Origin of the sequence: Micromonospora sp. RTGN7, from assembly GCF_033804645.1 — a bacterium.
GTDB lineage: Bacteria > Actinomycetota > Actinomycetes > Mycobacteriales > Micromonosporaceae > Micromonospora.
The window spans coordinates 1-55,633 of the sequence record NZ_JAPZLF010000006.1; the positions used below are offsets into that span (position 1 = coordinate 1).

54 protein-coding genes, 2 tRNA genes and 1 pseudogene (1 of these 57 cut by a window edge) are annotated in these 55,633 nt (G+C 73.0%); 24 read left to right on the top strand and 33 right to left on the bottom strand.

All coding sequences use genetic code 11. The annotated features are described in order from the left end of the window. Nucleotides 1-152: 152 nt before the first annotated feature. Nucleotides 153-1,121: a chlorophyllase/cutinase-like alpha/beta fold protein gene (locus SNR22_RS10390; protein ID WP_320066312.1), complete on the top strand. Its 969-nt coding sequence runs from the start codon at nt 153-155 to the stop codon at nt 1,119-1,121. Between the two features lie 91 nt (nt 1,122-1,212). On the opposite strand, the gene SNR22_RS10395 is transcribed toward SNR22_RS10390, so the two are convergent. The 3 genes from SNR22_RS10395 to SNR22_RS10405 all read right to left on the bottom strand — a co-directional run bounded on the left by SNR22_RS10395 (nt 1,213) and on the right by SNR22_RS10405 (nt 3,933). After that, nucleotides 1,213-2,175: a zinc-binding dehydrogenase gene (locus SNR22_RS10395; RefSeq protein ID WP_320066313.1), complete on the bottom strand. Its 963-nt coding sequence runs from the start codon at nt 2,173-2,175 to the stop codon at nt 1,213-1,215. Between the two features lie 76 nt (nt 2,176-2,251). After that, on the bottom strand, nt 2,252-3,430 hold the full coding sequence (locus SNR22_RS10400; protein WP_320066314.1) for an NADP-dependent malic enzyme: 1,179 nt from the start codon (nt 3,428-3,430) through the stop codon (nt 2,252-2,254). 140 nt (nt 3,431-3,570) lie between these two features. Next, nucleotides 3,571-3,933 carry a S24/S26 family peptidase gene (locus tag SNR22_RS10405; RefSeq protein WP_320066315.1) on the bottom strand — a complete coding sequence of 121 codons (363 nt, stop codon included), beginning with the start codon at nt 3,931-3,933 and terminating at the stop codon, nt 3,571-3,573. Nucleotides 3,934-4,016: 83 nt separating this feature from the next. On the opposite strand from SNR22_RS10405, the gene sodN reads away from it, so the two are divergent. Genes sodN through SNR22_RS10420 form a run of 3 tightly spaced genes read left to right on the top strand, consistent with a single transcriptional unit; the run spans nt 4,017 to nt 5,409 of the window. Beyond that, nucleotides 4,017-4,421 carry a superoxide dismutase, Ni gene (gene sodN / locus SNR22_RS10410; RefSeq protein WP_320066316.1) on the top strand — a complete coding sequence of 135 codons (405 nt, stop codon included), beginning with the start codon at nt 4,017-4,019 and terminating at the stop codon, nt 4,419-4,421. Nucleotides 4,422-4,480: 59 nt separating this feature from the next. Beyond that, complete coding sequence (locus tag SNR22_RS10415; protein ID WP_320066585.1) at nt 4,481-4,969, top strand: GNAT family N-acetyltransferase; 489 nt, start codon at nt 4,481-4,483, stop codon at nt 4,967-4,969. 32 nt (nt 4,970-5,001) lie between these two features. Next, complete coding sequence (locus SNR22_RS10420) at nt 5,002-5,409, top strand: ATP-binding protein (protein ID WP_320066317.1); 408 nt, start codon at nt 5,002-5,004, stop codon at nt 5,407-5,409. A gap of 78 nt (nt 5,410-5,487) precedes the next feature. Here SNR22_RS10420 and SNR22_RS10425 read toward each other — a convergent pair whose 3' ends face one another. After that, entirely contained in the window at nt 5,488-5,874 is a 387-nt protein-coding gene (locus SNR22_RS10425; RefSeq protein ID WP_320066318.1) for a hypothetical protein, read from the bottom strand. 43 nt (nt 5,875-5,917) lie between these two features. Between SNR22_RS10425 and SNR22_RS10430 the strand changes: the two genes are divergently transcribed. Together SNR22_RS10430 and SNR22_RS10435 are read left to right on the top strand one after the other, a co-directional pair. Next, nucleotides 5,918-6,868: a diacylglycerol/lipid kinase family protein gene (locus SNR22_RS10430; protein ID WP_320066319.1), complete on the top strand. Its 951-nt coding sequence runs from the start codon at nt 5,918-5,920 to the stop codon at nt 6,866-6,868. Nucleotides 6,869-7,315: 447 nt separating this feature from the next. Beyond that, nucleotides 7,316-7,573: a WhiB family transcriptional regulator gene (locus tag SNR22_RS10435; RefSeq protein WP_007072794.1), complete on the top strand. Its 258-nt coding sequence runs from the start codon at nt 7,316-7,318 to the stop codon at nt 7,571-7,573. A 98-nt stretch (nt 7,574-7,671) separates the two neighbouring features. On the opposite strand, the gene SNR22_RS10440 is transcribed toward SNR22_RS10435, so the two are convergent. The 4 genes from SNR22_RS10440 to SNR22_RS10455 form a co-directional block, all read right to left on the bottom strand. Further along, nucleotides 7,672-8,427: a sirohydrochlorin chelatase gene (locus tag SNR22_RS10440; RefSeq protein WP_320066586.1), complete on the bottom strand. Its 756-nt coding sequence runs from the start codon at nt 8,425-8,427 to the stop codon at nt 7,672-7,674. A 35-nt stretch (nt 8,428-8,462) separates the two neighbouring features. Then, a complete protein-coding gene (locus SNR22_RS10445; RefSeq protein ID WP_320066320.1) occupies nt 8,463-9,224 on the bottom strand; it encodes a phosphoadenylyl-sulfate reductase in 762 nt (253 codons plus the stop codon). A gap of 110 nt (nt 9,225-9,334) precedes the next feature. Continuing rightward, nucleotides 9,335-9,493 (bottom strand): hypothetical protein, encoded by a 159-nt coding sequence (locus tag SNR22_RS10450; protein ID WP_320066321.1) that lies wholly within the window; start codon nt 9,491-9,493, stop codon nt 9,335-9,337. Nucleotides 9,494-9,569: 76 nt separating this feature from the next. Further along, nucleotides 9,570-11,282 (bottom strand): nitrite/sulfite reductase, encoded by a 1,713-nt coding sequence (locus SNR22_RS10455; protein WP_320066322.1) that lies wholly within the window; start codon nt 11,280-11,282, stop codon nt 9,570-9,572. Nucleotides 11,283-11,738: 456 nt separating this feature from the next. Here SNR22_RS10455 and SNR22_RS10460 point away from each other — a divergent pair, with 456 nt between their 5' ends. Then, on the top strand, nt 11,739-13,253 hold the full coding sequence (locus SNR22_RS10460) for a glycosyltransferase family 39 protein (protein WP_320066587.1): 1,515 nt from the start codon (nt 11,739-11,741) through the stop codon (nt 13,251-13,253). Nucleotides 13,254-13,271: 18 nt separating this feature from the next. Here the strand turns inward: SNR22_RS10460 and SNR22_RS10465 are convergent, their stop codons facing one another. Both SNR22_RS10465 and SNR22_RS10470 read right to left on the bottom strand, forming a co-directional pair. Continuing rightward, on the bottom strand, nt 13,272-14,888 hold the full coding sequence (locus SNR22_RS10465; RefSeq protein ID WP_320066323.1) for a histidine kinase N-terminal domain-containing protein: 1,617 nt from the start codon (nt 14,886-14,888) through the stop codon (nt 13,272-13,274). A 25-nt stretch (nt 14,889-14,913) separates the two neighbouring features. Further along, nucleotides 14,914-15,945, bottom strand: coding sequence for an SIS domain-containing protein (locus SNR22_RS10470; protein ID WP_320066588.1), 1,032 nt, complete (start codon nt 15,943-15,945; stop codon nt 14,914-14,916). A gap of 244 nt (nt 15,946-16,189) precedes the next feature. On the opposite strand from SNR22_RS10470, the gene SNR22_RS10475 reads away from it, so the two are divergent. After that, nucleotides 16,190-18,031, top strand: a complete 1,842-nt coding sequence (locus SNR22_RS10475; RefSeq protein ID WP_320066324.1) for a tetratricopeptide repeat protein — start codon at nt 16,190-16,192, stop codon at nt 18,029-18,031. A 36-nt stretch (nt 18,032-18,067) separates the two neighbouring features. Here SNR22_RS10475 and SNR22_RS10480 read toward each other — a convergent pair whose 3' ends face one another. Then, entirely contained in the window at nt 18,068-18,583 is a 516-nt protein-coding gene (locus SNR22_RS10480; protein ID WP_320066325.1) for a GNAT family N-acetyltransferase, read from the bottom strand. After that, nucleotides 18,580-18,795: a biotin/lipoyl-binding carrier protein gene (locus SNR22_RS10485; RefSeq protein ID WP_320066326.1), complete on the bottom strand. Its 216-nt coding sequence runs from the start codon at nt 18,793-18,795 to the stop codon at nt 18,580-18,582. The genes SNR22_RS10480 and SNR22_RS10485 overlap by 4 nt, the downstream gene beginning before the upstream one ends. Nucleotides 18,796-19,040: 245 nt before the next feature. Here SNR22_RS10485 and SNR22_RS29365 point away from each other — a divergent pair, with 245 nt between their 5' ends. Continuing rightward, nucleotides 19,041-19,115 carry a 50S ribosomal protein bL37 gene (locus tag SNR22_RS29365; RefSeq protein WP_387016047.1) on the top strand — a complete coding sequence of 25 codons (75 nt, stop codon included), beginning with the start codon at nt 19,041-19,043 and terminating at the stop codon, nt 19,113-19,115. Between the two features lie 121 nt (nt 19,116-19,236). Here SNR22_RS29365 and rsrA read toward each other — a convergent pair whose 3' ends face one another. The 5 genes from rsrA to SNR22_RS10510 form a co-directional block, all read right to left on the bottom strand. Then, on the bottom strand, nt 19,237-19,524 hold the full coding sequence (rsrA, locus tag SNR22_RS10490) for a mycothiol system anti-sigma-R factor (RefSeq protein WP_320066327.1): 288 nt from the start codon (nt 19,522-19,524) through the stop codon (nt 19,237-19,239). A 1-nt stretch (nt 19,525) separates the two neighbouring features. Beyond that, a complete protein-coding gene (locus tag SNR22_RS10495; RefSeq protein WP_320066328.1) occupies nt 19,526-20,350 on the bottom strand; it encodes a sigma-70 family RNA polymerase sigma factor in 825 nt (274 codons plus the stop codon). Nucleotides 20,351-20,550: 200 nt separating this feature from the next. Continuing rightward, entirely contained in the window at nt 20,551-21,189 is a 639-nt protein-coding gene (locus SNR22_RS10500; RefSeq protein WP_320066329.1) for an alpha/beta family hydrolase, read from the bottom strand. Nucleotides 21,190-21,238: 49 nt separating this feature from the next. After that, complete coding sequence (locus SNR22_RS10505) at nt 21,239-21,631, bottom strand: WhiB family transcriptional regulator (protein ID WP_320066330.1); 393 nt, start codon at nt 21,629-21,631, stop codon at nt 21,239-21,241. A 199-nt stretch (nt 21,632-21,830) separates the two neighbouring features. After that, nucleotides 21,831-22,538, bottom strand: coding sequence for an SOS response-associated peptidase (locus SNR22_RS10510; RefSeq protein ID WP_320066331.1), 708 nt, complete (start codon nt 22,536-22,538; stop codon nt 21,831-21,833). Nucleotides 22,539-22,640: 102 nt separating this feature from the next. On the opposite strand from SNR22_RS10510, the gene aroA reads away from it, so the two are divergent. The 4 genes from aroA (at nt 22,641) to SNR22_RS10530 (ending at nt 26,907) form a co-directional block, all read left to right on the top strand. Then, a complete protein-coding gene (aroA, locus tag SNR22_RS10515) occupies nt 22,641-23,942 on the top strand; it encodes a 3-phosphoshikimate 1-carboxyvinyltransferase (protein ID WP_320066332.1) in 1,302 nt (433 codons plus the stop codon). Beyond that, complete coding sequence (gene rsgA / locus SNR22_RS10520; protein ID WP_320066333.1) at nt 23,912-25,099, top strand: ribosome small subunit-dependent GTPase A; 1,188 nt, start codon at nt 23,912-23,914, stop codon at nt 25,097-25,099. The genes aroA and rsgA overlap by 31 nt, the downstream gene beginning before the upstream one ends. A 63-nt stretch (nt 25,100-25,162) precedes the next feature. Next, a complete protein-coding gene (hisN, locus tag SNR22_RS10525; RefSeq protein WP_320066334.1) occupies nt 25,163-25,981 on the top strand; it encodes a histidinol-phosphatase in 819 nt (272 codons plus the stop codon). 59 nt (nt 25,982-26,040) lie between these two features. Beyond that, nucleotides 26,041-26,907 carry a hypothetical protein gene (locus SNR22_RS10530; RefSeq protein ID WP_320066589.1) on the top strand — a complete coding sequence of 289 codons (867 nt, stop codon included), beginning with the start codon at nt 26,041-26,043 and terminating at the stop codon, nt 26,905-26,907. Nucleotides 26,908-26,915: 8 nt separating this feature from the next. Here the strand turns inward: SNR22_RS10530 and SNR22_RS10535 are convergent, their stop codons facing one another. Then, nucleotides 26,916-28,118, bottom strand: a complete 1,203-nt coding sequence (locus SNR22_RS10535; protein ID WP_320066335.1) for a glycosyltransferase — start codon at nt 28,116-28,118, stop codon at nt 26,916-26,918. A 223-nt stretch (nt 28,119-28,341) separates the two neighbouring features. Here SNR22_RS10535 and SNR22_RS10540 point away from each other — a divergent pair, with 223 nt between their 5' ends. Further along, nucleotides 28,342-29,340, top strand: coding sequence for an SDR family oxidoreductase (locus tag SNR22_RS10540; RefSeq protein ID WP_320066336.1), 999 nt, complete (start codon nt 28,342-28,344; stop codon nt 29,338-29,340). 229 nt (nt 29,341-29,569) lie between these two features. Then, a complete protein-coding gene (locus tag SNR22_RS10545; protein ID WP_320066337.1) occupies nt 29,570-30,142 on the top strand; it encodes a DUF5709 domain-containing protein in 573 nt (190 codons plus the stop codon). Nucleotides 30,143-30,267: 125 nt separating this feature from the next. Here the strand turns inward: SNR22_RS10545 and SNR22_RS10550 are convergent, their stop codons facing one another. Then, nucleotides 30,268-30,939: a response regulator transcription factor gene (locus tag SNR22_RS10550; protein WP_320066590.1), complete on the bottom strand. Its 672-nt coding sequence runs from the start codon at nt 30,937-30,939 to the stop codon at nt 30,268-30,270. Between the two features lie 50 nt (nt 30,940-30,989). Continuing rightward, nucleotides 30,990-32,123 (bottom strand): MacS family sensor histidine kinase, encoded by a 1,134-nt coding sequence (gene macS, locus SNR22_RS10555; RefSeq protein WP_320066338.1) that lies wholly within the window; start codon nt 32,121-32,123, stop codon nt 30,990-30,992. Nucleotides 32,124-32,244: 121 nt separating this feature from the next. Between macS and SNR22_RS10560 the strand changes: the two genes are divergently transcribed. Beyond that, nucleotides 32,245-32,700, top strand: coding sequence for an ATP-binding protein (locus SNR22_RS10560; RefSeq protein WP_320066339.1), 456 nt, complete (start codon nt 32,245-32,247; stop codon nt 32,698-32,700). Nucleotides 32,701-32,711: 11 nt separating this feature from the next. Here SNR22_RS10560 and SNR22_RS10565 read toward each other — a convergent pair whose 3' ends face one another. Beyond that, nucleotides 32,712-33,650 carry a ribose-phosphate pyrophosphokinase gene (locus SNR22_RS10565; protein WP_320066340.1) on the bottom strand — a complete coding sequence of 313 codons (939 nt, stop codon included), beginning with the start codon at nt 33,648-33,650 and terminating at the stop codon, nt 32,712-32,714. 63 nt (nt 33,651-33,713) lie between these two features. Between SNR22_RS10565 and glpK the strand changes: the two genes are divergently transcribed. Continuing rightward, on the top strand, nt 33,714-35,198 hold the full coding sequence (glpK, locus tag SNR22_RS10570) for a glycerol kinase GlpK (protein ID WP_320066341.1): 1,485 nt from the start codon (nt 33,714-33,716) through the stop codon (nt 35,196-35,198). A gap of 175 nt (nt 35,199-35,373) precedes the next feature. Here the strand turns inward: glpK and SNR22_RS10575 are convergent, their stop codons facing one another. Continuing rightward, complete coding sequence (locus SNR22_RS10575) at nt 35,374-36,207, bottom strand: phosphoribosylaminoimidazolesuccinocarboxamide synthase (protein WP_320066342.1); 834 nt, start codon at nt 36,205-36,207, stop codon at nt 35,374-35,376. A gap of 205 nt (nt 36,208-36,412) precedes the next feature. Between SNR22_RS10575 and SNR22_RS10580 the strand changes: the two genes are divergently transcribed. Then, on the top strand, nt 36,413-37,744 hold the full coding sequence (locus SNR22_RS10580) for an ABC transporter substrate-binding protein (protein WP_320066343.1): 1,332 nt from the start codon (nt 36,413-36,415) through the stop codon (nt 37,742-37,744). An 82-nt stretch (nt 37,745-37,826) separates the two neighbouring features. Here SNR22_RS10580 and SNR22_RS10585 read toward each other — a convergent pair whose 3' ends face one another. The 5 genes from SNR22_RS10585 to SNR22_RS10605 all read right to left on the bottom strand — a co-directional run bounded on the left by SNR22_RS10585 (nt 37,827) and on the right by SNR22_RS10605 (nt 43,139). Then, nucleotides 37,827-38,078 carry a hypothetical protein gene (locus SNR22_RS10585; protein ID WP_320066344.1) on the bottom strand — a complete coding sequence of 84 codons (252 nt, stop codon included), beginning with the start codon at nt 38,076-38,078 and terminating at the stop codon, nt 37,827-37,829. A 202-nt stretch (nt 38,079-38,280) separates the two neighbouring features. Next, nucleotides 38,281-38,354, bottom strand: a tRNA-Met gene (locus SNR22_RS10590). Nucleotides 38,355-38,880: 526 nt separating this feature from the next. After that, nucleotides 38,881-38,954 (bottom strand) — tRNA-Met (locus SNR22_RS10595). 71 nt (nt 38,955-39,025) lie between these two features. Further along, entirely contained in the window at nt 39,026-42,013 is a 2,988-nt protein-coding gene (locus SNR22_RS10600; RefSeq protein ID WP_320066345.1) for a UPF0182 family protein, read from the bottom strand. A 112-nt stretch (nt 42,014-42,125) separates the two neighbouring features. Beyond that, nucleotides 42,126-43,139: a PDZ domain-containing protein gene (locus SNR22_RS10605; RefSeq protein ID WP_320066346.1), complete on the bottom strand. Its 1,014-nt coding sequence runs from the start codon at nt 43,137-43,139 to the stop codon at nt 42,126-42,128. Nucleotides 43,140-43,309: 170 nt separating this feature from the next. Here SNR22_RS10605 and SNR22_RS10610 point away from each other — a divergent pair. Beyond that, nucleotides 43,310-44,503, top strand: a pseudogene (locus tag SNR22_RS10610) (zinc-dependent metalloprotease); the annotation flags it as partial. A 312-nt stretch (nt 44,504-44,815) separates the two neighbouring features. On the opposite strand, the gene SNR22_RS10615 reads toward SNR22_RS10610, so the two are convergent. Together SNR22_RS10615 and SNR22_RS10620 are read right to left on the bottom strand one after the other, a co-directional pair. Further along, nucleotides 44,816-45,415: a hypothetical protein gene (locus SNR22_RS10615; RefSeq protein ID WP_320066347.1), complete on the bottom strand. Its 600-nt coding sequence runs from the start codon at nt 45,413-45,415 to the stop codon at nt 44,816-44,818. An 84-nt stretch (nt 45,416-45,499) separates the two neighbouring features. Next, a complete protein-coding gene (locus SNR22_RS10620; RefSeq protein ID WP_320066348.1) occupies nt 45,500-46,030 on the bottom strand; it encodes a M48 family metallopeptidase in 531 nt (176 codons plus the stop codon). Nucleotides 46,031-46,543: 513 nt separating this feature from the next. Between SNR22_RS10620 and SNR22_RS10625 the strand changes: the two genes are divergently transcribed. From SNR22_RS10625 to SNR22_RS10635, 3 genes are all read left to right on the top strand, one after another. Next, nucleotides 46,544-46,711, top strand: a complete 168-nt coding sequence (locus SNR22_RS10625; protein ID WP_007464795.1) for a DUF5679 domain-containing protein — start codon at nt 46,544-46,546, stop codon at nt 46,709-46,711. A gap of 206 nt (nt 46,712-46,917) precedes the next feature. Then, entirely contained in the window at nt 46,918-48,012 is a 1,095-nt protein-coding gene (locus SNR22_RS10630) for a hypothetical protein (protein WP_320066349.1), read from the top strand. A gap of 71 nt (nt 48,013-48,083) precedes the next feature. Continuing rightward, nucleotides 48,084-49,415, top strand: a complete 1,332-nt coding sequence (locus SNR22_RS10635) for an AarF/ABC1/UbiB kinase family protein (RefSeq protein ID WP_320066350.1) — start codon at nt 48,084-48,086, stop codon at nt 49,413-49,415. A 370-nt stretch (nt 49,416-49,785) separates the two neighbouring features. Here SNR22_RS10635 and SNR22_RS10640 read toward each other — a convergent pair whose 3' ends face one another. From SNR22_RS10640 to SNR22_RS10650, 3 genes are all read right to left on the bottom strand, one after another. Next, nucleotides 49,786-50,151 carry a WhiB family transcriptional regulator gene (locus SNR22_RS10640; protein WP_320066351.1) on the bottom strand — a complete coding sequence of 122 codons (366 nt, stop codon included), beginning with the start codon at nt 50,149-50,151 and terminating at the stop codon, nt 49,786-49,788. Nucleotides 50,152-50,279: 128 nt separating this feature from the next. Then, nucleotides 50,280-50,534, bottom strand: coding sequence for a hypothetical protein (locus tag SNR22_RS10645; RefSeq protein WP_320066352.1), 255 nt, complete (start codon nt 50,532-50,534; stop codon nt 50,280-50,282). Nucleotides 50,535-50,656: 122 nt separating this feature from the next. After that, nucleotides 50,657-52,828 carry an ATP-dependent DNA helicase UvrD2 gene (locus SNR22_RS10650; RefSeq protein WP_320066353.1) on the bottom strand — a complete coding sequence of 724 codons (2,172 nt, stop codon included), beginning with the start codon at nt 52,826-52,828 and terminating at the stop codon, nt 50,657-50,659. Nucleotides 52,829-52,916: 88 nt separating this feature from the next. On the opposite strand from SNR22_RS10650, the gene SNR22_RS10655 reads away from it, so the two are divergent. Then, the gene (locus SNR22_RS10655; protein WP_320066591.1) at nt 52,917-53,159 is read left to right on the top strand and encodes a mycoredoxin; all 243 of its coding nucleotides are present in this window, start codon (nt 52,917-52,919) and stop codon (nt 53,157-53,159) included. A gap of 192 nt (nt 53,160-53,351) precedes the next feature. On the opposite strand, the gene SNR22_RS10660 is transcribed toward SNR22_RS10655, so the two are convergent. After that, on the bottom strand, nt 53,352-54,644 hold the full coding sequence (locus tag SNR22_RS10660; protein WP_320066354.1) for an MFS transporter: 1,293 nt from the start codon (nt 54,642-54,644) through the stop codon (nt 53,352-53,354). Nucleotides 54,645-54,873: 229 nt separating this feature from the next. On the opposite strand from SNR22_RS10660, the gene SNR22_RS10665 reads away from it, so the two are divergent. Next, on the top strand, nt 54,874-55,633 hold the 5' portion of the coding sequence (locus SNR22_RS10665) for a helix-turn-helix transcriptional regulator (RefSeq protein WP_320066355.1). The gene runs 218 nt beyond the window's last position; the window shows 760 of its 978 coding nt (coding positions 1-760); its start codon is at nt 54,874-54,876; its stop codon lies off the right edge, out of view.

Below are 55,633 nucleotides of genomic sequence, written 5' to 3' on the forward strand. Positions count from 1 at the left end.
GTGGGGGTGGGGGTGGGGGTGGGGGTGGGGGTGGGGGTGGGGGTGGGGGTGGGGGTGGGGTCGCGGGGCGGGTCGCTCGGTGGGGGGTAGGGGGACGTTGCGGGGGCGGGATGTCGGTCGGCGGGCGTACCCGGCAAGGCAGAATCTGACTCATGTGCCGTCGCCGTGCCGCCGCCCTGCTGGCCACCGCCCTGCTCACCGTCGGCCTGGCCGGTTGCTCGGGCGGGGCCGAACCGGCCGGGCGCGCCGCCGCCCCGACAGAACCGCCGACGGCGACCACCCCGGCGCCGCGGGTCCCGGCCGGCACGGCGCCGAGCGGGTCCTTCGCGGTCGGCGTACGTCAGCTCAAGCTCAGCCGCGGCGACGACCGGCCGCTCCCGGTGACGATCTGGTACCCGGCCCGCGGCTCGGCCGGGGGGACGCCGCAACGGTCCGCGACCGCGGCGACCGGCCGCTTCCCCGTGGTGATGTTCAGTCACGGGATGAACAGTCGGCCGGACGACTACGCCAGCCTGCTCACCCGCTGGGCGGCGGCCGGGTTCGTGGTGGCCGCGCCGACCTTCCCACACACCGCGCTGGGCGGCGACGGCAACGTGCTCGACGTGCTCAACCAGCCCGCCGACGTGTCGTACGCGCTGACCCGGGTGCTGGCCCTGGACGCGAAGGCGGGCGATCCGCTGCGCGGGCGGCTGGCCACCGACCGGGTCGCCGCGGCGGGGCACTCGGCCGGCGGGGTGACCACGATCGGTCTGTTCACCGGGGGACGGGACGACCGGCTGGACGCCGGGGTGGTCTTCGCCGGCAGTGCCCTGGGCGTGGGCACCGCGTTCTCCGGTGCCGCCGCCCCGCAGCTCTTCGTGCACGGTGAGGCCGACGAGGTGGTCGACTACGCCACGGGCCGGGCGGCGTACGACAAGGTGCCCTGGCCCAAGGCGATGCTGAGCCTGCCGAAGGGCGACCACGGTCGCGCCCTGCTCGCCGACGACGCGGCCCTGCGGGTGGTGTCGGAGACCTGCGTCGAGTTCCTCCGCTGGACGCTCTACGGCGACCCGGAGGCCCGGCACCGCCTGCCGGCCGGCGCCACCCGAGGCGACCTCGCCACCCTCGACGACCGGTTGTGAGGCCCACCCACCCGTGAGCCCACGCGGGCGGGGGCGTTGTCGGCCGGTCCGCGTCGATCGAATCGGCGAAGGCCGGGAGCCCGCGCGGGCGTCATGCCGTGTGGTCGATGACGATCTTGCCGAAGACGTCGCCGGCGTGCATCCGGGCGAACGCGTCACCGATCCGGCTGAACGGCACGACGCTGTCCACTATCGGGCGCACCCCCTGCTCGGCGCAGAACGCCAGCAGCTCGGTCAGCTCGCCCGGGGTGCCCATCGAGGTGCCGAGGATCTCCAACTGCATGGCGAAGATCCGACGCAGGTTGACCTTCGGCTCGTGCCCGGCGGTCGCGCCGGAGACCACGATCCGCGCCATCGGCGCGGCCGACTTCAGCGAGTGGTCGAAGGTGGCCTCCCCGACCGTCTCGATCACCACGTCGACCCGCTCCGGAAGCCGGGCGCCGGGCGCCAGGGCGGTCGCCCCCAGTTCGGTGATCCGCTCCCGCTTGCCGGCGTCGCGGCTGGTCGCGTACACCCGCTTGCCGAGCGCGACGGCGAGCGCGACGGCCGCCGTGGCGACGCCGCCGCCCGCGCCCTGGACCAGCACGGCCTCGCCCTCGGAGACCCGGCCCTTGGTGGTGAGCATCCGCCAGGCGGTGAGCCACGCGGTGGGCAGGCAGGCGGCGTCCGTCGCGGAGACGCCGCCCGGCAGGGGCAGCAGGTTCACCCGGGGTACGGCCACCCGCTCGGCGAAGGTGCCGGGGAAGCTCTCGGAGAGGATGGAGATCCCGCGCGGGTCACCCGGGTCGGGGACCAGTGGGTAGACCACGACCTCGTTGCCGTCGGGGTCGGTGCCGACCGCGTCGCAGCCGAGGATCATCGGCAGCCGGTGCTCGCCGAGCCCCACGCCGCGCAGCGACCACAGGTCGTGGTGGTTGAGTGAGCTGGCCCGCACCTGCACGGTGACCCAGTCGTCCTCGGGGTGGGTCGGCTCGGGACGCTCGCCGACGGTCAGCGCGGAAAGCGGATTGTCGGCGTCGAAGCTCGACGCGAAGGCGGCACGCATGATCCGCACCGTAACAAGGACCGGAGCTGTTAAGAAGGGGCCCTTCCCATACAAAACGCGTTAGGAAGGGGCCCTTCCTAACGCGTCAGGCGCGGGCGACGCCGTCGCGGCGGGCGGCCTCGGCGACGGCCTCGGCCACCGCGGGCGCGACCCGGGGGTCCAGCGGGGAGGGCACGATCGCGTCGACGGTCAGTACCTCGGCGGCCACGCCGGCGATCGCGTCGGCGGCGGCCACCTTCATCCCGTCGGTGATCCGGGTGGCCCGGGCGTCCAGCGCGCCCCGGAAGATCCCGGGGAAGGCCAGCACATTGTTGATCTGGTTGGGGTAGTCGCTGCGGCCGGTGGCGACGACCGCGACGTGCCGGGCGGCCACCTCGGGGTGCACCTCGGGGGTCGGGTTAGCCAGTGCGAAGACGATGCCGCCGGGGGACATCCCGGCCACCGCGGCCTCCGGGATCTGCCCGCCGGAGACGCCGATCAGCACGTCCGCGCCACGCAGCGCCTCGGTGATGTCGCCGTGGCGGCCCTCGGCGTTGGTGTCGGCGGCGAGGGCCGCCTTGGTGTCGGTCAGCTCGGCCCGGTGCCGGCCGATGATCCCCTTCGAGTCGCAGACCACCATCCGGGCCGGGTCCACTCCCCCGGCGATCAGCATCCGGGTCACCGCCACCCCGGCCGCGCCCGCTCCGCTGACCACCACCCGCAGGTCGCCGAGCTTGCGGTGCAGCAGGGCGGCGGCGTTGCGAAGCGCGGCGAGCACGACGATCGCGGTGCCGTGCTGGTCGTCGTGGAACACGGGGATGGACAGCGCCTCGTCGAGCCGACGCTCCACCTCGAAGCAGCGCGGCGCGCTGATGTCTTCCAGGTTGATTCCGCCGAACGAGGGGGCGAGGGCCTTCACCACCGCGACGATCTCGTCCACGTCCTGGGTGTCCAGGCAGATCGGCACCGCGTCCACGCCACCGAACTGCTTGAACAGCACCGCCTTGCCCTCCATCACCGGCAGCGCCGCGCGCGGGCCGATGTTGCCCAGCCCGAGCACGGCTGACCCGTCGGTGACGACCGCGACGGTGTTCCCCGCCCAGGTGTAGTCGTCGGCCAGGGCCGGGTCGGCGGCGATCGCCTCGCACACCCGGGCCACCCCGGGGGTGTACGCCAGGGAGAGGTCCTCCCGACTGGTCAACGGAACGGTGGAGGTGACGGCCATCTTGCCGCCGGCGTGCAGTCGGAAGACGGGATCAGCGGGGTCCACAGTGGACGAAGGCATGGTGACTCCAGGATCTGTCGAGCAGACGGGGCGTCCGGTCCGGGCGCGAGGTGAGGCGACGGCGGCGGTACGCGGTGCGGGGGGTCACCCGAGCACGTGCCGAGCATAGTGTCGACGCTGCGGCTCGGGTGTGAGTAGGGTCATACTGGGGAGTAGCCTGAAGGGCTGCGCAGGCGGCCCGGTCGGGGCCAGTAGCGGGCGACCACACGGCCCTGCACGTCGGCCACGCCGTACACCCGGGAGTCGTCGGTGATCAGGTCGTTGTCGCCGCGTATCCACCAGCCGCCGTCCTGCGGCCGGACCGCGCGCTTGACCACCAGCAGTTCCGGGCGACTGCGGAAAACGGCGATCACGACGTCGCCCGGGCGGACCGGTCGCCCCCCTCGGCGGACCAACACTGCGTCGCCGTGGCGCAGGGTGGGTGCCATGGAGGGACCGGCCACCAGCACGGCGGCGAGCGGCCCGCGCAGCCGGTCCACGGCCCGGGGTTCGTGGAGCCTCACCCGTTTCACCTCCGGCCCGCCGGGGACCATCCCCAGGAGTAATGTCGTCTTGGATCATCGCAAACTTCCCATGGAGGATCCCGATGCGCATTCCCCGCATCCTCATGCCGCGCGTTACCGCCAGCGCTCACTGCGACCTGCCCTGCGGCGTCTACGACCCGGCGCAGGCCCGGATCGAGGCCGAGTCAATCAAGGCGATCGACGAGAAGTACCAAGCCAACACCGACCCCGAGTTTCGCACCCGGGCGCTGATCATCAAGGAGCAGCGCGCCGAACTGGTCAAGCACCACCTGTGGGTGCTGTGGACGGATTACTTCAAGCCGGCGCACTTCGAGAAGTACCCGAACCTGCACTCTCTGTTCAACGAGGCCACCAAGCTCGCCGGCGCCGGTGGTGCCAAGGGCAGCACCGACTCGGCCAAGGCCGACGAGCTGCTGACGAAGATCGACGAGATCTCGAAGATCTTCTGGGAGACCAAGCAGGCGTGACCCCTGAACTCACGACGGTACGGCCGGCACGTCCCGAGGACGTGCCGGCCGTCGTGGCGATGGTGCACGACCTGGCCGAGTACGAGCGGGCGCCCGACCAGTGCCACCTGACGGTCGAGCAGCTCGATGCGGCCCTCTTCGGTCCGGCCCCGGCGCTCTTCGGCCACCTGGCGGTGGACGACACCGGCCGGCCGCTCGGCTTCGCCCTGTGGTTCCTCAACTTCTCCACCTGGGCCGGCGTGCACGGCATTTACCTGGAGGACCTGTACGTCCGCCCCGAGGCCCGGGGCACCGGCGCGGGCCGGCGGTTACTGGCCACCCTGGCCGCGATCTGCGTCGAGCGGGGCTACCGGCGGCTCGAATGGTCGATGATCGACTGGAACCCGGCTGCCCGGTTCTACGCCTCGGCCGGCGCCGCACCGATGACGCAGTGGGTGCCGTACCGGCTGACCGGGCCGGCGCTGCACGAGCTCGCGGCGCAGGTGGGCGGGATGTCGGACGGGCCGTGGGCCGTACCGGGCAGCGCACCCACGCACCCGTCGGCCTGACCGGGTAGAGTCGCCCACCAGGGGGATGAGGCGTGACTCAACTGACCGGCCAGCCAGCAACCGACGACGACGTGGTGCACCTCACCGTGCCCGCCGACGGCGGTTACCTCGGTGTGCTCCGTACCGCAACGGCCGGCCTCGCCGCCCGTCTCCAGTTCGCCCTCGACGAGATCGAGGATCTACGGATCGCCGTGGACGAGGCGTGCGCCATGCTGCTCGCCATCGCCACCCGGGACGCCGAATTGGAGTGCCGCTTCGCGGTGACCGACGACGCTCTCACCGTCGAGGTGACCGTGCTGACGGTCCGCGGTGCGACCCTGCCCTCGGAGTCGTCCTTCGCCTGGAAGGTCCTGACGGCGCTGACCACGGCCGCGTCGGCGAACGCGACGAACGGCCGGGCCACCATCGCCCTGCTCACCCGCCGCGCCTCTCGCTACTGACTTCCCCGCTACCGGTCGGCCCGCTACCGGCTTGCTCGCAGCGGGCCGACCGGCTGGAGGCCGAGAGCCCGGGTGCGGCTAGAAGCCGAGAGCCCGGGTGGTCGGTGGGCTGACCAACAGCGCGGCCACGCCGAGGCCGAGCGCCATCAGCGGGACGCCCAGCCAGCCGAGCCCGCCCTGGATCATGTACCAGCCGATCGGCAGCAACATGAGCTGGAGGACGATCGCCGGGGCGCGGGCCCCGGCCCGACGCCGACCCAGCGCCCCGCCCAACGCCCAGAGCGCTGCCGCACCACCGAGTGCGAACGCGGTCACCAAGAGCGCCGACGGCAGGTCGGTGGTGGTCGCGGTGAGGTCGGACCAGACCAGCCAGGCGGCGACCAGTCCGAGCGCGACCGCCTCCGCCCGGAGCAGCCGAACCGCCCAGCGCAGCGGGGTCGGATTCCGGTCCGAGTCGAGGGTCACGCGCGACACGATACCCGTGGTGGATCGGGGTACAGTGCCGCCCATGCGGGCCGTCCTGGTGGTCAATCCGAAGGCCACCACCACCAGCGAACGCAGCCGGGACGTGCTGGTCCGGGCGCTGCGCAGCCAAGTCGACCTGTCGGTGCGGTACACCCGTCGGCGGGGCCATGCCACGGACCTGGCCCGGGAGGCCGCCGAGGAGGGCGTCGACCTGGTGGTCACCCTCGGGGGTGACGGCACGGTGAACGAGGTGGTGAACGGCCTGATGAATGCCGATCCGCCCACCATCCGCACCGGGGGGACGCTTGCCGAGAGGCTACCGGCGCTGGCCACCGTGCCGGGCGGCTCGACGAACGTGTTCGCCCGGGCGCTGGGCCTGCCTCGGGAGTGGCCGGAAGGCACGAGCATGATCCTGGAGGGGCTGCGACTGGGCCGGTCCCGGACGATCGGGCTGGGCCGGGCCGACGACCGCTACTTCACCTTCTGCGCCGGCTTCGGCCTCGACGCGGCGGTGGTCCACCGGGTCGAGCAGGCTCGCCGGCGCGGCCGGGTCTCCACGCCGGCGCTCTACCTCCGGTCGGCGGTCAACCAGTACTTCCTCGGCTCGGACCGACGACACCCCACGATCACGTTGGAGCGGCCCGGCGAGCCCGCCGAGACCGGGCTGGCGACGGTGATCATCCAGAACACCGCGCCGTGGACGTACCTGGGCGAGCGGGAGATCAATCCGAACCCTGAGGCGTCCTTCGATCTCAGGCTCGACGTGCTGGCGATGCGTCAGCTCCGTGTGGCGAGCACCGCACGCACCGTCACACAGGCCTTCTCTCGGGCCCCGGATCCGCGAGGTCGTCAGGTTCTTCGGCTGCATGATGTGGGCGAGTTCACCCTGCTGGCGAGCCGTCCGCAGGCCTTCCAACTGGACGGGGACTATCTCGGAGAGCGGGAGATAGTCAGATTCGCATCCGTTCCGGCCGCACTGAGAGTAATCTGTTAGGCCTCGGGTACCACCCCTTGGTGGAGCGGTCCCCCTCACCGCAGGACGCGGTGGCCGCCACACCGAGGGCGAGGTGCCTGAAATGTCAGCAATGTCGCGGGGACTGTACTATATTGATCCTCGACTGTGGTACGCCGGGTGCCTGGACCGTCCAGAAACCCGGACAAAAGGGTCGTGAGCTTGCTCACGCACTCGGAGTTTTTCCGAGCGTCACCCTTGACATCGCGTGGGTTCGTGAAAGTATTCACAAGCGAACTTGAGTTACCGGGACATTGCCTGAAGATGCTCGCCAGATTGAGTTCTTCCAGCAGGTCCCAGGGCCACAAGAGCCTGCTCACGCAACGCCGAATTGATGGACGCGAACGGTAACCATCCGGCGTGCGGACGCATTTAGTAAAGGCACCAAAGCGAATCTGCCACCCATCCAGAATGAGGAGTGTTGCCGCCATGGACTGGCGTCACCATGCTGTCTGCCGCGACGAGGACCCGGAACTGTTCTTCCCGATCGGGACGTCTGGTCCGGCTCTCCTGCAGGTCGAGCAGGCCAAGGCCGTCTGCCGGCGCTGCTCCGTGACCGACCAGTGCCTCCAGTGGGCACTGGAGTCCGGTCAGGACGCTGGCGTCTGGGGCGGAATGAGCGAGGAGGAGCGGCGCGCCGTCAAGCGCCGCGGTGGCCTCCGGGTGCTCCGCGCTCACTCCGCCTGACCGACTCACACCGCATCACAAGTGCTCCACGCCCCGGCAGGGAAACCCCTGCCGGGGCGTTCTGCTACCCCCGGCGGGGGTAGCGGGCTCCGCAGCGCTCAGGCCGCCGCCGTAGCGGCGTCCACCCGGCGCAGCACCAGCGCGGCCAGCTCCGGGGCGTCGGTGAGCGGCCCGGAGACCGCCACCGCACCGGCCTCCCGGGCCCCCGCCACCACGGCATCATGGAAGAGGCCGGGGGCCAGGAAGTACGCCGACACGGCCACCCGGCGGGCGCCGGCCGCCCGCAGCCGGGCCACCGCCGCACCGACTGCCGGCGGGGCTGCCGAGGCGTACGACACCCGGCAGGGCATCCCCAGTTCGGCACCGAGGGCCCCGGCCACCCGCCCCACCGAGGCGCGCGCCCGGGCGTCCCGGGTCCCCGCCGCGGCCAGCACCAGCGCGTCGAACCGGCCCGGCACCACCTCGGCGAGTCGTCGGCGCAGGCCCGCCAGCAGCCCGGCGTCGACCACGCCGCCGGCCGGGCCGAGCACGTCGCAGACGCGTACGTCGATCGGTGGCCCCGCTCTGCGGGCCGCCGCGACCGCCGCCGGGATGTCCACCCGCCGGTGGTACGCGGCGGTGAGCAGCAGCGGCACCAGCACCGCCCGAGGGTGACCGGCCACCGCCAGCGACCGCAGCGCCGCCGTCGGCCCGGGGTCGGTGTGGTCCAGCCAACTCGCCGACACCAACCCGCCGGGACGGGCGGCGGCGACCGCCCGGGCCAGCGCGCGGGTCGCCTCGGCCGCCCTGGGATCCCGACTGCCGTGCGCGACCAGGATCACCGGGACCGCGTCCAGGGCGAGGGCCGAGGCCACGAGCGGCGGCGCCGGGGCGGCGGTCCCGGCAGCGGTCAGACGTGCAGTCCGCACTCGGTCTTCTCGAACATCGCCCACCGGCCCGCCCGGGGGTCTTCCCCCGCCTTCGTCCGCCGGGTGCACGGCCAACACCCGATCGAGCCGTAGCCGCGCTTGAACAGCTCGTTGACCGGGATGTTGTGGCGGGTGACGTACGCGTCCACGTCCAACTGGCTCCAGGCCGCGATCGGGTTGACCTTCACCCTGCCCCGCCGGGCGTCGAAGGTCACCACCGGCGTGTTGGCCCGGGTCGGCGACTCGTCGCGGCGCAGGCCGGCGGCCCAGGCGTCGTACCCGCTCAGCGCCCGCTCCAGCGGCTCGACCTTGCGCAGCTGGCAGCAGTCATCCGGAGACCGGTTGAACAACCGGGGGCCGTACTCGCCGTCCTGCTGGCCCACGGTGAGCCGGGGACGGATCGAGCGCACGTTCACGGGCAGCCGCCGGGCCACCTCGTCGCGGACCCGCAGCGTCTCCGGAAAGTGCAGGCCGGTGTCGAGGAAGACCACGTCCACCCCGGGGGCGACCCGGGAAACCAGGTGGGCGAGGACGGCGTCGGCCATCGAACTGGTGACGCAGAACCGCTCGCCGAACGTCTCGGCCGCCCACCGGGCGATCTCCAGCGCCGGCGCCCCCTCCAGCTCACGCCCGGCCCGCTCGGCCAGGGCACGCAGCTCCTCCGGGCCGCGCCGGGCCGGGTCGGCCGGCGCCGGGCCGCCGGGCCCGACCAGCCCGAGGTTCGCGGCGGACACGACGCTCACCGGAGCTGACCCTTCGTTCGCGACTGCGGGGCTCGCAAGCTCACTCCTCGCCCTCACCGGAACTGACCCTTCGTTCACGACTGCGGGGCTCGCAAGCTCACTCCTCGCCCTCACCGGGTCACCGTCCGGCTGAGTAGGCCGGTGAACTTCACCGTGAAGACTCGGGTGCAGGCATGGCACTCCCAGGCGCCGTGGCCGGCCTCGCTCGGTCGCAGGTTCTCCTCGCCGCAGTACGGGCAGTACATCGGTGCCGATCTGGTCTCGCTCATCGCGTCACCTCGCTGCGAAAGTCGCCACGACGGCCTTGCGGAACACTGACCTGGCTGATTCGCTCGCTGCGCTCACTCATCGAAGCTCCTCCTCGTCGGCCCTGATCACCCAGTTGGCGAAGGTCTCCCCCGCGGTGCGGCCCGCCAGGTAGCGGCGGGCGAGTCTCTCGACGTACTCCGGAAGTTCCTCGGCGGTGGTCTTCAGGCCACGCAGCTTCCGGCCGAAGCCGGCGGTCTGCCCCTGTGCCATGCCCAGGCCGCCGCCCAGGTGCACCTGGAAGCCCTCGACCCGGCGGCCGTCCGGGGCGAGGACGAGCTGCCCCTTGAGGCCGATGTCGGCGACCTGCGTCCGGGCGCAGGCGTTCGGGCAGCCGTTGAGGTGGATGGAGATGTCCGCGTCGAAGTCGCGCAGCCGCTCATCCAGCCGGGCCACCAGCTCCTCGCCGCGCGCCTTGGTCTCGACGATGGCCAGCTTGCAGAACTCGATGCCGGTGCAGGCCATCGTGCCGCGCCGCCAGGCCGACGGCCGGGCCGCCAGACCGATCCCGCGCAGCTGCTCCACCAGCGATTCGGTCCGCTCCGGCGCCACGTCCAGCACCAGCAGCTTCTGGTACGGGGTGAGCCGCACCCGGTCGCTGCCGTGCGCCTCGACCGCGTCGGCGAGCCGGGCGAGCTGGGGCCCGGAGACCCGGCCGACCACCGGGGCGGCCCCGACGTAGTTGCGCCCGTCGCGCTGCCGGTGCACCCCGATGTGGTCGACCGGCTTGGTGGGCAGCTCCGGGGCGGGACCGTCGAGCAGGGTACGGCCCAGGTACTCCTTCTCCAGCACCTCACGGAAGCGCTCCACGCCCCAGTCGGCGACCAGGAACTTCAGCCGGGCCCGGCTGCGCAGCCGGCGGTAGCCGTAGTCGCGGAAGATGCCCACCACGCCCGCCCAGACGTCCGGGATCTCGGCCAACGGGACCCAGGCGCCGAGCCGCTTGGCCAGCATCGGATTGGTGGAGAGGCCGCCGCCGACCCAGACGTCGAAGCCGGGCCCGTGTTCCGGGTGGTCGACGCCGAGGAACGCGATGTCGTTCGTCTCGTACGGGGTGTCCACCAGCCAGGACATCGACGTCTTGAACTTGCGCGGCAGGTTGGAGAACTGCTTGTCGCCGACGTACCGGCGGACGATCTCGTCGATCGCCGGGGTCGGGTCGAGCAGTTCGGCCTCGGCCACCCCGGCGACCGGGCTGCCGAGCACGATGCGCGGGCAGTCCCCGCAGGCCTCGGTGGTCTGCAGGCCAACGGCCTCCAGCCGGCGCCAGATCTCCGGCATGTCCTCGACCCGGATCCAGTGGAACTGGATGTTCTGCCGGTCGGTGATGTCGGCGGTGTCCCGGGCGAACTCCCGCGAGATGTCGGCGATGACCCGCAACTGGGCCAGGTTGAGCTGCCCGCCGTCCACCCGGACGCGGAGCATGAAGTACTCGTCCTCCAGCTCGTGCGGCTCCAGCACGCCGGTACCCGTGCCGTCGATGCCGGGCTTGCGCTGGGTGTACAGCCCCCACCAGCGGAACCGGCCGTGCAGGTCCTGGGTGTCGATGGAGGCGAAGCCGCGGTGGGCGTAGATGTTCTCGATCCGGGCCCGTACGTTCAGCGGGTCGTCGTCCTTCTTGATCCGCTCGTTGGCGTTGAGCGGCTCGCGGTGGCCGAGCGCCCACTGCCCCTCGCCCCGCGCACGACGGGGTGCCCGCGTCGGGGGTGTCGTGGGAACATCGGGCCGGGCCGGGGTGCTGCTGACCGCCATCGCGGCGTCCTCCGTTGTCTGCTGTGCCTCGGAGCGCAGGCGCGCGGCCGGCCCGTGGGACGGGCGGTGGACGGCAGTGTCGGACGGCCGGCGCGAAAGCGCCCGAGACAGATTGGTCGGGCGTCGTCAGTAGGCCGGACAGATGGCGCTGCGCACACGGCCGTAGTCGACGTGGCGACGGGCCACGAAGCGGCGGACGACAGCGGCAAGCATGCGGCCATGCTCCCACACCCCAGGTGCCGCGACCACCGAGCGCGCGTGTGATCCCACATCACGGGCCACCGATGCGTACTTGCGCGCGGATGACCCTCGATCAGGGAAAGAGTCCCTTCCCCCGACGCCGAGGCCACTCTTTCCCGGTTCGAGTGCGATCGTCGCGAAGCGGGGCCGTCCCGCGTCCGACCTCCCGGGGCCGTGGGGTGTGGAAGGCTCGGCGGCGTGAGCGGTTCACCCGCGATGCGGCATTTGCCGGGGTGGCTCGGCGCGGTCTGGGTCTGGCCGACGTTGGCGACCCTGGCGGTGACCGGCGTGGGGGTGGGCGGCGCCCAGCCCTGGCGGGACGAGCTGGCCACCTGGAGCGCCGCCACCCGGCCGCTGGGCGCCCTGGCCCGGATGGGCAACGTCATCGACGCCGCGACCTGGCCGTACTACCTGTTCATGCACGGCTGGGTGGCGGCGTTCGGCGACTCACCCACCGCGCTGCGGCTGCCGTCCGTGCTGGCAATGGCCACAACGGCCGGGCTGACCGCCGCCCTCGGGGAGCGGCTGCTCGGGCGGCCGGCCGGGCTGCTCGGCGGGCTGCTGTTCGCGGTCCTCCCCGGCACCTCCCGGTACGCCCAGGAGGCCCGCCCGTACGCCTTCGTCGCCCTCTTCGCGGTGCTGGCGACGCTGCTGCTGGTCCGAGTGCTGAATCGACCGGGGTGGGGCCGTCGGGCCGGGTACGCCGCCGCCGTCGTCGCGCTCGGCCTGGCCCACCTGGTCGCGCTCACCCTGCTCGCCGCCCATGCGCTGGCCGCCCTGACCAGTCAGCCCACGCCACCGGGCGACCCCCGGCGCTCCCGGGGTGCGGGTCGACCCCGACCGCCGCTGTGGGGATGGCTCGCGGCGGTGCTGCCCGCGCTGGTCGTACTGGCCCCGCTGGTGCTGCTGGCGGTAGGCCAGCGTGGGCGGCAGCTCGACTGGGTCGATCCGGCCCGCCCCGCCGACCTGGCCGCACTCCCGAACGCGTTGACCCAGAGCAGCACGGTGGGTGGACTTCTGCTGGGGCTAGCCGCGCTCGGGGCCGCCCGCTCGGGGCGGCGGGCCCTGTTCCCCGTCGCCTGCGGGACGCTGCCGGTGCTGCTGGTGTTCCTGGCCGGGCTGGCCGGGCCGCTCTGGGTGCCGCGCTACCTCTTCTTCACCGTCCCGTTCGCCTGCATCCTGGCCGGCGCCGCGCTGGCCGGGACGAATTCGGCGGCCCAGGTGCCGAAAGTGAGGGCGGGGGCGGGGGACGGCGGGGTGGCGCTGCCTGCGGCGCTGGCCGTGGTGCTCCTCGCCGGCCTGCTCGGCCTGCCCGACCAGGCGGCGCTGAGGCACAGCCACGAGTGGCCACGCGGCGCGCTGATCGACTACCGAGGAGCGGCACGGGTCGTCGACGAGGGACGCCGGGGCGGGGACGCGATCGTGTTCTCCCCCCGGGACGGCTGGCTCTTCCTCGACCTGGGTCTGCGCTACCACCTCGGGGACCGGCAGCCCCGTGACGTGCTGGTCGTACGGGACCGGGACACGCGCGGGGACTACTGGGCCGACGAGTGCTCGCGCCCGGCCGAGTGCCTCGCCGGTGTGCGCCGGGTCTGGCTCGTGATCGCCGGACGGCCGGCGGACCCGCTCGACGCGGTGCCGGGCGCGACGGGGGACGCGCTGCGCGACGGCTTCACCGTCGAGCGGGTCCTGCCACGCCGGGGTCTCACCGTGGCCCTGCTCACCCGCTGACCCACGTCGACGCAGCGGTCAGGGTCGGGCCAGGGGGACCACCAGCATCGCCTCGGTGCCCGCCTCAGCGCCGTTGCGCAGCTCGATGGTGCCGCGCAGTTCCCCGGTCACCAGCGCCCGGACGATCTGGAGCCCGAGCCGGCCACTGCGCTCGGCGTCGAACCCGGCCGGCAGGCCGCGCCCGTTGTCGGCGACGGTCACGTGCAGTTGCTTGCGGAACCGATGGACCGAGACCACCACCTGCGGGGCTAGCGCCGGGTCGGCCACGGCTACGGGGAACATGCCCTTCGTCCCGCCCGCCTCGGTGCCACCGACTTCCGCCGGGTGACCCGCAGCCCGCGACGGGTGAGCGCCGTCCCCCGCCTCGGGGCCCTCCGACGGCGGAAAGCCGTGCTCGACCGCGTTGAGCAGCAACTCGTTGAGGACCATGACCAGCGAGGTGGCGATCTCGGCGGGCAGCACCCCGAAGCTGCCCCTGCGGCGCATCCCGACGGTCTGCTCGGTAGCCGCGACCTCGGTCGCCGCGCTGGCCACCCGGTCCACGATGCCGTCGAACTCGACCGCCTCGTCGCTGGACATGGAGAGCGTCTCGTGCACCAGGGCGATGGAGGCGACCCGGCGTACCGACTCCTCCAGCGCGATCCGGGCCTCCGGCATGGAGACCCGGCGGGCCTGGAGGCGCAGCAGCGCGGCCACGGTCTGGAGATTGTTCTTCACCCGGTGGTGGATCTCCCGGATGGTGGCGTCCTTGGTGATCAGGGCGCGGTCGCGGCGGCGTACCTCGGTGATGTCGCGGACCAGGACCAGCGCGCCGATCGGCACCCCGGCGGGCATCAGCGGCAGCGCCCGGGTCAGCATGGTCGCCCCGCGGGCGTCGATCTCCCGCCGGGGCGGCGCCTCGCCGCGCAGGGCGGCCAGGATCGCGTTCCCGGCGTCGGTGCCCTCCAGCGGGTCGCCGGCCAGCCGGCGGTGCAGCTTGGCCAGGTCCTCCCCCACCAGGTGGGAGGCGTAGCCGAGGCGCCGGTACGCGGACTGGGCGTTTGGGCTGGCGTAGGTGACCTTGCCGTTGGCGTCCAGCCGGACCAGGCCGTCGCCGACCCGGGGTGCGGAGGTGGTCTCCCCGGGGTGCCGGGGCGGCGGGAACGTGCCGTCGGCGATCATCTGGGCCAGGTCGTCGGCGGTGGTGAGGTAGTTCAGTTCGAGCTGGCTGGGCGTGCGGGCGGTGGAGAGGTTGGTGTCCCGGCCGACCACCGCGATCACCTCGCCGGCCTCCCCGTCGGCGGTGCGCAGCCGGACCGGGATCGCCTCGTGCCGGGCCGGCACATCGCCGTACCAGACCGGGTCGCCCTCCCGCCAGATCCGGCCCTGCCCGTACGCGACGTCCAGGTGGGACACCTCCGGCCCGCCGACGATCCGCCCCACCTGGTCGTCCTGATACGCGGTAGGGGCGGTCGTCGGGCGAACCTGGGCCACGCAGAGGAAGCTGCCCTCGTCGTTCACCGGCACCCAGAGCAGCAGGTCAGCGAAGGACAGGTCGGACAGCAGCTGCCAGTCTCCGGCGATCCGGTGCAGGTGGTCGATGTCGGCGGGGCGGAGCTGGGTGTGCTCCTCGGCGAGTTCGCGCAGCGTGGACACGCCGCCCAGCCTGCCACGCCACGACTCACATCGTGGCGGTGACCTTCTTGAGCCCGCGCGGGGCGTCCGGGTCCTCGCCCCGGGTGAGCGCCAGCGCCATTGCCAGGCGCTGCAACGGCAGGATGTCCAGCAGCGGTGCGTACCGCTCGTCGACCTCGGGAACGGCGAGCCGGGTCGCTCCCTCGACGTCGGCGGAGCCGACCACCACCACGTCGGCCCGGCGTTCGCCGAGCCGGGGCAGCACCTCCCCCATCGACCGGCCGCCGGGCCCGGAGCCGACCACGGCCAAGACCGGTACGTCCGGGTCGGTCATGGCGAGCGGGCCGTGCAGCAGGTCCGCGCCGGAGAAGGCAAGGGCCGGCAGGTACGACGTCTCCATCAGCTTCAGCGCCGCCTCCCGGGCGGTCGGGTAGGCGTACCCCCGGCCGGTGGTGACGAGCTGGGCGGCAAAGCGGTAACGCGGCGCGAGCTGGGCCGGGGTGCCGTCGTCGAGGGTGCGGGCGGCCAGCTCGGGCAGGGCGTCCAGCGCCGCGCGCTCGTCGGCGGGCAGTACGCCGTCGCCGGCCCGGATGCCCTCCACCAGCATCAGCAGGGCGAGCAGCTCGGCGGTGTACGTCTTGGTGGCGGCCACCGCGCGCTCGTGTCCGGCGGCGATGTCGACGTTCAGCTCGGCGACCTCGGCCAGCGGCGAGTCGGGGTTGTTGGTGACCGCGAGGGTCAGCGCGCCGGAGGCGCGGGCGGTGCGCAGCACCTCGGCCAGGTCGGGCGAGCCGCCGCTCTGGCTCACGCCGACGACCAGCGCGTCGGACAGGTCGGGCCGGGCGCCGAAGAGGGTGACCGCACTTGGCGAGGCGAGCCCGGCGGGCAGGCCGAGCCGGATCTCGGTCAGGTACGCCGCGTAGAGGGCGGCGTGGTCGGAGGTGCCCCGGGCGGTGAAGACCACGTGCCGGGGACGGCGCTGCGCGATGACGGCGGCCACCCGGGCGATCGCCCCGGCGTGCTCGGTGGTGAGCAGCCGCTCGTAGCCGGCCGGTTGCTCGCTGATGTCGGCGGCCATCCCGGCCCCTGCACGCGTCACGGAAACCCCTTCTCTGCGCGATTGCCGCGCGTTTCCTGCTCAGTCTTGCACCTTTGATCCAACCTGAGCAATCCAGTGAGCAGAATTGCGCAGCGGATCACCACGCCCTCCCAACATCACCTACGCTTGCCCGACCCGCCGACGGGTGTGGGCGCGACCCTGTGGGAAGCCCTGAGAGCAGCAGCCACCCGCCGGTGACGGCACCTACGAGCGAGAGGCCCACGTGTCCGAGGGAAGGGACAAATCCCCGCTGTCCGCGGAGGAGGAGCTGGCCCTCGCCCGGCTCGCCCTGGACGAGGGCGACCTGGCGCACGCCGCCGGGCACGTCGCCAGCGCGCTGACCCTGGCGCCCACCCTGCCCGAGGTGCACGAGACGCTGGCCCGGCTCGCCGCCGCCGGGGGCGAGGGCGGGGGCCTCGACCTGTTCCCGCTGCACCCGCGCGCCTTCGTCGGCGCCGTGGTCGCCCGGGCGCACCTGCTCGCTGCGGCGGGGCGGCCCGCCGAGGGGCTGGAACTGCTGGCCGCCGCCACCGGGCACGACCCCCGCGCGGACTGGGCCGGGGTGCCCTGGGTGACCGCCGCCGAGCTGCCCGAGCGGCTCGAACCCGAGCGCGTCGCCCAGGTGCTGATGCAGGTCTGCGCCAGCGTGCCCGACCCGGTGCCGCGCGCCGAACGGCCCCCGTTACGGCCCTACCTCGCGCTGGCCGGCAACGCGGTCACCGTCCATTCCCAGCACGGCCTGCTGCTCGGCTCGGCGTCCGCGCTGGCCCGGCGAATCGGCGAGGTCGACCTGGCGGTCCGCTGGGCCAGCCGTGGCGTACGCGCCCAGCCGTCGAAGCTCGGCGAGGTCTGGCTCGGATACGCCTACCGCAGCGCCGGCCGGACCCGGGACGCCCTCGCGGCGCTCGGCCGGGCCGTCGACCACGACCCCGCCGACCTCGCCGTGTACGCCGACATCGCCGGCACGCTGGCCGACAACGGCCGGCTGGACGAGGCACTGGAGTGGACCGACCGGGCCCTGGCGCGGAACCCCACCTTCGACTGCGCCGTGCACACCGCGCACCGGCTGCGCTTCCAGCGCGACGGCGACGTGACGCACCTGGTGGCCCTCGCGGACTTCGTCCGCGAACATCCTGACGACTCGCACGAGCACGGCGACCTCGCCGAGTGCTGCCGCAGCCGGCCGTGGCTCGGACAGGTCACCCCCGCCGCCGGTGCGGCGGTGGCGGTGCTGCGCCACGCCCTGGCCGACGGCCACCGGGGACTGGGCCCGACCGTGCAGCTGGAGACGCTGGAGCCGCCGAGCGCGATGCGCACCGTGGCGACGGCCGTGCCCGGGCTGCGGGTCGAGGTGGCAGCGGTGGCCGACCCGGACCCGCGCGAGCCCCGCCGGGCCACCGACCGGCCGCTGTGGCGCTGGGACGGCACCGTCGCCGCCCCGACGATGCCGGCGCCCTCGGCCGAGGCCGCGGACCGGATCCGGCAGCTCGCCCACCCGGCGTGGCCGCACCCCCCGGCGGCGTACGACGCCGCGGTCGGACTGGCCACGCTGGGCCTGACCGACCTGCTCGGGCTGCTGGTGCACCCACCCACGGCACCCGCCACCGGGATGGGCCGGGTGCTGGCCGGCCAGGACCCGTCGCTCTGGGTGCGCTGTGTGCAGGTCTGGGCGTGCCTGGGGCTGCTGCACCACCGCACCGACGAGCCGTGGCCGGAGTCGACCCGCCGCCGGGTCCTGGTCGACCTGGTCTGGGGCGTGGAGGACTGGATCACCGAGGCGGCCCTGTTCGCCCTGGTCACCGCCGCGTGGGTCGACCCGTCCGCCCGCACCGACGTGGCCCGGGTGGTGGCCGAGCGCCTCGCCGACGCAGCGACCGTGTCCCGGGAGCGGCCGATGCCGATCGCGGTGTCGCTGGCCTACCTGGCGCTGGCCACCCCGGCCGTGGATCCGGCAACGACCACCCTGGCCGGCGAGCTGATCTCCGGCCTGGGCCAGGGGCCCCGCCGACCGGGCCCGCTGCGCCGCCTCTGGGGCCGCCTCGCCCGCCTCCGCCGTCGCCCCTGACCCGCGAAAAGCCCGGCCTCTACCCGGCCCGATCCGTCAGGCAGTCGCTGCGGGCAGTTCCCGGCGCAGGCCGAGCAGCTTCACCCCGGGCATCGGGGACCAGTCCCGCTCCGGGGTGCGGATGAAGCCCAGCCGCTCGTAGAGCTGCCGGGCTGTCTCGGCGAACCCGTCACGGATGCAGATCACCACCGCCGAGCAGCCCAGCTCGGCGGCGCGGGACAGGCAGGCCCGGGCCAGCGCCGCGCCGGCGCCCCGGCCCTGCGCGGCCGGATCCACCGCGAGCATCCGGAACTCGGCCTCACCGGGGCCGCAGATCTCGGCGTACGGGGTGCCGGGCAGCACGAAGGTGACCGATCCGAGCAGCTCTCCGGTGGCCTCGTCGGCGGCGACCAGCATCTCACCGCCCGCCGACCGGGTCGCCACGTCGGCGAGCACGTCGCCGTAGCTGTTCTCCCCCTTGAGCTGCCCATCGGCCTCGTATGCGGCCACGGTCAGTCGCGCCACCGCCGCGAAGTCGGCAGCGGTGGCCCGCCGGACCAGGAGGCCGGTCAATTGATCACCGCGATCAGGTCGCCATCCTGCACCACGTCGCCCTCGTTGACCGCGAGCTGCTGAACGACACCGTCGGACTCGACGATGACCGGGATCTCCATCTTCATCGACTCCAGGATCACCAGGGTGTCCCCCTCTACGACGGTGTCACCGGCCGAAGCGATGACCTTCCACACGTTCGCCACCATCTCGGCGCGGATCTCCTCGGCCATCTCGGCCCTCCCTCTCCACCGGTGTGCCTGCGTTCGGTATCCAATCATGCGCCGGCCCGCCCCGGTCTGCGGCGCGACCCTCGAACCGGCCGGTACGCGGCCACAACCGCCCCGGCGGACCACGGCGGACGCCGGCCGCACTAGCATCAGCGGGTCGGCCCCGGGTGTTTTCGCCGGGCCGGCACAGTGACCACCGCCGCGCTTCTCGCGCGGCCGGGAAGTGACCAGCACCTGAGGAGGTCGACATGGCGAAGAAGTCCCGGAAGAAGAAGGCCCGGAAGAAGAACAAAGCTAACCACGGCAAGCGCCCCAACTCCTGACCGGCGCTGCGGGCGCGGCGGGCGACCGTCCGGCGTCCGCCCGGTGACAGCCGGCCGGAGACATGACGGTGGCCCGGGTCGATCGACCAGGGCCACCGTCGTTCGTTTCCGCGCGTATGTGTCAGTCGGCCAGCTCACGCGACTCGGTCGTCTCGAAGACGACCAGCTCCGTGAGGCGGATCCGCAGCCGCTCGCGCAGTTGGTCCGGCGCGGTCTCGTTGCCGCAGCAACGCGCGACCAGCGCCTTCACCTCCTGCTCAAGGCCGTATTCGCGCAGGCAGTGCCCGCACTCGTCGAGGTGGTGCCGGATCAGCGTGCGACGCTCCTCGGCGCACTCCAGGTCGAGGTAGAGGTAGACCTCGGCGAGCACCTCGCGGCAGTCCGTCTCGTGCGGCTTCCCACAGCTCACGTCACACCTCCCGGCCGGCGACAGTGGTCGAGCCCTTGGCCGGCTGGGCGGCGGAGAACCCGCGGTCCGCGGCGTACCGTTCGAGCAACTTGCGCAGATTGCGCCGGCCGCGGTGCAGCCGCGACATCACCGTGCCGATGGGCGTGCCCATGATGTCGGCCACCTCCTTGTAGGAGAAGCCCTCGACATCGGTGAGGTAGACGGCCAGGCGGAACTCCTCCGGCAACTGCTGGAGGGCCTCCTTGACGTCGCTGTCAGGCAGCCGGTCCAGCGCCTCGGTCTCGGCCGAACGGAGCCCCTTGGAGGTGTGCGACTCGGCCGCGGCGAGCTGCCAGTCGGTGATCTCCTCGGTGGGCGCCTGGATCGGCTGGCGTTGCCGCTTGCGGTAGGAGTTGATGTAGGTGTTGGTCAGGATGCGGTACAGCCAGGCCTTCAGGTTGGTGCCCTGTTCGAACTGGTGGAAGGCCGCATACGCCTTCAGGTACGTCTCCTGGACCAGGTCCTCGGCATCCGCCGGGTTGCGCGTCATGCGCAGGCCGGCAGCGTAGAGCTGATCGACGAAGGGCATCGCGTCCCGCGCGAAGCGGGCCCTGCGCTCGTCCGTCTTCTCGGTGGTCAACCGCACATCCCCTCGCGTCGGATGCTTTCCCGCCGAGGATACGCGCCAGGACCGGGCCGCAGATTCACTTCCGGCCGGTGTGCTGGTGCTCACCACCGCCGGCGCGTCGGGCCGCGCCGTCGCGGACCAGTTCGGTGCGTCGAGCAGCTGCCTGAGCTGCCGCGACTCCCGTTCGTCCCGTTCCCGGCTCCGTGTCTCGGTCGGCACCGGTCACCCCCCCTAAGGCAGAAATCCCATCCGTAGGGGTAACGCGGAACGCCGGGCCCGGCATTCCGGCCGGCCGCTCCCCCTTCCTGGTCCCGGCCCCGGCATCCGCCGGGACCAGGAAGGGCCTGGGAGGGCGGCGCCGGCCCGCCCCGGTTCGGGCACCCGACACCATCGGAGACAACGACGTGTGCCGCTCCCGGTCACGGCCCACCGATGCTCCCGCCCGTCGCCCAGCCGTGGCCGCGCAGCCAGTCGACCGCCACGACGGCCGTGCCGGCCGGGTCGCCGCGCAGGTCGTGCCGCTCGCCGGGGCGGACGATCACCAGGACCGGCGGGCCCGCGTCGGGCACACCGAAGGGGTCGCGGTCGCCGTTGACGACCAGCGTCGGCAGACCGGTGGCAAGCTCCGCCACCCGGGAGCGTTCCGGGCGGCCCGGCGGGTGCAGCGGGAAGGCCAATGCCAGCACCGCGTCGGCGCCGACGGCCGCAGCGGTACGGCAGGCCACCCGGGCGCCGCTGGAGCGACCGCCGACCACCAGGGCGGGCACGGCCGGATGCCGCCGGCGCAGCTGCGCGACGACCGCCGTCCACGCCTCGTCGAGGTGCCCGGCGGGGGCGGGGGCGCGCCGCCCGGCCAGCCGGTACGGCTGGGTCACCCGGACCACCGCCACCCCGGCGGCGACCGCCGCGTCCCGGACGGCCCGCAGGTCCGGTGCGTCGACGTCGCCGCCCGCGCCGTGACCGAGCACCAGTAGGGCACGGGGCGGACCGGCGGGCAGGTCGGTGTCGACCCGGGCCGGCCCGCGTGGTGTCCCGATCTCATCGTTGTCGTGCCGCACCGGCCCATTCTGCTCGCCGGCCGACCCGCCCCGATCCCCAACCCGTGGGTCAGCTCAGCGGCACCAGAGTGAGCAGGCGGTCCCGCACCGGCGGGCCGGCGTCGTCGGCCCCGGCCGGATCCGGGTCGACCTCGCTGCGCCAGGCGACCAGCATCGCCCGGCGCTCGCGCGGAATGGTGCCGCCCCACACTCCGTGGCAGTCACCGGCCTCCAACGCCCAGGCCAGGCAGGACCCCTGCACATCGCAACCGCGGCAGAGCGCAACGGCCGCGTCGGCCGGTTCGTTGGGTGCCGGAAAGAACGTCTCCGGATCCACGCTCTGACAGGTTCCTCTAGTCCGCCATGCCTCGTCCTGTTGCCGCTCGCGCAACGCCCGCAGCAGTCGCGGATCTCGTCGTGCGGCGGCCACTTCGTGCGGGCGGGGCATACGCGCCCGTGTCATCCACCCACCTCCCCCGTGGGACCGGCACCATCGATGGACGTCGTTCGCACCGTACGAATCGTCGCCCACTACCGGCGCTGTGTTGTATCGCACTTCGGGACACCGAGACAAGGCCCTCGCGGAAAAATGCCTAACCAGTTGGGCGACGATTCACCCGTAACTGCGGCAAATCCGCGCACGACAATGCGCCCACCAACTGTCAGAAAAGCGTCAATTTCTCGGTCGGCGCGGCCTTGCCCGGCACCCGGGTGGTCAACTGCGGGCCGTCGTTACGCACGTTGCCGACCGCCGGCCCGACCGGCCGGATCTCCAGGCCGGCCAGCCACTCGACCGGGGGCGGGTCGAGCAGCCCGGTCGGGTCGTCCACGGGCCCCAACCAGGACGCCCAGCGGCCCCGGGGCAGCAGCAGCGGCATCCGCTCGTGCACCTCGGCCAACTCGCCGACGGCCGCGGTGGTGAGCACGCTGAAGGTCAGCAGCGGGCCGGCCGGGCTCGCCCAGGTCGTCCAGATGCCGGCCAGGGCGAGCACCGAGGCGTCCGTCGGGGTCAGGTAGTACGCCTGCCGCCCACCGTCGGGCTGCCGGACCCACTCGTACCAGCCGTCGGCGGGGACCAGGCAGCGGCGGCGGGCGAACGAGGGCGCGTACGCCCGGCTGGTGGCCACGGTCTCGGCGCGCGCATTGATCATCCGGGCGCCGTCGGAGGTCGACCGGGACCACGGCGGCAGCAGTCCCCAGCGGCCGGCGGAGAGGGCGCGGTGCCCCTCGGGCGCCAGCCGCACCAGCGGCACCGAACTGGTCGGCGCGACGTTGTGGCTCGACCGGGCGCCGCCGTCGGTCTCGTCGTCGGACTCGAACAGCCCGCTCAGGTCACCCGCGCTCCGGGTCGTCGCGTACCTGCCGCACATGGGCCACACGCTAACGCCCCGCGCCCGGTTCGGCTGTCCCGCCAAACGGGAGCGGGCCCACCGACCCGGCGTGCCGGGCGTCGGACACGGCAGAATGTGACCGTGGGAAATCCGACCGTCACCCGGCCGCTACGGCCGTGGACCGCTCCGACCGCGTCCGATCCGGTGGTGGCCAGGCTGCGGCTGCCCGGCTCCAAGTCAATGACCGCCCGCGCGCTGGTGATCAGCGCGCTGGCCAGCGGTCCCTCCACGCTGGCCGGGCCACTACGCGCCCGGGACACCGAGCTGATGGCCGGCGGGCTGCGGGCGCTCGGCGCGCACGTGTCGATCGCGGACGACGACCGCTGGCTGGTCCGGCCGCACCCGCTGGTCGGCCCGGCGCACGTCGACGTGGGATTGGCCGGCACCATCATGCGCTTCGTGCCGCCCGTGGCCGGCCTCGCCGACGGGCGGATCACCTTCGACGGCGACCCGCAGGCCCGCACCCGCCCGCTCGGCCCGCTGATCGGCGCGCTGCGCTCCCTCGGGGTGCGGGTCGAGTCCCCGGCCACCGGCAGCCTGCCGCTGACCGTCTACGGCGCCGGCCGGATGGCCGGCGGCGAGGTGGTGATCGACGCCTCCGCCTCCAGCCAGCTCGTCACCGGCCTGCTGCTGGCCGCGCCGCGCTTCGACCGGGGCGTGGTGGTCCGGCACGTCGGCCCGCCGGTCCCGTCCGCGCCGCACCTACGGATGACCGTGCAGATGCTCCGGGCTGCCGGAGCGGCCGTCGACGACAGCACCCCGGACGTCTGGGTCGTCGAGCCGGGTGCGCTGACCGGGCGGGGCTGGGAGATCGAGCCCGACCTCTCCGGCGCGGTGCCGTTCTTCGCCGCCGCCCTGGTCACCGGCGGTGAGGTGACCCTCCAGGGGTGGCCGCGCAGTAGCGCCCAGCCCGTCGAGCAGCTCCGCACGCTGCTTCAGCGGATGGGCGGGGAGGTGACCCTCACCACCGCCGGCCTGACCGTGCGCGGCACCGGCACGGTGCACGGGATCGACGCCGACCTCTCCGACGTCAGCGAGCTGACCCCGGCGCTGACCGCGCTCGCCATGCTCGCCGACTCGCCGTCGCGGTTCACCGGCGTCGCGCACATCCGGGGACACGAGACCGATCGGATCGCCGCGCTCGCGCGCGAGTTCACCGGCCTGGGAGCTGACCTCACCGAATCCGCCGACGGGCTGGAGATCCGCCCCCGCCCGCTGCACGGCGGCACGTTCCAGACGTACCACGACCACCGGATGGCGCACGCCGCGGCGGTGACCGGTCTCGCCGTCCCCGGTGTCGAGTTGGACGACGTGTCGTGCACCTCCAAGACCATGCCGGAGTTTCCGGCACTATGGTCGGCGATGGTGACCGGAAAGAACTGACACGGCGGGGGGACGTCCTGACGACCAAACGGCGGGAGTACGACGAGGACGACGTGCGGGTCCGGCCCGGGAAGTCCTCACGCCCACGCACCCGGACCCGGCCCCGGCACGACGACGCGGTTGACGGCTTCGTCATCGCCGTCGACCGGGGCCGCTACACCTGCGTGCTCTTCGACGCTGGCCCGGATGCCCCGCTGGTGACCGCCATGCGGGCCCGCGAACTGGGCCGCAAGTCCGTGGTGGTGGGCGACCGGGTGGGCCTGGTCGGCGACACAGGCGGGGCGGCCGGGGCGCTGGCCCGGATCGTCCGGATCGCCGAGCGCCGCTCGGTGCTGCGGCGCACGGCTGACGACGACGAGACCACTGCCGAGGGGCGGCTGGAGCGGGTCGTGGTGGCCAACGCCGACCAGCTCGTGATCGTCAGCGCGCTGGCCGACCCGCCGCCGCGCACCGGGTTCATCGACCGCTGCCTGGTGGCCGCGTACGACGCCGACATCGAGCCGCTGCTCTGTCTCACCAAGGCCGACCTGGCCGGCCCCGAGCAGGTGGTCGGCTACTACGCCGAACTGGAGCTGCCGTACGTGCTGGTCCGGCCCGACTCCGACCTCGACGCGCTGCGCGACCTGCTGACCGGGCGGGTGTCGGTCATGGTCGGGCACTCCGGGGTCGGCAAGTCGACGCTGGTCAACCGCCTCGTCCCGGACGCCGACCGGGCGGTCGGCGTGGTCAGCGCGATCGGCCGGGGCCGGCACACCTCCACCAGCGCGGTGGTGCTGCGGCTGCCGCCCCGCCCCGGCACCGACGCTGACCTCCGACAACCCCGGCGCGGCGCGTCCGACACCGAACTGCGACCCGGAGCCGCCGCGGGCTGGATCGTCGACACCCCGGGGGTGCGCAGCTTCGGGCTGGCGCACGTCTCGGCCAACAGCCTGCTGCATGGCTTCCCCGACCTGGTCGAGGGGACGGTCGACTGCCCGGCCAACTGCCAGCACACCGCCGAGGAGGCCGACTGCGCGCTGGACGCCTGGGTGGCCGCCGGCAGGGCCGACGCCCGGCGGCTGGCCTCGTACCGCCGGCTGCTGGCCTCGCGCTCCGGGGAGGGCGACACCCGCGAGCCCGACCAGCGCAATCCCGGCGACCCGCTGGAGGGGAGTTGACCCGCCGGCCGGGTCGTGACCCGCTCGCCGGGTCGTGACCGGGCCGCCGCTACCGTTTGCACCATGACCGGGTACGCCGATGACCTCACCCTCGCCCACCTGCTCGCCGACCGGGCGGACGCCATCTCCGCGGCCCGGTTCCGCGCCCTCGACCTGCGGGTCGAGGCGAAGCCGGACCTGACGCCGGTCTCCGACGCGGACACCGCGGTCGAGCGGGAGATCCGCGCGGTGCTGGCCGAGCGGCGTCCCGGCGACGGCCTGCTCGGCGAGGAGTACGGCGAGCAGCCCGCGACCGGGCCGGGCGGGCGGCGCTGGGTGGTCGACCCGATCGACGGCACCAAGAACTTCGTCCGGGGGGTGCCGGTCTGGGCGACCCTGATCGCCCTGCTGGAGTCCGACCGCCCGGTGCTCGGGCTGGTCTCCGCGCCGGCGCTGGGCCGGCGCTGGTGGGGTGCGGTCGGTGCGGGCGCATACGCCGGCCCGGACGCCGCGCACGGCACACCGATCCGGGTCTCCGGGGTGAACCGGCTGGCCGACGCGAGCTTCTGCTACTCGTCACTGTCCGGATGGGAGGACGCCGGCCTGCTGGAACCGGTGCTCCAGCTCATGCGGGACACCTGGCGCAGCCGGGCGTACGGCGACTTCTACGGCTACATGCTGCTGGCCGAGGGGGCGCTGGACGTGATGGTCGAGCCGGAACTGTCCCTCTGGGACGTCGCCGCGCTGGTGCCGATCGTCACCGAGGCCGGCGGGAGGTTCACCGATCTGGCCGGCCGGCCCGCCCCCGGCGGCGACGCGTCGGTGGAGCACAGTGCGGTGGCCAGCAACGGGCCGCTGCACGCCGAGATCCTCGGCAGGCTGGGTCGGCTGCCCGAGCGCTGAGCGCAGTCAGCCTCTATCCTCGCCAGGTGGTGTCCTCCGGTTGGTGCTTCCTGGCGGCGATGATCGTCGCGTACGGCATCGCCAACCTGCTCCAGTCCGTCGCCGCGGCGCGGACCACACTGCACCACACCTTCGATCCCTGGCTGCTGCTGCGGCTGGCCGGCCACCGCACGTACCTCGTGGGTCTGGTCTGTCAGATCGCCGGCTTCGTGCTGGCCTTCCTGGCCCGCCGGGACCTGCCGCTGTTCCTGGTCCAGGCGAGCGTGGCGGCCGGGCTGGGGGTGACCGCGATCCTCGGTGTGCTGGTGCTCAAGTGGCGGCTGCCGAGGGCGGAGATCGCGCTGCTGGGGCTGCTCTTCGCCGGAATCACCGGGCTGGTGCTGGCGGCGCAGCCGGCGCCGTCCAAGCAGCTCGGCACCGCCGGTCTGATCGCGCTGGCCGCGACGCTCGCGGTGATCGCGGTGCTCGGCTTCTTCGCGGTACGGCTGCACGGCGCCCCCGGATCGGTGGCGCTCGGCTCGCTGGCCGGGCTGGCCTTCTCCGCCGCCGCGGTGGCCGCCCGCCCGCTGGCCTCCGTGTCGAGCCTGGAGGGGGTCGTCCGGGATCCGCTGCTCTACCTGCTGGTGGCCCACTCGCTGGTCGGTCAGCTGCTGCTCGGCCTGGCCATGCAGCGCGGCTCGACCACGGCGGCGGTCGCCGCGATGGACGCGGCCGGTGCGGTGCCCGCCGCGATCGTGGGGCTGCTGCTGCTCAACGACAAGATCTGGCCCGGCCGGGAGTGGCTGGCCGCGCTCGGCTTCCTGACCACGCTGGCCGCGGTGATCGGGCTGACCCGGTGCGCCGAGCCGCAGCACCACCACGAGGTGGCCCGGGAAGGGGAGCGGAAGATGCTCTCCGCCGCCGCCCCGGTCCGCCCCAACGGCTGAGCCGCCGGCTACACCGTCTCGACCGGGCTGCGCCGGCGCACCACCCGCTCGTAGAGTCGTTCCAGCGCGCCGGCCGTCCGCTCCCAGGTGTAGCTGCACCGCACCCGGTCCGCCGCGGCGTGCCCGTAGGCGAACCGGCCGGCGTTGTCGGCGAGCAGCCGGCGCAGGGTCACCCCCAGGGTCCGTACGTCGCCGGGGGGCACCAGCTTTCCGGTGACCTCGTCGACCACGGCGTCGGCGATGCCGCCCATGGCGTATCCGACGACCGGCACGCCGCAGGCCATCGCCTCCAACGACACCCGACCGGCCGAGGAGTAGTGCGGGGTGCAGGCGACCACGTCGGCCGAGCGGTACCAGGTGGCCATCTGGTCGTGCGGCACCGCGCCGACCAGTTTCACCTGGTCGGCCACGCCGGTGCGCTCGGCCAGCTCGCGCAGGCGGCGGGCCTCGGCGTGCTGGCTGAGCTGGTCGATCGGCGGGCCGCCGGCGATCACCAGCTCGGCGTCGCCGACCAGCTGCATCGCGCGGATCAGGTCTTCCTGGCCGTGCCCGGCCGACAGGCCGCCGACGGAGAGGATGCGAGGGCGCTGGTCGCGCGGCGCGGCCTCACCGTCGGGGTGGAACTGCGTGGTGTCCACCCCGGTCGGCACCATCGCCACCGACGTGCGTTGCAGCCCCATCCGGGTCAGCTCGTCGACCTCGTCGTTGCACTGGGCGACCGCGACGTCCACGACCCGGGTCAGGGCCCGCTCCAGCGGGATGCGGGTGCCGGGGCCGTCGTACCGGGGGCCGAGGTGGCGCAACTGCTCGACACCGAGCGAGTGGAACGTCTGTACCACCGGGATGTCGGTCTCCCGGACCGCGTGTGCGGCGGCCAGCCCGCCGACCCAGTAGTGCCCGTGCACCACCTCGGGGCGCCACTCCCCCGACCACCGGTCGGCCAGCCAGCGGCCGAGCTCGGCGACGTACGGGACCAGCTCGGCGGTGGGCGTCGGGGCGGACGGGCCGATCGGGGCGCGTTCCACCCGGTACCCGTCGACCTCGAGCAGCGCCGGCAGCCCCGGATCGTCGCGGCGCTCGTACACGTGGACGTCGTGGCCGCGACCGGCCAGTTCGGCGGCGACCCGCGCGATGTGCTCGCGCGTGCCCACTACCGGGCCGTCGACGAGCCTCGACGAGCCGGAATGCGCGCAGACCAGGCCAACGCGCATGGGTCACCTCCGTACGTTTGTTTGAGCTGGTGGTCCTCCCGGTCAGAGCGTCCCATTAACCGCGACCCCGGGTAGCGAAACCTGGTAGATCGGAAACGCGCGACCGGCCTGCACCCGGGACCGGCGGGCAACCGGGCCACGGTAAGGGAATCGTCGCTGGAGGTGACGATTATCCGATCGGGCGCGGCTGCATGAGGAGGACCGCCCAGGGTACGGGCGAAGAATGGCTCTCACCTGCACCCTCGACCACGCGAGCGTCGTGCTCACCGGCGCCTCCAGCGGCATCGGCACGGCGACCGCGTACGCGCTGGCCCGTCGCGGTGCCGCCGTGGTCCTGGCGGCCCGCAGCGGAGAGGCGCTGGAGCGGGTGGCGACCCGCTGCCGCGAGCTCGGCGGGCGGGCACTGGTCGTACCGACGGACGTCACCGACCCGGCGGCGGTCGAACGCCTCGCCGCCCGCGCGGCGGAGGAGTTCGGCCGCGTTGACGCCTGGATCAACAACGCGGCGGTCAGCGCGGTCGGCCTCTTCGACGAGATCCCGGTGGGGGAGTTCCGCCGGGTGCTGGAGGTGAACCTGCTCGGCGCCGCGTACGGGATGCGGGCGGCCCTGCCGTACCTCGACGCGGCCGGCGGCGGGGTGCTGGTCAACAACGCCTCCGTGCTCGCCGAGGTGGCCATGCCCTACCAGTCGGCGTACAACGCGACCAAGCACGGCATCCGGGGGCTGGCCGACACGGTCCGGCAGGAACTGCGCGTCACCGGGCGGGGGAACATCTCGGTCTGCACGGTGCTGCCGGCCACCATCGACACCCCGTTCTTCCGGCACGCCGCCAACCACACCGGCCGGGAGCTGGTGCCGCCGCCCCCGGTGTACCCGCCGGAGATGGTGGCCGAGACCATCGTCCGGGTGCTGCGCCGGCCCCGCCGGGAGGCGTACGCCGGGGGTGCCGCCCGACTGATCGGGGCGCAGTGGCGACTCGCCCCGGCGCTGGCTGAGCGGGCCCTCGGCTGGTACGCCCACCGCACCCAGTTCGGGCCCGCCGGCCGGTCGGACAGCACCGGGAACGTCTTCACCGCCGACGCGGCGGCCGAACCGGACGGCGGGTGGCACGGCCGGCGGCGACAGCTCGTCCGGGTGACCGCCGCCTTCGGGCTCGCCGCGGCCGGCACGGCGGTCGGCACGATGGCGGCGATGAGCCGCCGATCACGGACGGATCGCTGATGAGCAGCCCCGACCGACCGGACGCGCGCAGCTGGGCGGTCCTCGGCCCTGGCCCCCGCTGACCCGTCCCACCCCGGCCGCCGACTTCCTTCTTGCGTCGTTTCACACCCCTTGTCGGGCGGGCGCGGCTCGGGGGTCGACGGGGGTCGCGGGGCAACGAGGTCGGGGGCGCTCGAAGAGCGGGGGGTGGTATCGGTTACCTGGGGTGGGCAGTGGGTAGTGATCAGCCATGCGCGACGACGAGTACCCGACCCCCGTTTCCGATCCCGAGGCGGACGGCCTGCCGGACACCGCCGACGACGACTCGACGGCCTACGACGACGTCGAGACCGGCCGCGAGGCGGACGGTCCGGATCCGGCCCAACTGCCGGGTGACCGCACGCCGGTGGCGGTGGACCAGTTCGGCATCACCGCCGAGGAGCAGCTCGACGGCGAGTCGCTGGACTACAAACTCCAGCGGGAGAGCTACGAGCGCCCCGCCGACGACCCCCTGGCCGGCCCGGTCGATCCGAGGATCGCGGCCGAGGCGGACAGCGAGGAGGCCGCCGCCCAGGCGCAGCTCGACTCGGACGTGATGAACCCGGGCCCCACCTCCGACCCGCACTCGCCGGTCTCCCTGTACGACCACGGCCTGCTCGGCACCGTCGCCGACGCCGAGGTCGGCCGGCTGGTGGAACCGGACGAGGGGGCGCACAGCGACCTGGAGCCCGACAACGTCGCGTACGACGCCGGTTCGGCGGGCGGCGGGGCGACGGCCGAGGAGCTGGCGATCCACGAGACGCGTCCGCCCGCCTCGCACTGACCCGCCCGAGCGTGGGCGCCGGCCGGGCGCGCACCGGCCGGCGCCGTCGCGCCCGCCGACCGGCCCGCCGGCACCCACCCGGCGACCCCGGCGGCACCGGTCAGCCGTTTCACCGGCGAGGCCCGTCAGCCGTCGAGGCCCCGTTCGATGGCATACCGGGTCAGTTCGACCCGGTTGTGCAGTTGCAGCTTTCCCAGCGTGTTCTGCACATGGTTCTGCACCGTCCGGTGAGAGAGCCCAAGCCGCCCGGCGATCTGCTTGTACGACATCCCCTTGGCCACCAGGCGCAGCACCTCGGTCTCCCGGTCGGTGAGCCGGGGCGTGTCCTCGTCCTGGCCGGACCGCGCCGCGCCGGCGCCCCGCGCCCCGGCGGGCCCGCCCGAACCCGCCGCCAGCCGGCGGAACTCCCCCAGCACCAGGCCGGCCAGGCCCGGCGTGAAGACCGGCTCCCCCGCCGCCGTGCGCCGCACCGCATCCAAGAACTCGGCCGGTGCCGCCGACTTGAGCAAATATCCGGTGGCCCCGGCCTTCACCGCGTCCAGGACACTCTGCTGCTCGCCGCTGGCGGAAAGCATCAGCACCCGGACCTGCGGCAGCACGGCGCGCAGCCCCTGGACCACCTCGACGCCGGAGACGTCCGGCAGTTGCAGGTCCAGCACCACCACGTCCGGGCGGGCCGCGGCGGCGACCCGTACCGCCTGGCGGCCCTCGCCGCTGGTGGCGACCACCTGGTGGCCGGCCTCGGTGAGGTCGCGGGCCACTCCCTCGCGCCACATCGGGTGGTCGTCGACCACCATCACCCGCACCCCGGTCGACCCCTCGCCCCCGACGGGACCGTCCGACCCGGTCACCGCAGCCTCCTCGGCACGGTCAGCTCGACCTCGGTGCCGACGTCGGGCGTCGACGTGATGGTCACGTCTCCGCCGAGGTCGGCCACCCGGCCCCGGATCGACTGGGCCACCCCGAGCCGGCCCTGCCGGACGGCCTCGTCGAGACGGCCGGCGGGGATGCCCGGCCCCTCGTCGCGTACCGAGACGGTCACGGTCTCCCCCTCGTCCTCGATGAGCAACCAGGCTCGCCCGCCCGCGTGCCGGCCCACGTTCTCCAGCGCCGCCCCGGTCGCGGCGGCCAGTTCCCGGGCCACCGGCGCGGGCAGTAGGACCGGGGTGGCCGGCGCCGACAGCGAGACCGTCGCCGTGGCGTACCGGCCGAGCAGGGTACGCAGGTCCAGGGTGCCCGCCTCGCCCTCGGGGGTGGCGTCCGGGGGCGGAGCACCGGCGATCAGGGCGCGCAGGGCGGCCTCCTGCTCGCCGGCCAGCCGGGCCAGTTCGCCGGCCTCCCCCTCGAGGTGGGCGCCGCGCCGCTGCACCAACGCCAGAACCTGGAGCACCGAGTCGTGGATGCCCCGGGCGAGCCGTTCCCGTTCCCGGGTCGTTGTCTCCAACTCGACCGCCCGGTGCAGCCGCTGCTCGGCGGTCACCGCGAGGCGGGCGACGTGCCCGACCACCACGCCGGCCAGCAGCAGCAGGATCGCCCCGGTCAGGGTGGACTGGCCGATCCGCTCCCGGGTCGCCAGGTCGACCCCGCCGACCAGCAGCGCGGCCACCACCCCCCGGCGTCGGCCGCCGGAGACCGCCCAGGCCAGCACCGGCCCGGCCAGCCAGACCACCGCGAGGCTGGGCACGCCGGTGGCGACCGCCACCCGCCCCTGGGCCCACGGGCTGACCAGCAGGACGCCGAGTACGACCGCCAGGTCGGCCAGCAGCAGTGGCCAGCCCCGCCGGGCCGGGCGGACGTAGCCGTAGGCGGTGGTCACCGTCGCGCCGAGCATCGCCAGCAGGACCGCGCCGGCCACCACCGGGTGGACGTACCGGTCGGCGTCGCGCAGGACCAGCAGGCCGACGTATGCCAGGGCGGCGAAGCGGAACACCGCGACGGCCCGCCAGAGCGGGACCTCGAAACCACCGGGCGGTGACGGCACGTCCGACACGATGCCACAGCCCGCTCCCGGACCGGCAGCACCGCCGGATGCGCGACTACGAATCCTGGCGTACGGTGGAAAAGCCACAAATCAGGTTTGTGACCGACCCCCGGACGGGGCCATGACGAATGCAGAACCACCCGCACCGCGTACGGTTGTGCCCATCGACACTTCCCTCCTGATCGCGGAGGCCTTCGACCAGGCCCAGGTGACCGAGCTGCGCCACTCGGTCACCTGCTGCGCGCAAATCACGGGCCTGGACGGGCAGCGCCTCGACGACTTCGTGCTGGCGATCAACGAGTTGATCACCAACGCGGTTCGGCACGGTGGCGGGCAGGGCTGGCTGCGGCTGTGGCACCGACCGGGGCAGTTGGTCTGCGAGGTCGCCGACCACGGACGGGGCATCAGTGCGCGGCGGCTCGACGACCACAGCCGCCCGGTGCCCGACACGGCGGGCGGCTGGGGCCTCTGGTTGGCCCGCGAACTGAGCGACGCCATGGAGGTCGAGACCGGCGCTGCCGGCACCACGGTGCGGATCAGCGCCGCCGTCGGTGTCCGCGAGCACGCCGGAGACTGATCCGCCCCGGTTCACTCGAAGAGGGCACTGACCGACTCCCCGTTGTGGATCCGGCGCATCGCCTCGGCCAGCGCCGGCGCCACCGAGAGCACCTCCAGCTTCGGCACCCGCTTCTCCGCCGGGATCGGCACCGTGTTGGTGCAGACGATCTCCAGAACCCCGTCCTGCTCGCTGAGCCGCTCCAACGCACCGCTGGAGAACAGGCCATGGGTGCAGGCGAGCCGGATCGAGCGGACCTTCAGGTTCCGCAGGTGACTCATCAGCTCGATCACCGTGCTGCCCTTGGCGATCTCGTCGTCGAGCACGATCACGTCCCGGTCGGTCACCTCGCCGATCACCGTGCTGATCTTGACCCGATCGTCGCTGAACCGCTGCTTCGCGCCGGCCGCGACCGGGGTGCCGAGCCTCCGGGCGAACGCGGCGGCCTCCTTGGCGTTGCCCAGATCGGGCGAGACCACCACGGTGTTGCTCAGGTCGTACCGCTGGAAGTGACCGGCCATCTCGCGCAACGCGTGCAGGTGGTCCACCGGGACGCTGAAGAACCCGTGCACCTGCGGCGAGTGCAGGGTCATCGCCAGCACCCGGTCCGCGCCGGCCGAGGTCAGCAGGTCGGCGACCAGCCGGCCGCCGATCGAGATGCGTGGCGCGTCCTTCTTGTCCGACCGCGCGTACGCATAGTGCGGCAGCACCACGGTGATCCGGCCGGCCGAGGCGCCCCGGGCCGCGTCGATCATGAGTAGCAGCTCGACCAGGTTCTCCTGCACCGGCGGCACCAGCGGCTGGATCAGGAAGACATCCCGCTCCCGGCAGTTCGCCTGGAGCTGCACCTCCAGGCAGTCGTTGGCGAACCGGGACACCCGCACGGGGTGCAACGGCACCCCGAGGTGGGCGCAGATCTCATCGGCGAGGTCGGGATGGGCGGTTCCACTGAAGACGGCAATGTCGCGCACGTTGACTGATCGTACGGCCGTCGGCGGCGGGCGAACGGGCGGATGGCCGGGTACGGTGCTGCGGTGACCGGAGAGTACGTCGCCGCCATCGACCAGGGCACCACCTCGTCGCGATGCCTCGTGTTCGACCGGGCCGGGGAGATCGTCGCCGTGGCCCAGCGCGAGCACCGGCAGATCTTCCCCCGGCCCGGCTGGGTGGAGCACGACGCCGAGGAGATCTGGGACAACGTCCAGCTCGTGGTGCGGGAGGCGCTGGAGGCGGCCGGCACCGGGCCGGAGAAGCTGGCGGCGGTCGGCATCACCAACCAGCGGGAGACGACCGTGGTCTGGGACCGGGCCACCGGCCGCCCGGTCGCACCCGCCATCGTCTGGCAGGACACCCGCACCGGGCCGCAACTGCGCGCGCTGGCCGACGCGTACGACGAGCAGCGGCTGCGCGCCCGCACCGGGCTCACCCTGGCCACGTACTTCGCCGGCCCCAAACTGCGCTGGCTGCTGGACCACGTCGACGGGCTGCGCGAGCGCGCCGAGCGGGGCGAGGTGCTCTTCGGCACGATGGACAGCTGGCTGATCTGGAAGCTGACCGGCCGGCACGTCACCGACGTGACCAACGCCAGCCGGACCATGCTGATGAACCTGGAGACCCTCGACTGGGATCCGGAGCTGCTCGACGCGCTCGGCGTGCCGGCCGCGATGCTGCCGGAGATCCGCTCCTCGGCCGAGGTGTACGGCACCGCCGACCGGCCGCTCGCCGGGGTGCCGGTGGCGAGCGCACTCGGCGACCAGCAGGCCGCCCTGTTCGGGCAGACCTGCTTCCAGCCAGGCGAGGCGAAGTGCACCTACGGCACCGGCAGCTTCCTCCTGCTCAACACCGGTGCGAGCCCGGTCACCTCGACGCACGGCCTGCTGACCACGGTCGCGTACCGCATCGACGGCCAGCCGGCCGTGTACGCCCTGGAGGGCGCGATCGCGGTCACCGGCTCCCTGGTGCAGTGGTTGCGCGACAACCTGGGCCTGATCTCCACCGCCGCCGAGGTGGAGGACCTGGCCCGCACGGTCGATGACAACGGCGGCTGCTACGTGGTGCCGGCGTTCTCCGGCCTGTTCGCCCCGCACTGGCGCAGCGACGCGCGCGGGGTGATCGCCGGGCTGACCGGCTACATCACCAAGGGACATCTGGCCCGGGCGGTGCTGGAGGCGTCCGCCTGGCAGACCCGCGAGGTGGTCGACGCGATGAACGCCGACTCCGACGTGGCGCTGCGCCGGCTGCGGGTGGACGGCGGGATGACCGCGAACGGCCTGCTGATGCAGGTCCTCGCCGATGTGCTGGACGTGCCGGTGGTCCGCTCCCGGATCACCGAGACCACCTGCCTCGGCGCCGCGTACGCGGCCGGGCTCGCCGTCGGCTTCTGGCCGGACCTGGCCACCCTGCGGGCGCAGTGGCGCTCCGACGCCCAGTGGACCTCCAGCATGGGCGCGGAGCACCGCGAGCGGGAGCTGCGCCAGTGGCGCAAGGCCGTCCAGCGCACCCTCGACTGGGAGGACTGACCGCCTTCTTGATCGGGGTCACGCGGCCTTGGTCAGCTCGACGAAGGAGCGCCACTCAGGCGGGGCGCAGGCAACCAGCCCGAGGCTGTGCGAGCACCGAGGGTGACGGCCACAGCCTCGGTGCTTCCCCGGCCCCGATTCAGCAGGAGCGGCGGAGCGCGGTTACGGGTCGCGGTTAGGCCCAGGTGTTGCCGGTGAGCCTCTCGTAGACCTCGACGTAGCGGGCCCGGGTCGCCTCGATCACCTCGGCGGGCACCTCGGGAGCCGGCAGCTGCCTGTCCCAGCCGGCGCTGGTCGCCCAGTCCCGGACATACTGCTTGTCGTAGGAGAACTGGGCCCGGCCCGGCTGGTACGACTGTGCCGGCCAGAACCGGGACGAGTCGGAGGTGAGCACCTCGTCACCGAGGACCAGGGTGCCGTCGGGTGCCCAGCCCAGCTCGATCTTGGTGTCGGCGACCAGGATGCCCCGCTCGGCGGCGAGCTCGGCACCACGGCAGTAGACGTCGATGGTGATCTGCCGAAGCCGCTCGGCGGTCTCCGCGCCGACCTTATCCACTACCTGCTGGTAGGTGATCGGCTCGTCGTGTTCGCCCTTGGGCGCCTTTGTCGACGGGGTGAAGATCGGTTCGGGCAGGATCGACGCCTCCGCAAGCCCCCGGGGCAGCTCCACGCCGGAGACCGCGCCGGTGCGTTGGTACTCGGTGAGGCCACCGCCGGTCAGGTACCCCCGGGCGACGCACTCGACCGGGACCATGTCCAGCCGCCGGCAGCGGATCGCCCGGCCGGCGAACTCCGCCGGCACATCGGTGGCCGAGACGACGTGGTTCGGCACCAGGTCGGCCAGCTGCCCGAACCACCACAGCGAGAGCGCGGTGAGTAGCCGCCCCTTGTCCGGGACGGTGGTCGGCAACACCACGTCGTAGATCGAGATCCGGTCCGAGGCGACCAGGATCAGATCGTCACCGTCGGCGTAGACGTCCCGGACCTTGCCGGAGTGCAGAAGTTCCACGCGCCCTAGTACACCACGGGCCGGTGGAGCGCCCCGGCCGGCCACCCGGGGTGCCCGCCGGCCGCGGCGGCCGGGAGTGACACCTCAAAAACGATCGTCGATCTTACGGCCCGCCCGACACCGGTCCCGGCCGGACAGCCGTTGACACCCGGCCGCGCCGACTGTGTAAATGGTCCGACCGCCACCGGACGACCAGGAGAATCGTGTGCCGACCGTCCGCCGACCGCCGCTCCCCCACCCCGGCACCGATCCGGGCCGCCGGCGCCTCCTGGGTGCGCTGATCGGGATGCCGTTCGCCGCGACCGGTCTGGCCGGGTGCGGCGGCGAGGAGGAGACGCCCGTCGACGACGGGCTGATCGAGCTTTCCGTCTTCTGGTACGGCAACACGAAGCGGGCCGAGCTGACCGAGAAGGCGCTGCGGCTCTACTCCGCGCGCAACCCCCGGATCAACTTCCGGGTCACCTGGCAGGGCTTCGACGGCTACTACGACCGGCTGGCCACCCAGGCGGCCGGTGGGAACGTGCCCGACCTGATTCAGATCGACGACACCGTCCTCACCGAGTACGCCCGGCGGGAGATCCTGCTCGACCTCAGCAGGTACACGGCCGACAACCGGCTCGACCTGCGCGGGCTCCCGCCGGGCCTGGTCCGCTACGGCGAGGTCGACGGCCGCACGATGGGCGTAGCGGCGGCCCAGACCAGCGCCGCCGTGGTCTACAACCGTGCCCTGCTGCGCCGGCTGGGGGTCCCGGCACCCCGCAGCGCGATGTCCTGGCAGGAGTACGTCGACTGGGCGGCACGGGTCACCCGGGCCTCCGACGGACGGGTGGCCGGCACCATGGACCCGTCCGGGGACCATCGGGCGCTCTGGCTCTGGCTGCGCTCCCGGGGCGGGGAGCTGTACCAGGGCCGCAAACTCGGCTTCACCGCCAACGACCTGGTCGACTGGTTCGAGCTGTGGCAGGGCGCCCGGACCCGGCGGGCCACCCCGAGCGCCGCCCTGATCGATCAGGCCGACGGCGGGGAGACGAACCGGCAGCTCGTGGTCACCGGGCACACCGCCGCCTCCTTCGCATGGGCCCACCAACTCCCGGAGCTCCAGCGCTACACCGGTGACGAGCTGGCGGTGGCCGCGTTCCCCGGTCCGCCCGGTGCGCAGTGGGCCCGGGCCTCGATGTACTGGGCAGCGTTCCGCGGCACCCGCCACGCCGACATCGCGGCCGACGTGATCAACTTCCTCACCACGAACATGGAGGCGGGGCTGGCCCTTGGCCTCGAACGCGGGGTGAACCCCAACCTCGCCATCCGCCGGTACGTCAAAGGCAGCGTGACCGACGTCGGACAGCAGCGGGCCGCCGGCCTGGCCGAGGCCCTCGCCGACGGGCTCGGCCCGGCACCCAGCCCGCCCCCGAAGGGGCATGCCCGGGTCCGGGCCCTGCTCGTCGCGACGGCCGAGAGGGTCCGCTCCGGCCGAGTCGGCATCCGCGCGGCGGCGTCCCGGTTCATCGCCCAGGCCGACGCCGCCCTGGCCGAGTGAGACCAACCGGCGGATCGCCGCCGCCCCGGTCGCCGACCGACCGGGCCGACGCCCGGGACGCGTGATCGCCCGACCGGCTCGGTCAGCGCGGCGGTCGGTTGCGGCGGTTACGCATCAGCACGAGCACGAGCACGACGATCCCACCGACCACGACCAGGCAGCAGAGCAGGCCCAGGATGCCCACCCCGCCGCCCCTGGACTTCCTCCGGGCGGCCTCGACCACCAGTTCGCCCGTGCCGGAGGACGCCCAAGCCGCAACCGGGACGAAGACCGACAGCACCACCGTTGCAAAGACCGCGCCAAGTCGGCCCCACCACTTGTTCCAAGAAGTCATTCCCTCATCCTCGCCGAGCCGCGCAACAACGGCACCCGGGACGACAGGGGTTTTGCGGCACCCCGTCGGGCGGGAACAGCCCCGGCCTGGGCAAGGACCACAAACGGGTCGCCACGGGCCGGACGGATGTCAACGGCGGAAGCGGGAGTTGGACCCAAAAAGTGGAAGGGCCCGGAGTTTCCTCCGGGCCCTTCCGTCTACGTAGCGGGGACAGGATTTGAACCTGCGACCTCTGGGTTATGAGCCCAGCGAGCTACCGAGCTGCTCCACCCCGCGTCGACTTCTAAAGACTAGCGCATCCCGACGGCGGAGATCAGCCACCCCCCTCGACCGGGCCGACTCACCGCCTGACGGTTCCCGAAATCGCCCCGAACCAGCCCAAGCCACCCCGGTCGGGGCCGAAGTCGGGCCGAAGTTGGCCCACTCGCGCCCACTCTCCGGCCCACTCGCGCCCATGATCGACAACCCGAACCAGACAGTGAGAGCCGACACAGTCCGGCCCCGGGCCCACATCGCGAGCGCCGCCTCACCCCCCCGGGCCCACAGCACGAAACACCGCCACCACCTCCAGCCCCACCACCCGCCGCCACGAGGGGCGGCAGCGGCGTTCACGGAGAGCGATAGCGGCGTTCACGGCTGCGTGTCGGGCGATCATCACGGACCCCGCCCCCGGCCCGCCGGCCCGCCGCCCGCCCTGGCCTGGCCTGGCCTGGCCGAAGAAAGTGCGGCATCGGGTCGAGGAAAGCCCACACCCGGGAAACGCGAAAGGCCCCGGAGTTTCCTCCGGGGCCTTTCCGACGAGTAGCGGGGACAGGATTTGAACCTGCGACCTCTGGGTTATGAGCCCAGCGAGCTACCGAGCTGCTCCACCCCGCGTCGACTCGTTAAGACTAGCGCACCGCCCGGTCCGGCCGCAAAACGGCCCTCCCGGGCGGCTCAGCCGCTGGTCAGCCGCCCGTTGACGCCGAGGGCGACGGGGCGGGACTGCCGCTCGGCGAGGCGCTCGGCGCCGGAGCGGCCGGGGTGGCCGGGGTGGCCGCCTGCTGCGCCTGCTGGAACGCGGTCATCGCCTCGTCCAGGGCCTTGAGCGCCTGGCCGTACCGCTCGAAGTCACCGGACGTCTGCGCGGCCTTCACCTCGGCGATGGCCGCCTGCACCTTGCCCGCCGCCTCGGCCAGTTCGCCGGTCAGCGGCGGTGCGGTGCTCCCGCCACCGGGTGGTGTGGTGGCGCCGCCGGCCGGCGGCGGGGTGCCGCCCTGGGGGGCCTGCTTGCCCTGTTCGATGAGCTGCTTGATGCCGTCGGTGAGGTTGTTGGCCAGTACCACGTACGACCCGCCGTCACCGTACGACAGCAGCACCTTCTGCAGCAGCGGGTACGCGTCCTGCTGATTGCTCTTCACGTACACCGGCTCCACGTAGAGCATCCCGTTGCCGAACGGCAGCGACAGCAGGTTGCCGTAATGCACCTGGGCCTGGTTCGAGGAGAGCAGGTTGAGCTGCTGCCGGATGTTGGCGTTGTTGGTCATCTGCTGGTGCACCTGCACCGGGCCGGAGACCCGGGTCTGGTCCGGCAGCTCCAGCACCTCCAACTGCGGCTTGCCGTCCACGTACGACCCGGAGATCAGCGCGGCGAGGTTCTGCCGGCCGTTCGGAGTGACCGCCGAGGTGAGTTGGAAGCGCGGCGCGGTCTGCCCGGGGAACTGCGTCCAGAGGTAGTACGGCGGCTGCTTCTGCCCGCCGTCCGGGTTGTCCGGCACGTTCGGCACCTGCCAGAAGTCCTGCGCGGAGTAGAAGTCGCCCGGGGCGGTCACGTGGAACTTGGTCAGCAGGTTGCGCTGCACCTTGAACAGGTCTGCCGGGTACCGCAGGTGCTCCCGCAGCTCGGCCGGGATCTTGTCCTTCGGCAGCACCAGGTCCCCGCCGAACGCCTTGTTCCACGCCTTCAGCACGGGGTCGGTGTCGTCGAACTCGTACAGCCGTACCGTGCCGTCGTACGCGTCGACGGTGGCCTTGACCGAGTTGCGGATGTAGTTGACGTCCTCCCGGGCGAGCTGGAACGTGCCCCGGCCGGTCAGCTCGTCGGTGGTCTCCGCCTGGAGGTTGACCCGTTCGGCGTACGGGTAGCTCGCGCCGGTGGTGTAACCGTCGACGATCCACTGCACCCGGCCGCCGACCACCGCCGGGTACGGGTCACCGTCGAGGGTGAGGAAGGGCGCGACCTTCTCCACCCGGTCGCGGGGGTTACGCACGTAGAGCAGCTTCGAGTTGTCGTTGACCGCCTCGGAGAGCAGGAAGTTCGACTCCTGCTCCTTGATCGCGTAGAGCAGCCGGCGGGTGAACGAGCCGATCTCGACGCCGCCCTCACCGGTGTAGGTGTAGTACTGCTCGCCGCCGGTCTGGGTCGGCCGGTCGAACTCGCCGTTGCGCTCCGGGTTCGACTGCCCGACGATCGCGTAGTCGTCCGGGCCCATCCGCTCGCCGTAGTAGATACGCGGCTGGCTGGCCGGGATCTGCTCGACCTGCGAGGAACACGCCTCCTGGGCCTTCTCACCGAGGAAGCCCGAGACGAAGTACGGCTGACCGCCACAGACCACCTGGTTGGCCGGCGCAGCCACCAGCCCGTAGCCGTGGGTGTAGACGGTGTGCCGGTTGATCCAGGTGTTCTGCTGGTCGGTCAGCTCGTTGTAGTTGACCTCCCGGACGCCGACCACGAAGTCGGAGGTCTTGTTCTCCACCGAGTACCGGTCGATGTCGAGCTTCGGGCCGAAGTCGTAGAAGCCCCGGACCTGTTGGAGCTGGGTGTACGTCTCGGAGACGAGCTGCGGGTCGAGCAGCCGCGCGTTCGTCACCACCGAGTTTTCGCCGCCCAGGTTCGCCTGCGGCACGAGGTTGCTCGCCGCGTACGGGGAGGTTTTCGTGTCGGCCAGCCCGAACGCCGCCCGGGTGGCCCCGATGCTGCGCTCGATGTACTGGGCCTCCTTGTCCTTGGCGCTCGGCTTGACCTCGAAGGTCTGCACCGCCCAGGGGTAGATCCCGCCGATGGCGACCGCGGAGACGCCGAGCAGGGCCAGCGAGATGCCCGGCCAGACCAGGTTCCGCATCACCGCGTTGGAGAACACGATGATCGCGATGGCCACCACGACCGAGATGTAGGCGAGGATCTCCTTGGCCGGCAGCAGGGCGTTGATGTCGGCGTACCCGGCGCCGTAGAGCTTCGCCCCCTCGTTGTACTCCAGCAGCATGGAGCGCCGGTCCAGCACATACGCGACGGCCTTGAGCAGGACGAAGACCGCGACGAGCGTGCTCAGGTGGGCCCGCGCGGCACTGGTCATCCGGTCACCGACGCCCTGCAACCGCACGCCGCCGAAGATGTAGTGCACGGCCAGCGCGCCGATCAGGGCGAGGACCACCGTGGTGAAGCCGACGCCGAGCAGGTAGCGCCAGAACGGCAGCTGGAAGACGTAGAAGCCGATGTCGATGCCGAACTCAGGGTCCTTCACGCCGAAGTCGCCGCCGTTGCGGAACAGCAGCCACTGGCTCCACCGGCTCTGCGCGGACAGCCCGGCGAAGAGCCCGACCACCACGGCGGCGAGGCTGATCCACAGGCCGAGCCGGGGACCCAGCACCATCCGGTACCGCTCCAGGGTGGCCTGCTCCAGCGAGTGGGGCCGCAGGCGGGGGCGCAGCCGGTGCGCCAGCCAGAGGTTGCCGCCGACGATCACGGCCATGGCGAGGCCGACGATGAGGAAGAGCAGCAGCCGGGTGACGAGCACACCGGTGAAGACCTCGGTATAGCGGACCTCGTCGAACCAGAGCCAGTCCGTCCACGCCTGCACACCCCAACCCAGCAGGGTCAGGAGCACGAACGCCCCGATCAGCACCCCGATCGTGACGCGTCCGCGTCGGCTCATCCTCGGCAGGGGGCTGCTACGCATGACCACTTTTGGCTCCGCATGCTCGATGTGATCGGCTCCGACCAGGCACACCAGAGTACGGGGTGTTCCTGACAGCGTCGGCGCACGGTCACGCCGGGCGGGCGCGAGCCGGTCAGCAGCGAGTCGGCTGGCCGCCCGCGCGGAGGGTCTCCAGAGCGGTCAGGGCTTCGTCGAGTGTGCCCACCCTGAGCAGCGGCAAGCCGGGCTGAGGGTTACGGACGGCCTCGGCGCAGTTGTCCTCCGGCACCAGGAACACCTTGGCCCCGGACTGCTTCGCGCCGACCAGTTTCTGGGCGATCCCGCCGATCGGGCCAACCTGGCCCTCGTCGTCGATCGTGCCGGTGCCGGCGATGATCTTCCCACCGGTCAGGTCGGCCGGCTGCAGTTTGTCCACGATCCCCAGGGCGAACATCAGGCCGGCGCTCGGGCCGCCGATGTCACCGAGGTCGATGGTGAGGGTGAACGGGTGCGGCTGCTGCTGGTCGATCTCGACGCCGATGCGCGGCCGGCCGTCCTGCTCCCGGCTGGTCACCTTCGCCGTCGCGGCGGCCCCGTCCCGGGTGTAGCCGATCGTCAGCGTGCTGCCGGCCGGCTTGGCCCGGATCAGCTCGGTGAGCCGGCCGGCGCTGGTCACCGGCGTGCCCTCGACCGAGGTGACGAGGTCACCGGCACGCAGCGCCCCGGCCGACGGGCCGTCCGCCGACACGACCTTGACCTGCACCTGGACCGGGTAGCCCAGCTCGCGCAGCGCGGCCGTCTCGGCGCTGGTCTGCGAGTTGCGGAAGTCCTCCTCGTTGCGCTGCTCGACCTCCTTGCGGGTCTCCCCCGGGGGGTAGACCAGCTCGCGCGGCACCACCGCTTCGTCGGACGAGAACCACCCGGCCAACGCCGAACGCAGCCGCACCGACGGCTGCACCCCGACCGTGGTCAGCCGGAGCTGCCCGGCGGAGGTGGACGTCGCCCGCCCGGAAACCTGGATGATCTCCTTGCCGTCGGAGGTGCCCAGCGTGTTCACCGTCGGCCCCGGGCCGAGCACCACATATGGGATGGGTGCCTTGAGCACACCGAAGCTGAACAGGGTGGTGAGCAGGGCGCCCAGGAGGACGGTCAGGCCGCGACGTCTCATGGCGCAGAGCGTACCGAGCGGCCCGACGGTGACGGCGACTTCGCCCTCAGCGCAACGCCGATGGCGGCGACCTGGGGCGCGGCCCGCGTACCGTAGACGTCGTGCCTGATATTCCGTTCGGTTTCGCGCTCCCGGGTGGGCAACCACCAGACCCCAACGATCCCGCGCAGATGCAGCAGTTCATGTCCCAGTTGCAGAACCTGCTCTCCGCGCCGGGCAGCGGGCCGGTCAACTGGGACCTGGCCCGGCAGGTGGCCGCCAGTCAGCTCGCCGCCTCGGGCGACCCGGCGGTGTCGCCCCACGAGCGCCACACGGTGGAACAGGCGCTACGCCTGGCCGACCTCTGGCTGGAGCCGGCCACCGCCTGGCCGACGGGCATTCGCACGTCGCTGGCGTGGAACCGCAACGAGTGGATCTACAAGACCCTGGACGTCTGGCGCAAGCTCTGCGATCCGGTGGCCAGCCGGATGGTCGGCGCGATGGGCGATCTGGTGCCGCCGGAGGCCCGTGCCCAACTCGGCCCGATGCACTCGATGATGACCACCCTCGGCGGCGCGCTCTTCGGCGGGCAGCTCGGGCAGGCGCTCGGCTCGCTGGCCGCGGAGGTGCTCTCCGCCGGCGACATCGGGCTTCCGCTTGGCCCGGCCGGCACCGCCGCGCTGATCCCGGCCAACATCCGGGCGTACGGCCAGGGCCTGGAGCTGCCCGAGGACGAGGTGCGGCTCTACGTCGCCCTGCGCGAGGCGGCACACCAGCGGCTCTTCGAGCACGTGCCGTGGCTGCGCGGGCACGTGTTCAGCACCGTCGAGACGTACGCCTCGGGCATCCGGGTCAACCGGGAGGCGATCGAGGAGGCCATGGGCCGGCTCGACCCGACCGACCCGGAGTCCATGCAGACGATCGCCCTGGAGGGCATCTTCACCCCGGAGGACACCCCGGCGCAGAAGGCCTCGCTGGCCCGGCTGGAGACCGCGCTCGCCCTGGTGGAGGGCTGGGTCTGCCACGTGGTGGACGACGCCGCGGGCGAGCGGCTGCCGAACGTCGTCCGTCTCGGCGAGGCGTTCCGCCGGCGGCGGGCGGCCGGCGGGCCGGCCGAGCAGACGTTCGCCGCCCTCGTCGGGCTGGAGCTGCGTCCGCGCCGGCTGCGCGAGGCCACGGCGCTGTGGGCGGCGCTGACCGAGCACCGGGGAATCTCGGGCCGGGACGCGGTCTGGGGCCACCCCGACCTACTTCCCTCCGACGACGACTTCGCCGACCCGGTCGCCTTCGCCACGGCCCGCCTCGACGTCGACCTCGACGACGAGCTGGCCAACTTCGACTTCAGCGCGCCGGGCGGCCCGGCGGAGCAGGCCCCCGGCACGCCCCCGCGCACCGAGGGCACGGACGGCAGCGGGAGCACGGACGGCACCGAGGGCACGGACGGCAGCGGGAGCACGGACGGCACCGAGGGCACGGACGGCAGCGGGAGCACGGACGGCACCGAGGGCACGGACGGCAGCGGGGGCAGCACCGACAAGTCCTGAGCCCGGCACCCGACCCCGCACCGGCGGCCGCCGTCGCACCCGCGTCGGCGGCCGTCGGTCGCTTCGCTCATGGTCAGGATGCTGACCGGCGGTGGACCCGGCTGCGACCGGCGAGGCGTACTTTCGCGCGGGCATCCGCGGCGGGCAGCGGCGTCAGCGGTGGTCGGAGAGCAGGGCGCGGGTCGCCTCCCAGCCCTCCACGGCGGGGTCGAGGCCGGCCAGGTCGGCGGGGCCCCGCATCCGCCGCCAGGCGGCGGTGACCGCCACGTCCCCGGGGTGCGGAGCAGCCCGGCGCACGTCGGCCGGGAGCGCGGCGTCCAGATCCACCTCCGGCAGCCACTGCGGCACGGGCAACCGCGACGCGATGCCGAGCAGGCCGGGACCGGCCCCCTCGGCGGGGGCCACCGCCACCGGGCGGGTGGTCAGCGGACGGAGCAGCTTGCCGACCGAGAGGCCGGGCAGGTCCGGGGCGTCGGCGGCGATGACAGCCGCCTGGTCGTACCCGGTCACCGCGCCCAGGACGGCGGCGGCGGTCGCGGTGGGCACCTCGTACACGGTCGTCCCGGGCCAGATGACGGCCTCGGCCAGCGAACGGTCCGCCGGGGTGGCCGCGATCGCGGTCTCCACCTCCTGGAGGGTGGCGAGCAGGTCCACCACGTCCTCGGCGAGCGCCGCCCGCCAGGCCACCGGGTCGATTCCCGGGGGCGTCCACGGCACCGGTCCGAGCAACGCCACCACCACACGTCTGACCACGCCCCGACCCTAGGCCGTCCGCTTCCCCGCCGCGCGCCCCGGTCCGGGCTGACGCCATGTCGCTGACATGGCGCAGTCGGTCGGTCAGTCGCCCAGCGGGTTGCCGGAGGCGGCGGCGACGCCCTCCAGGTATCCACGGGCCCGCTCGGCCTTGGGGTAGCGGCCGACCAGCGCCCAGAAGCGGGCGTTGTGGCTGGGAACGATGAGGTGGGCCAACTCGTGCAGCAGGACGTAGTCGATCACCCAGTCGGGCATGTCCTGGATCCGGTGCGAGATGCGGATGGTCCGGTCGGCGGGGGTGCAGGAGCCCCAGCGGCCGTTCTGGTTGGTCACCCAGCGCACGCTCACCGGGACTGCCCGGTCGCCGTACTCGGCGAAGTAGAGCCCGCGCAGCCGGGTGGCCCGGTCGAACAGCTCGTCGTCGGAGCGGGCGAGGCGCCCCTCCCGGGCCTCCAGCCGGGCCAGCATCCGGTCGACCCACTCGGTCTCCTCGGCCCGGGAGAACTGGTCGGGGATGAGCACCACGACGCGTTCACCGTCGCGGTAGGCGGACACCGTGCGTCGCCGACGCTGGCTGCGCCGGACTTCGACGACCGGCTTCCGCGCCCCTGCCATCATTGGGCCGCGCAGCCTCGGATTGCTGTCACGAAGGACAGCTAATGCGCACTGACCAGGGGTCCGCAAGGGTCAACACTACGACACGCGCCTGGAAAATCCTGGTTGGTGACCAAGAGTCCGAAAAAAATCCTTGCGGAACGTTACGAAGACGCTCCGTGACGGGTGGCGGACACGTCTCGGCCAGCGGGCCGGCTCACCCTCTCACCGTAAGTGATCATCGCCCCGGCCGCCCGCCGAGGACCACCCAATGGGGCTTCTGTGTGCTTTCACCCGGCGTGTCCCCGCCAAACTGACTTATCCGACCTAATTCGGCATGCACACTCTCGACGTCGACTTGCTCACAGTGTCGAAGCACGGCTGACATGGAACCGCCCGCACCTGGGTAGGGTCCGCGAACCAGCGGTCACGAGGGTGGCCGCGGAGAAATCCCAGCGCTGGCGCCCCGCGTGGCCCGCCGCTGGGCAACCGCCGGTACCGGATAGACCGGCGGACGAGACGAGGAGGGCACCCGTGGCCGACCAGGCCCAGACTTACAACGGTTACTGCGTCAAGTGCAAGGAGAAGCGGGACTTCGAGGGGCACGTCGAGGTCTCGAAGACCGGGATGAACATGGCCAAGGGCAAGTGTCCGGTGTGCGGCACAACAGTGAACCGCATCCTGGGCAAGGCCAAGGTCTGACCCCATACGGGTCCGGTGCGGGGGAGGGTGGCCACGGCCACCCTCCCCCGCCGCGTTTCCCGCACCCGCGGGTGTCGGCTGGCCGACATGGTTACCGGCCGGCTGTGGATATCTCGGCCTTTTCTGTGGACAAGCCCTGGACAGGGCGGTCCCCACCTGTGGACAACGGTCGACCGAAAGCGGGGACTCGGTAACGATTCGTCATCATGAGCCCTACCGTGTCGCCCCGGCCCACCCTGCTCCCCGGCCTGACCCGCCTCTGGCGGGACCGGCACACCCTCCAGCTCGGGCTCGGCTCGTGCCGAGCCGTCCTCGTCGAGGTGTCCAACCCCCGAGCCGTCCGGGTCCTCGACCTGCTCGACGGAACCCGCAGCGAACGGCTCGTCCTGGCGCACGCGGCCGACGTCGACGTGTCGCCGGACGAGGCGCGCGGGCTGCTCGACGCGCTGCGTGGCGCCGGGCTGGTCGTACCCGCGCACACGCTGCTCCCCCGTGACCTCGCCGGCCCGGCGCGGCACCGCCTCGCGGCGGAGGCCGGCGCGTTGGCCCTGGCCGCGCACGCCCTGCCCGGCACGCCCGCCCAGGTGCTGCGGCGACGTCGGACCGCACGGGTGCTGGTGACCGGCGGCGGCCGGCTCGGCGCCCCCATCACCGTCGCGCTCGCCCAGGCCGGGGTGGGGCACGTGCACCCTGATTTGGCCGGCTCCGTGCGCCCGGCCGACCTGGTCGGCACCGGGCTGGCCGCCGCCGACCTGGGTCGCCCGCTCGCCCCGGCGGTACGTGACGCGGTGGACCGGGTCGCTCCCGGCACCGCCACCCGCCCGCTGCGCCGCAGCCGGCCCGACCTCGTGCTCCAGCTCGGCGTCGACCGGCCGGCGGCGCTGCTCGCGGCCGGGTTCGCCCAGCGCCGGCAGCCGCATCTGCTGCTCACCCTGCGGGAGGGGATTCCGACGGTCGGCCCGCTCGTCCGCCCGCCGACCGGTCCCTGCCTACGCTGCGTCGACCTGTACCGGACGGACCGGGACCCGGGCTGGCCGGCGCTCGCCGCCCAGCTCGCCGCCGACGCGGCCGACCAGTCCTGCGGCACGGCCACCCTGCTCGCAGCGGTCGGGTACGCCGTCGCCGAGGCGCTGGCCCACCTCGACGGCGGAGTGCCGGAGACGCTGGGCTGCGCCGTCGAGGTGGCCGGCCCCGGCCGGCTGCGTCGGCGGACCTGGCCGCCTCACCCGTCCTGCCGGTGCGCCGGGCAGGGCCGGTGGCCGGTCGACGGAGGACGTCGCACGGGGGCGAGCAGCCCCTGATCCGGGGGGTGGGCGACCCCAGCCCGCCCACGAAGCAACCGGGAGGTCCTTGAGTCGGTCACAATGGCCGAGTGACCGACATCCCGCGCCGGGCCGTGTCCCGGACCGCCAAGCTCGCCGCTCTGCCGCTCGGCTTCGCCGGCCGGACCGTCCTCGGCATGGGTAAGCGTGTCACCGGCCTCGCCTCCGACGTGATCTCGGCCGAGATCCAGCAGCGCACCGCCGAGCAGCTCTTCAGCGTCCTCGGCCAGCTCAAGGGCGGGGCGATGAAGTTCGGCCAGGCCCTGTCGGTCTTCGAGGCCGCCTTGCCCGAGGAGATCGCCGCCCCCTACCGGCAGGCCCTCACCAAACTCCAGGAGGCCGCACCGCCGCTGCCCGCGGCCACCGTGCACAAGGTGCTCGCCGAGCAGCTCGGCCCGGCCTGGCGGGAACACTTCGACTCCTTCGACGACACCCCGGCCGCCGCCGCGAGCATCGGGCAGGTACACCGGGCCGTGTGGCGGGACCCGGACGGCGGGGCGTCCCGCGACGCGGCTGTCAAGATCCAGTATCCGGGGGCCGGCGACGCGCTACTCACCGACCTGAAGCAGCTCTCCCGCCTCGGCGGGATGTTCCGGGCCATCCAGCCGGGCCTGGACGTCAAGCCGCTCCTGGTCGAGCTGCGCGAGCGGATCACCGAGGAGCTGGACTACGAGCTGGAGGCCGAGTCGCAGCGTGCTTTCGCCGCCGCGTACGCGGACGATGAGGAGATCTTCATCCCGGCGGTGTTCACGGCCACCCCCCGGGTGCTGGTCACCGAGTGGATCGGGGGCACCCCACTTGCCGAGATCATCCGGGAGGGGACGGAGAAGAAGCGCGACGAGGCCGGCCGGCTGATGGCGATCCTGCACCTCTCCGCGCCGGCCCGGGCCGGACTGCTGCACGCCGACCCGCATCCGGGCAACTTCCGGTTGCTGCCGGACGGCCGGCTCGGCGTGATCGACTTCGGTGCCGTGGCCCGGATGCCGGAGGGGACGCCCGAGCCGATCGGCCGGCTCGCCGGGCTGGCCCTACGTGGCGAGGCCGACGCCCTGGTCGAGGGGCTGCGCGAGGAGCGCTTCGTCAAGCCAACCGAGCCGATCGACGCCCAGGCCGTGCTCGACTTCATCCGGCCCATGCTCGGACCGGTCGCCACCGACGAGTTCCGGTTCACCCGGGCCTGGCTGCGGTCCGAGGCGACCCGGTTGGCCAGCCCCCGCTCGCCGGCGTACCAGCTCAGCCGGCAGCTCAACCTGCCACCGTCGTACCTGCTGATCCACCGGGTGACGCTCGGCTCGATCGGGGTGCTCTGCCAGTTGGAGGCCAAGGCGCCGTACCGGTCGATCCTGGAGCGCTGGCTGCCGGGCTTCGCCCCGGCGGGCTGACCCGGCGGACCGGCGCGAAAGCCAGGCGCGACAGTCAGGCTGGCAGCTGGCGGGCAGGCGCGGCAGACGGACGCAGGGGCGTGCCGGCCGGTCGGCCGACGCGCCCCTGCGTGTTCGGGTTCGGATACGGGTTAGAGAACGCCCAGGTCACGAGCCGACTGGCTGCGGCTTCCGATCGCGACGGTACGGGCGGAACGGGTTGCCTCAGTGCTCGTGGTGATACGACCGGCCTGAGGCCGGGGCATTCGGGCCCGGGACAACGCTTCGTGGAGTAGTTGCATCTCGATGGCTCCGTTGGGCAGGTGCAGCATGGCTCTCAGCTCTCTCGTGGCCGGTGTGGCACCGACGGGGATGGTGCGGATCGGGTGTGTCAGGCAGCAAGCCGGACGGTGTTACGCGACTGGGACAGCCCGCTGGCCGCCAGTCGCGCCTCGGCCTCGACCTTCAGTGCGGCGTCACGGGCGACGTCCTCCTTGCGCGGACGGCCGCGGGGCCGCTTGCGCGGGACGACCGCGCCACGCTCGAAGATCTCGCCGCCCCAGACGCCCCAGGGCTCGGCCCGCTCCGCCGCTCCGGCGAGGCACTCGACGCGCAGCGGGCAGTCCCCGCAGAGCGACTTGGCCAGCTCGAGCTCAGCAGGCGAGTCGGAGAACCACAGGTCGGGGTCGAACTTCCGGCAGGGCAGGTTCGCCTCCAGGTCGACGTTCACGTCGACGGGGGCCAACGCCAGACTCATCTCCCGGTCACCTCTCTCTCACTTCGATCACTCGGATCGGATTTCCGACGTACATCGGGGGCAAAAAACTAAGGCCGCGGATCCCGGTAGCGGGTTCCGCGGCCTCAAGGTGAGCCGGAGTCTGAAAATCAGACCGGTCTACCTCGAGGCGGAACACCGCGCACATCCGTGCGCTTCTTGGCGCCATCGACACCCATGGCCGTGGAGCCAATGGCCCCCTCGACTCCAGTCAGCGGCTCGACGGTCAGATTCAGCTCGGCCTGAACTCTGACCTGGTGCGCCCACGGAGCCGGCGGTCGAGCGACCGAGGCCGCCCGGACAGCCGACATTGGAGCCACGGCAGCGGGCATCGCCGCCGGACGCGCATAGGTGAAGATTTCCATTGGTGACACCTCCCTGACGTTCCTCGAAGTCGACTGTCTCCACCCCCTGAGCAGCCGGAATGGCGCTGCTCCCGAGGTGTGTCCTGAGGCTATTCCTCGCCCGGGGGCGAGGGCAAACGAATTTACGGATCGATTTCGAAAGTTTTCTCCGAGCAGACTTCGCCGACCGTCGCGCCCCCCACAAGGGCCAGCACGGGCTCGCCGTACAGGCCGATTTTGCGGGGGCCGATGCCGGCGATCGCGATCAGCTCCTCGGGCCGACCGGGCCGCCGTTCCGCCAGCGCGGTGAGGGTGGCGTCGGTGAAGACGACGTACGCCGGGACCTTCTGCGCCCCGGCCACCCGGGCCCGCCAGTCGTGCAGCCGCTCGTACAGGTCCTGGTCGATGTCGGACGGGCAGGTCGGGCAGCGGCCGAGCTTGCGGTCCGGGCCGGCGACGAGGGTCGCGCCGCAGATCCGGCAGGAGGCCACCTGGACGCGGCGACGCTCGACCCGCCGGGTAGCCGCACCGGCCCCGGTCACGGCCCGCTCCGGCCCGCCGCCGGAGGGGTCGAGCTGCGGCAGGAACCGCGACGGCCGCCGGGCCCGCCCACCGGGCGAGCGGGCCACCGCGTACGACAGCCAGAGCCGCTCACGGGCCCGGGTGATCCCGACGTAGAGCAACCGGCGCTCCTCCTCGACCTGCTCGGCGGTGCGGGCGTACGTGGTGGGCAGGGTGCCGTCGGAGAGCCCGACGAGGAAGACCGCGTCCCATTCCAGGCCCTTGGCCGAGTGCAGGGATGCCAGGGTCACCCCCTCCACAGTCGGCACGTGCTGCTGGGTGGCGCGGCGAGCCAGCTCGTCGTTGAAGTCGGCCAGCGTCACCGGGCGTTCCACCACGGCGGCCTCGCCGATCGGCAGCACCGGCGGGGTGGCCGCGTACTCCTCGGCGAGCTGGACCAGCGCGGCCAGGGCCTCCCAGCGCTCCCGGGCCGAGCCGCCGGCCGGGGCACCCTCGGGGGACCAGCCGACCGCCGACAGGCCCTCCACCACGGCATCACGCAGCGGCATGTCGCCGGGGATCGAGCGGGTGGCGGCGCGCAGCGCCACCATCGCCTGGCGCACCTCGACCCGCTCGAAGAACCGCTCGGCGCCCTGCACCACGTACGGCACCTCGGCCTCGGTGAGCGCCTTCTCGTACGCCTCGGACTGGGCGTTGATGCGGAACAGCACGGCGATCTCCCGGGCCGGGGTGCCGCCGGCGACCAGGGCTCGGCAGCGGGCCGCCACCGCGGTGGCCTCGGCCGGCTCGTCGGTGAAGATCCGCAGGTCCGGTTCGGGGCCTGCGGGGCGCTGACCGCGCAGCTCCAACCGCAGCCGGGCCTCGGTGCCCCGGGCCTGGGAGATCACCGCGTTGGCCAGCCCGACCACCTGCGGGGTGGAGCGGTAGTCCCGAACCAGCCGGACCACGGTGGCGCCCCGGTGCCGGCGTGGAAAGTCGACCAGGTACGCCGAGGTCGCCCCGGTGAAGGAGTAGATCGTCTGGCTGGCGTCGCCGACCACGGTCAGGTCGTCCCGGCCGCCGAGCCACGCCTCCAGCAGCCGCTGCTGCAGCGGGTTGACGTCCTGGTACTCGTCGACCACGAAGTGCCGGTACTGGGTGCGGACCTGCTCGGCCACGTCCGGGTGCTCCTCGATGCCCCACACCGCAGCGCGCAGCATGTCCTCGAAGTCGATCACCCCGTTGGCCCGCTTGAGCTTCTCGTACGCGGCGAAGACCTCGGCCACCCTCGCCGGCTCGTGCGGTGTGTCGCGCAGCGCCTTCGCCGCCGCGACGACGTACTCCCCCGGCTCGACCAACGACGACTTGGCCCACTCGATCTCGCCGGCCAGGTCCCGGGCGGCGGCCCGGTCGGCCCGCAGGCCGACCCGGGCGGCGGCGAGCGTGACCACCCGTGCCTTGCTGTCCAACAGCTCGGGCATCCCCCGCCCCTCCAGCAGCCGGGGAGCGAAGTAGCGCACCTGCCGCAGGGCCGCCGCGTGGAACGTCCGGGCCTGCACACCCTGCGCCCCGAGCACGGTGAGCCGGCTTCGCATCTCGGCGGCGGCGCGTGCGGTGAAGGTGACCGCGAGCACATGCCGGGGGGACACCTCGCCGGTCAACGCCCGGTGCGCGATCCGCGAGGTGACGGCTCGGGTCTTGCCGGTGCCGGCACCGGCCAGGATGCACACCGGGCCGGCCGGGGCAGTCACCGCGGAGCGCTGCTCCGGGTCCAGCCCGGCGAGCACCCGTTCCGACGCTGAATGAACCACCACAGCGAGGAATCATCTCAGCTCCGGCTGATGTTGCAGCGGTTAGCCTGGCCTGACCGGACCGGTGAAAGAGATCTTGGAGGACCTGATCATGTTGACGATGTACTCGACCCCGTGGTGCGGCTACTGCCACCGGCTCAAGTCGCAGCTCGACCGGGAGGGCATCGCGTACCAGGTGGTCGACATCGAGCAGGACACAAAGGCTGCGGAGTTCGTGATGGGCGTCAACGGCGGCAACCAGACCGTCCCGACGCTGCGCTTCGCTGACGGCAGCGCCCTCACCAACCCCTCCATCACCCAGGTCAAGCAGCACATCGCCACCCTGCCGAGCTAACCCCCACCCGCCCGCGCCCCGCCCCCACCCCGCCCCCACCCCGCCCCCACCCCGCCCCCACCCCGCCCCCACCCCGCCCCGCCCGCGTTCCGCGGGGGCGGGGCGCAGGCGGGGCGCGCACTTTCACGGAAAGAGTGGCCATTCCTGGCAGGAATGGCCACTCTTTCCGTGAATTGGTGGGGTGGGTGGGGGTCAGGGGGTGGGGTGGGTTGGGGTCAGGGGGTGGGGGACGCGGGATTCGGGGGCGGTGGGGGTGGGTGGGCGACGCTGAAGCGGGATGTGGGGCACGGTGGTGGGCGCGGGGGGTGGTGCGGAGAGACGGCGGCCCCGCCACAGGAAGACGCCGGCGGCCGTGGTGGTCAGGCCAACCAGCGCGAACAGCAGCCGGTAGTCGAACACGCCGACGAGCAGGGCGCCGGTCCCGATGGAGACCGCCTGGGGGCCGCTGATCAGCGCCTCCGACGCCGACGAGACCCGGCCGAGCAGGCCTGCCGGGGTACGCCGCTGGATGAGCGTGTTCAACCCCACCGTGATCAACGGAAGTGCGGCCCCGGCCAGCAGCAGGGCCGCGCAGCCCAGCCAGAGCCCCGGGCACGCCAGGGCGAACGCGGCGGGGCCGAAGAGTGTCACCCCGGCGGCCAGGGCGCCCACTTCCCCCGTGCGACGCACCACGGTGGCGGAGAACAGGCCGCCGACCAGCCCGCCGACGCCCTGCACGGTGACGAGTACACCGACGAACGCGGCGTCGCGGCGCAGCCCCTGGTCGACGTACGCGAAAATCAGCGACTCGGTGAAGCCCATCACCAGCGAACCGAGGCCGTAGCCGAGCAGCGCCCGGCGCAGCGCCGGATCGCCGGCCAGGTGCCGCAGCCCGGCCCCCACCTCGGCCGGCCATCGCAGGCCGGGGCCGGCCGACGGCGTTTCGGGCACCCGGAGCAGGGCAGCCACGGCGGCGGCCACGACGAACCCGGTCATCGCCAGCGCGGTCAGCAGCCAGCCGCCGACGGCGGCATAGAGCGCGGCCCCGGCGAGCGGCCCGATGAGTCGCAGGCCCTGGCGCACGGTCTGGAGCACCCCGTTGGCGTCGGCGAGCAACTCGACGGGAACCAGTTGTCGGATCAGCCCGCTGAGCAGCGCGCTCAGGGTCAGGTAGGACAGCCCGTACAGGGCGGCCACCAGGTAGATGGTCGGAACGTCGGCGCTCTCGGAGACCGTGAACAGCGGGGTGAGTAGGGCTGCGGTGGCGAGGTTCGCGGCGATGAAGAAGGGCCGCCGGGGGTACCGGTCGACCGCCCAGCCGACCAGCGGCGCGAGCACCATCGGCGCGATGATCGCGAAGATGGTCGCCCCGGCCAGCCCGTCGGAGCCGGTCAGGTCCTTCACCCAGATGGCGAGGGCGAGCAGCAGGATCGACTCGGCGGCCATGCTGGCCAGCAGAGCGCCGAACAGCAGGCGGAACTCGGGACGGCGCAGGACGGTGCGCATCGGTTTTCCTCTCGGGGAAGGTGGCGTGGGGCGACCCACGCGGGGGACGGCACGGTTCGGAGGCGACCCCGTCGTCGGGTTGGTCGCGCCATCTCCGCGCTCCTCTTTTCTGCGAGACACACCCCCGTCGGAGCTTCCGACGTCGGTCGCGCCGTCCATACTGGCCGTGGGGGGCGAATTTCATACAGTTACCGTCGCGTCTGCGGCGGTCGACGGAAAAGAGGACACCGTGCCTCCTGCCGGACCCAGCCCGATCATGCGTCGCCGCAGGTTGGGCACTGATTTACGCCGACTGCGCGAGACCTCCGGTCTCACCGGAGAGCAGGTCATCGCACATGTCGGCTGGGCCTCCGCGTCCAAACTGTCCCGCCTGGAGAACGGCCGCAGCCGTCCCGACCCCGACGACGTCCGCGCACTGCTGGAGCTCTACGGGGCCGGCGAGAAGGCGCGCACGGAGCTGCTGGGCATCGCCCGGGACGCCGGCGACATGCGTGGATGGCTGAAGAAGTACTCGGCGATGACCCCGCAGCAGCGCATCTTCGCCGAGCTGGAGGCGGGCTGCGCCGAGATCCGGGAGTACAACCCGGTCCTGGTCCCCGGGCTGTTGCAGACCCAGGGGTATGCCCGACTGCGGATCGTCTCGGCCCAACAGGTCGAGTCCGGGGCGGGCGATCAGGAGCCCAGCGAGGCCCCGGAGACCGAGGTGGCCGCCCGGCTGGCCCGCCAGTCGCTACTGGACCGTTCCAACGCGCCGCGCTACACGGCGGTGCTGGAGGAGGCGGCGCTGGGCCGACGGGCCGGCCCGCCGGAGGTGCTGCGGGAGCAGTTGCGGCAGCTCTGCGATCTGGCCATGTTGCCGCACGTCAGCCTGCACGTGCTGCCCAGGGATACCCGGATCGGCGACTGGTACCTCCCACCGACCGCGTTCTCGATCTATCTGTTCGCCGACCCGCTCGATCCGGAGACGTTGGCCATCGAAGGCGGCTTCA

Bases quoted from the DNA above. Each gene is read 5' to 3' on its own strand.
- SNR22_RS10550 (WP_320066590.1), bottom strand. From the start codon at position 30,939: ATGGTGGTCGACGACCACCCGATGTGGCGCGAGGGAGTGGCCCGCGAC.
- SNR22_RS10530 (WP_320066589.1), top strand. From the start codon at position 26,041: ATGATCGTCGCGTACGGCATCGCCAACCTGCTCCAGTCCGTCGCCGCG.
- SNR22_RS10390 (WP_320066312.1), top strand. From the start codon at position 153: ATGTGCCGTCGCCGTGCCGCCGCCCTGCTGGCCACCGCCCTGCTCACC.
- SNR22_RS10400 (WP_320066314.1), bottom strand. From the start codon at position 3,430: ATGCCTTCGTCCACTGTGGACCCCGCTGATCCCGTCTTCCGACTGCAC.
- SNR22_RS10485 (WP_320066326.1), bottom strand. From the start codon at position 18,795: ATGGCCGAGGAGATCCGCGCCGAGATGGTGGCGAACGTGTGGAAGGTC.
- SNR22_RS10600 (WP_320066345.1), bottom strand. From the start codon at position 42,013: ATGCGTAGCAGCCCCCTGCCGAGGATGAGCCGACGCGGACGCGTCACG.
- SNR22_RS10645 (WP_320066352.1), bottom strand. From the start codon at position 50,534: ATGGAAATCTTCACCTATGCGCGTCCGGCGGCGATGCCCGCTGCCGTG.
- SNR22_RS10630 (WP_320066349.1), top strand. From the start codon at position 46,918: ATGAGCCCTACCGTGTCGCCCCGGCCCACCCTGCTCCCCGGCCTGACC.
- SNR22_RS10585 (WP_320066344.1), bottom strand. From the start codon at position 38,078: ATGACTTCTTGGAACAAGTGGTGGGGCCGACTTGGCGCGGTCTTTGCA.
- SNR22_RS10560 (WP_320066339.1), top strand. From the start codon at position 32,245: ATGACGAATGCAGAACCACCCGCACCGCGTACGGTTGTGCCCATCGAC.
- SNR22_RS10505 (WP_320066330.1), bottom strand. From the start codon at position 21,631: ATGACACGGGCGCGTATGCCCCGCCCGCACGAAGTGGCCGCCGCACGA.
- SNR22_RS10640 (WP_320066351.1), bottom strand. From the start codon at position 50,151: ATGAGTCTGGCGTTGGCCCCCGTCGACGTGAACGTCGACCTGGAGGCG.
- hisN (WP_320066334.1), top strand. From the start codon at position 25,163: ATGACCGGGTACGCCGATGACCTCACCCTCGCCCACCTGCTCGCCGAC.
- SNR22_RS10535 (WP_320066335.1), bottom strand. From the start codon at position 28,118: ATGCGCGTTGGCCTGGTCTGCGCGCATTCCGGCTCGTCGAGGCTCGTC.
- SNR22_RS10660 (WP_320066354.1), bottom strand. From the start codon at position 54,644: ATGCGCACCGTCCTGCGCCGTCCCGAGTTCCGCCTGCTGTTCGGCGCT.
- SNR22_RS10470 (WP_320066588.1), bottom strand. From the start codon at position 15,945: ATGGCCGCCGACATCAGCGAGCAACCGGCCGGCTACGAGCGGCTGCTC.
- rsgA (WP_320066333.1), top strand. From the start codon at position 23,912: ATGGTCGGCGATGGTGACCGGAAAGAACTGACACGGCGGGGGGACGTC.
- SNR22_RS10460 (WP_320066587.1), top strand. From the start codon at position 11,739: ATGCGGCATTTGCCGGGGTGGCTCGGCGCGGTCTGGGTCTGGCCGACG.
- SNR22_RS10415 (WP_320066585.1), top strand. From the start codon at position 4,481: ATGGTGCACGACCTGGCCGAGTACGAGCGGGCGCCCGACCAGTGCCAC.
- SNR22_RS10455 (WP_320066322.1), bottom strand. From the start codon at position 11,282: ATGGCGGTCAGCAGCACCCCGGCCCGGCCCGATGTTCCCACGACACCC.
- SNR22_RS10540 (WP_320066336.1), top strand. From the start codon at position 28,342: ATGGCTCTCACCTGCACCCTCGACCACGCGAGCGTCGTGCTCACCGGC.
- SNR22_RS10545 (WP_320066337.1), top strand. From the start codon at position 29,570: ATGCGCGACGACGAGTACCCGACCCCCGTTTCCGATCCCGAGGCGGAC.
- SNR22_RS10450 (WP_320066321.1), bottom strand. From the start codon at position 9,493: ATGAGCGAGACCAGATCGGCACCGATGTACTGCCCGTACTGCGGCGAG.
- SNR22_RS10605 (WP_320066346.1), bottom strand. From the start codon at position 43,139: ATGAGACGTCGCGGCCTGACCGTCCTCCTGGGCGCCCTGCTCACCACC.
- SNR22_RS10430 (WP_320066319.1), top strand. From the start codon at position 5,918: ATGCGGGCCGTCCTGGTGGTCAATCCGAAGGCCACCACCACCAGCGAA.
- SNR22_RS10435 (WP_007072794.1), top strand. From the start codon at position 7,316: ATGGACTGGCGTCACCATGCTGTCTGCCGCGACGAGGACCCGGAACTG.
- SNR22_RS10620 (WP_320066348.1), bottom strand. From the start codon at position 46,030: ATGGCAGGGGCGCGGAAGCCGGTCGTCGAAGTCCGGCGCAGCCAGCGT.
- SNR22_RS10655 (WP_320066591.1), top strand. From the start codon at position 52,917: ATGTTGACGATGTACTCGACCCCGTGGTGCGGCTACTGCCACCGGCTC.
- SNR22_RS10510 (WP_320066331.1), bottom strand. From the start codon at position 22,538: ATGTGCGGCAGGTACGCGACGACCCGGAGCGCGGGTGACCTGAGCGGG.
- sodN (WP_320066316.1), top strand. From the start codon at position 4,017: ATGCGCATTCCCCGCATCCTCATGCCGCGCGTTACCGCCAGCGCTCAC.